Raw genomic sequence first — 57,671 nt, 5'->3', positions numbered from 1 at the left:
ACGCCGAACGCTGAAAGTGCGCTGGCAAGTCCATTAAAGACTGCTTTAAATGCATCAATGGCCAAATCGGTAACAATACTGACTAAATAACCTGCGAATTTAACCATTGCTTTTACTTGATCAACAATTGATTGAATCATAAATGTTGCAACGGAAATAATTGATGAAACAACATCGTAAGCAATATTTTTAATACCATTAAGTGCATCTTGCCCGAGTGCACTCCAATCGCCCGTTTTGGCTCCGATGACCGTATCTGCAACAAGCGTTGTTGCATAATTTGCGGCATCGACCGTTAATCGCACCAAGCCTGTTGCTTCTGCGACAAATTCGTGCCCCGCATCCGCATAATAATCGATAAGTAAATCAGCTTGCGCGTCTAATAATCCTTCAACATCTTGGCCTAATTTTTTATCAAATGCACCAAATACAGAACCCACAACGCCTGCTGCACCATAAGCTGCGTCGGTTGCTACCTTGGCTGTATCGCTAATTATGTTTTGAGCATCTGCGGCACTGTTGGTGATTTCTTGCGCAACTTCTTGTTGCAATTGGCGTGATTTTGTCATGAACTCTTGTGCTGCTTGAGGATCGGTGCCGCCAATAAACGTACTTGCGATGTTGAGGCCGACAACTTCTGCTTCATCTACTGCAGCTTTGCCAAAATCCTGGACGCCTTGCCATACATCGAGCCCTGTTTGTTTTACATCTGACCAGAGCCCGCTCAACCATGAGCCAAAATCTTGCACTGCTACTGATTCATCGCGCGATTCAGTTGAGGTCATTACTAATTTTAGTCCCGCATTCTTTTGCATATTCTCGAGTTTTTCCGGATTTTTATAATTCTGCATAATATGATCGAGATCGTCTAAATAAATAGCATCATCCGCAGCATAAGAAAGGAGTGAAGGTTCAGGAAGATTCTTTGAATTATTCAGCAGCGCGATCGTTTGATCAAGATGATCGCCATCAAAGAGGTAATAAGTTTGCGCTTGTAAATTTTTAAACATTGCTAAACATTGTAATTTTTCTTGGACAAGCGGTTGCGTTATATATTTTGGATCAAAAGGAAGTTTCTTGTCTAATGCCAGTTGTGTAAGTTCGCCAAGCGTTTTAGTATCAGAAAGGGAGATGAGCTGATAAAAATTAGTTTTTTGAAATAACAAACTGTTTTCATAAATCTTAATTAAATTATAGGTTCCTGTTCTTGGATCGATATAATGACTCCACTCTTTTGATTGAGCAATATAGCGGTTGCGCATGTTTCCGTTTAATATCAATCGAAGGCGGTTGAATTCGGAAGAGTTACGCAATTGAATAAAATCGGGATGATAATAAGCCACTTCAATATTTGGGATAAATCTAAAAATAGAAAGTTCTGTTTGATAAACTGATTCCAAAGTAGATGCATCGATTACAAATGAGCGCGTAACCGCATATTTGCAATAATCTTGCCAAAATGAACTATTACGGATCATCGTTAGCGAAACGGGAATAGCTTTCCAAAAAGGAGTACTAATAACGTTTTGCCATGATGAAACGACGATCGTATTTTTTATGTCGTCAAAGTTTGGCGTTATGTTTAATGAATCTATGGTGCTTATTAATTTGGTAAAATCGCCAGCATTTTGTTTGACCACCGCATCGATAAACCCTTGCCATCCTTTTTTCTCAAGAAGGGTGATCGTATCAAGATTTTGTCGATCTGCATATGCTGCAATAAGGGCCGCATATTCAAGTTTCGTAATATATTCGATGAAAAAGTAAAAATTTTTAATATAGCCAAGCAAGCTTGGATCAACTTTCAGGCCGTTTGCTCCGTAAAAAGTATCTACTAAACGTTCATTGATCGAAGTGGTAGGATACGGATTCGGTTTAGGTGGATTAGAATTTGGAAAGACGGGATTGAAGAGAGCTTGTGCAACTACTTTTGTATCATCAAAGCGCGTTTGCAAATTCGTCAGCGCTTGTTGCGGTGTTATTTTTGGCGCAGCAGGTTGTTGGGCGGGCGTATTTTGCGCACCCAAGATTGATGCCATATTGAGCGATAACAATGTGCATAACAACTTTTTTTTCATCACCATCCCATCTTTTTTTACTTGCGTAGAGCGCCAATCTGTCCTGCTAGTTGGGTAAGTTGTTTTTCTGTGTATTGAAGATCAGTTGGTTTAGTTATTTTAAATTCTGCTTGGCATCCACTGGAAATAAATCCGATTCCGCTAAACATAAAAAGATAATTATCAAGATTCGAGATCGATTTACTAAAAAGCGGTGGTTGGTTTCCAGCGGCAGTTTTTTTTGAGAGCGTGCATGAAACTGTCGTAGGTGAAGTTGTAATACTCAAAATAAAAGTTGTAGGATTGCGGCGCAGCGAATCAATTTCTTTATTATCAAGTTTATAAAGATACGATGAGGGATTTTTATAAATCTGCTCAAGTGGAGCAATAATTCTTTCTTTTTCGCTTGCTGTTTTTTTCTTAATTTGTTGTTGGGCAAAACAGAGTTGTATTGCTTGTGATTTCGGATCGGAAGCGGTTGCCTGGGTACCATAGAGCCCAGCAAGGCGATATTGCCAAATGCGTTCCGGATCTCCCGAAATCCAGTGGCCACGATTAAATATAATCCCCACAAAAAATGGATATGTTATATTAATAAGATTTATTTCAACTTCAATATCATAAGTGAGTGCGCCGGTTGCATATTCGGTGAATATAGAGTTTGCGGCAGGATCATCGGTAAAGAGCGATGCGGTTCCTGGGGTTTTCATCCAGTACGCGGTACGCGCAAACGGTGCTAATCCATTTTGCCAAAAACTATTAGTTGTAGGATCAAACTGCCAGTCTCCTTGAGACACTTGAAAAATATTGTACCACTGGAGGCTGCCACCTGGCGTGTTCATAACGCTATTTTCAAAATATTCATCCCAGAGAATCGGACTGGAAAGCGCTTGGCTAATTGGTGTATCAAGATTGATAGAACGATTTAGATAAAGAATTTCTTCTTTCAGTTGCTGACTATTTTTTGCATACTCTGAGTTAATTTCTTTTGATGACTTAGTAAATGCGCTCGTAATCGATTGCATTGTCTTTTTCTGATCATCCACTAATTTTTGCTGGAACGATTGCCAGTCGGTCGCAATCTGATTTTGTTGTTTTTGATAACCCTCATATTCTTGCTGCGCTTCTGTATCTTCCCATTCCATAGCAAGGGATCCACCAGCTAAAATAATTGCTTGAAGCGCAATGTTGACCACGATCTCAACAAATTGCACTTTTGGTTGGCTGATTTTTTTTGAACGTTTCTTCAAGCGATCTTGTAAATCGGGTGTATTCCAAAAATCAATAACCGCAGGCAACGCTATTTTTTTGCGCATAAATAAAAACATCAAAAGCTGATCGTAATTATAAAGGATTTGTTCTCGCTCGGTTTCAATATAACTCATGATAAGATCGGCAAGTTTCTGTGCAGGAGTTTCTGAACCATTGCTCACTTGTTTGGAAATTGATCCTAATAAATTTGAAGTAAATGCTTTTGCATTTTCATAGAGCGATCCTTGCGGCGCATTAAATTTCGCAAAATTTTGAAAATGTTTTATTTGCTGCTCTGCTATAAATTGTTTAAAGAAAAGTTCTTGGGGGACTTGTTCATCTTTTTGCTGCATTGCAGCAATTTTTTTTTCAAGCTCTTGATGTTCTTTTTCTAAACGAGCTTTTACTAACTCTGCCGCTTTGCCAACCGTAGAACTATCCGATTTTTTTATAGCCGCAAAAAGATTATGGATATCGTTTATTTTTTCCTGAGCAATATTAACGCCAAGTTTTCCGTACAACTTTTCTGTATGCGCTTCTTGTTGTTGGGCGCTTAGAGTTGCGGAACATAAAATAAAGAGCATAAAAATAGAATTCATTGGATGCTCCTTATGGCCCTGGAGGGGGTTGTTGAGATGGATCGATTGGTGGAGGAGGGCCCTGCTGAGCTTGCTGTTGTTGCGCGACTAATTTCTTAAGCGCATCAAGGTAGCTTGTGCATTCCTCACAAACTTGTGCATAACGTGCGGTATTTACCACTCCCTGTTTTATTCCTGCATTCATAATAATGCACCGAATACACGGATCTAATATGATCTCATTTTCAAAAATTGGATCAAAGAGCGCTGTAAAGTCACCAAGGCAAGCGCGCAGCATTAAGGTAACTCCGCGTTGTGTATTCATCCATTCTGGTTGTACGAGAACTTCCTGCGTGTACATATCTTGCAGTGTAGGAATATTTACGTATAAGCGGACGGCACTTTTTTCATTTGTGGTTACATTGCCGGAAGCGTCAAGAAAATAAGCGGGCGGTACAAGACGTGTTGTCTGGCGATTTTTGTCTTTGATAGGGGTTGGATCTATCGCGTCTTGCACTAATTTTCGCGGCCAACCAACTTTTTGTATTTCTGGCCCAAATGTTTTTGCTGTTTGATGAATCACTTTAATGCTTCGTATCGTTTCATCATTATAAAAAAACATAGGTGGATTTATATGTTTTAACTCACGTAATGTTTCTGTTCGCTGTTTTACTGCCGCAGCATCCCAAGTTCCAGGCTGCGGTACTTTGGGAGTCTTTTCATCCATGATTTTTTGAATCGTGATCGCATGGCCAACAAATTCGGTACCATAAGTAGCGCTCTCTTTATCAAGTGAACTGGTATAACTCTTAAAGAAAGCTAAATATTTCCCAAAGATATCAAGATACGAACTGCGCATATCACGAATTCCCTGTTGGATAACCGGATCGTTGATAACGTTCAGTTCTTGTTTTTCAATCAGTAGATTAAGATCAGCTCCGTAATCATGATTGAGAAGAACTGTGTTTCCTGCGTAGGTTGCCAAATGTTGGGGGAGGGCAGGCATTCGCGCCCTTATCGCTTGATTTGATTGTGTTTCAATAATATTCAGGAAATGATTAATGATATGTGTTTTTCTGTTGAGTGCTTGTATGGGCTCGTTTTTTAAATATTCTTGCAAATCACGCGTTACGGTCATATTAAATGTTGTGTAAATTTTCATAAGATAAGAATAAAGTTCGTGCAGAACTATTAAATGAATACGTCCAAAATAAGCCAGAAAATAATTATTTTTATCAATGCTTGAAAGAAATGCATCAAGCTGAGAAGCAAATGCTCCGTTTGTAGGGAAAAGCTCGCTGCCCCGTGGATGATTTATTGCAATCACTATACCAGCAGCCGTTTTTTGGCCACGATTATGAGCGAATTTAAACATTTTTGAGCCGGCCATCGTGCCAAGAGGCGTATGATATTTATTATTCGAGTTTATGGGAATTCTTTGCCCAGAACTGTTCACCCATGTATTGAAAAGCTGACACGAATTAATAGATGAAGAAATGGTACGACATGGCACATTCTGGCCATATAAAGCGAGCGTAAACAAGCAAAAAAAACTGCTTACAAACATACGCAAATGAGGCATCGCTACTTCCTTTTATATTTAATTGATAGAATCTTAAAGAAAGAAGAAAGGCAATAGCAATGCTTTGTGTGATTTTCCAAGAATGCGCTTTTCTCGGTTACAAAAAAGAATTATATTGAGTATCGTGCTATGCAAAAGAATGTGTTTCATAAATACGGAAAAATACAAGGTAATCCTATGCGCATGAAAATTATTGTTTTATTTGGCGTTTTTCTCGCTACAGGTTTAATGTCGTGGCGCGGCTATCATTATTTTTTTGATGCCTCTTCGCCAGACTGCCTTCTAACAGGAATCGAGAATAATAATTTTTACGCAGGAGATGTTTATTGTATTCTTGCCGGCAATGATGGTTTCAAAGTTTCAGATATTTCTGTTTGGCTCGATGGCACACCGCTATTAACAAAGTATAAAATAAACAGTCGCCGCTTTGAGCATCCATTTACGGTCCCGACCAAAACGTTACCAAATGGCAAACATATATTAAAGGTAGAAGTAACCAACGGCACCTATTCTAGAAAAAAAATAGTAGAAGAACGCTCATTCTTTGTGGATAATGATCCTTTGCAAGCAGCATTTGTACGCCCAGAATCGGATTTAAAAGTATTTCAAGGCCGCACGCTTCATCTACAATTCCAAGTTAATAAAGATATAGATCATGCTATCGCAACAGCATTCTCAAATAATTTTGAGTGTTTTCCTGAATCAAAAAATTCACGCATCTACGAATGCTTTATTCCTATTTCATGCGAAGATGTGCCAAGCGAATATGTAGCTTCGGTCGACATTGTCGATAAAACAGGGCGCACCTGCAGACTCGATGGCAAATTCCAGGTGATTATGTTTCCGTTTAAGAAACAATTATTGCATGTAAGTGCAGAAAAAATGAAACTCGAGCATGAATTGGGCGTGAGCAACGATTTGCTCGAGGGCGAGCTTGAAAAATTAGCAAAACAATCGCCTAAAGAAAAACTGTGGGCTGGCACTTTTTACCCGCCAATCGAAATTCAGGCGGTATCGACCGATTTTGGAACGATTCGTACAACACAAGAAAAAGGGCGCTATGTTCACAAGGCAGTGGACGTTCTAAATACACCAAAGAGTGTTGTCTGGGCACCGCAAGATGGCATCGTTGTTGTGAAAAACCGCTACGCGCATAGCGGTAACACGGTCGTTATCGATCACGGTTGCGGTATCTTATCACTCTTCTTTCATTTAGATGATTTTGCGGAGATTACGCCAGGAAAAAAAATAAAACGTGGCAGCCCGCTCGGTACACTTGGCAAAACAGGTTATGCAAGTGGATACCATTTACATTGGGAAATGAGAATTAATAACATACAAATAGATCCATTACAATGGATAAAGCCAAACTTCTTAGTAAGCTGAGGACTATTTGAATGTATCTCGTTATTGGTGTAGATCGGATAGCAGCGCGGGTCGCGCACTATTCATCAAGTGTTCGCTATTTGTTAACCATTGCGTTATTGAGTGTTTTGGTTGCCATCTGGTATATGGGCATCTACCTGAGGTTAGTTAGTGCTCATGAATCGGTTATTAAACACACAGCTATTCTTGAAAAAGCGATAACGCAGAGTTTCGAGGATAGAAAAACCAGTGAACGCTTTAAGCAGCAATCGAATAATTTAAAATCTGAATTGCGAGATCTATTTAGTAATAATTCTGAGCAAGTTCCAACTAAATTTCTCTCCATTGTGGGCATCGCTGAAAGATGTGGGCTGACCGTTCAAGCTTGTTCGTATCAATATGAAAAAGAAAAAGAATGGTGCACTAAGCAGGGGCTCTCATATACCCTTCAAGGCACATTTGAACAAATAATGCAGCTTTTAAAACTACTTGATGCACAAGAATTTTTGGCGTGCAAAGATATTTCGATCACGCGGCAAGAAAATATGCTTCGCGCGCACTGCATTTTAGAGACTATCAAGCTTAAGGAATCTCTGCATGTATAGAAATTTTCTCTACTTTTTATTCTTTATCTTTGGCGTAGTTAATTGCAACGAAGCTGCGCGTAATCCATTTGAGTTTGCGCCGCCAGTAATGCCGCACGAGCAAATTGAAAAAAAAGAAGTGGCGACCACAGAGGTTATAGAAATCAAAAATAATTCTGAAGCAAGCCCTGAAAAAATGAGCGGCGGTTCATGGGAAATCATAAAGCAATCTGAGCAAGCAGCGCTTGTGCGCAAAGGCGACGGCTCTTTATGCAAAATTGAAATGCACCGGTAGGTTTTTAAGCTAAAAAAAACCCTCCAACTTTGAAATAAGCTGAAGGGCTAGGGGGGTGAACAATACATAAGAAGTATTGTTCGTTTAGGGACATTATTGATAGTTTTTTCAATTCTTCGATGATCGTAGCAGCCTGGGTATAGGTTGTCAAGCAAATTTTATATTAGTAGAAAATAAAGCCATATATCTTTCAATATGTCTTCTAGATCAATTAAGAAAAGTGATTTTGTTTCGACTAGAAAGCTAGAATGCTAATCAAGATTTGAGTTTTTTTCATTCGCAATTTTTAAGGCCATTTTTTCTGCATAGGCGTATGCAAGATCATATCGTCGAATGTATTTTCCTTCAAACTGATTTCTTCTAGAAACAGCAACAGCGCTCATTTTTTCAGGAAGATTATCGAAGGTAACTTCAAGATAAAGACGCCAGATCAAATCATTGGGCTGTTGTTTGGCGAGTTTTTCATCAAAGTCATTACAAATTTCGATTATTTTTTTTGTTTCGGCATTGCCTTGGAAAGGCTCACTAAACCATAATATGGCATCACGAAATTGTGCATATCCATAGTCGTTGGTTTCGTCAAGAAAAGCTCGAAGTGTTTCAGCAGCAAACTCATCGATATCATTAATACTAGGCTTTTCTTCTGTTGGTACCTTAATGGGTCCCGCATACACAACAGGCTGAGGTTCAATGTGTTGTGGTATTTCTGACTTGGTTGGCAGATCTTTATACGTTAATGGGTTATTATTAATGTGCTTTTTTAAGTATCTCTCATTAAAAAGATAGGCGGTCCCTATGCTAGCTCCTAAATATAATGAAGGCTTTACTGAATTAAATTTTTTAGATTGTGCGATCGCATCGTTTTTTAAATATGAACAGGGACGCGAGAGTAATGCTTTTGTTACGGGTTTTTTTGTAACAAGGCCAATTCTAGCAAAGTGGCTCATGAATTTGTTTCCAAAGTTCATTGCGTCTGCGTAACCGAAGGAAAGCAGAATAAAAATAGGTAAGCTTTTTAAAAATTTTCGTTTCATATAATTTCTCAATTATTAAATATTAATTCAGTTATAAAATAGTATAGCAAAAGGCCTTTATTTGTAAACTGGGTCGAGCCCTAAAATATAGCCTATTTTTGATCATTCGTGAAGGAGTGAACCTGAAAAAAGCCTTATTTATTGTTTTGTTTGCGATCAATGAGGTATAGTTTTTTTGAAAAAAGGCTAGAAAGGATATTAGATGAAAAAGCATTTCTCTATCAAAAGTGCCCTGTGGTTTGGGTTTTCTACCGTAATTGAACATTTTGCTTTTTTTATAGCAGTTATGTTGATCTATTTGGGTGTAATGGTTGGAGCCGTTCTGGTTGGCTTACCGATTACGGCATTTCCGTTTGCGACGCAAATAATGCAAATTGTTAGAATCCTAAACGCGGCGGGAGTTTCTAACGCTGAACTTATAAAGAACGTTATTATGCAAACTGGCCCCGCTTTCTCGATTGCTGTATGTATATTATCATTATTGTTATATACATTGCATAGATTGATGGCGTTAGGTTTGGTAAAAATCTCGCTCGATTTTTATGACCATGATCGCAGCACCCTTAAAACGCTATTTTCTTGCTGGCGACTTTTAGTGCGTGATGTTATCGCGACATTTCTTTATTGGTTGATGTGCGCTATTGGATTTGCCTTATTAATTGTTCCCGGAATTTATTTAGTGATTACCTTTGGTTTCTACCAATATGCGATTGTAGATGAAGACGCTGGCGTTTTTGAATCATTCAGAAGAAGCGCACAAATAACAAAAGGGCACAAAATGGATTTGGTTGGGTTAGTATTCTTACTTTCGATTATCCGATGGGCCGCGCTCTCATTTTTTGGCGTAACCTTACTTATTGTTATTCCTGCGGCAGCTTTAATTTATGCGCACGCGTATCGCAAATTAATTTCGCAAGCAAAGTAGTTTAAAGTTTACGTTTAAACTTTTTTTCAATTTCGTAAGTGCTCAAAAGCCAGCGCGTTGGCCTGCCATGCGGGCATGCGATCTGATTTTCGCATTTCTCAAGCTGTGCAATAAGTTCTTGTTGTTGCTCAACTGATAATTGATCACCAGCTTTTACTGCAGCCTTGCAAGCCATTTGAGCGTGCATTTTTTCATGCGCTTTTTTGAAAAATTCTTCCTTGGGAAGTTCAAGATGCTCTGTAATGAGAGCGAGCGATTCTTTAATAAGATCTTGGCGCGATGCATTTTTTAAATGTGCGGGTATCGCCTGAATCGCGATATGAGTTTTGCTTAATTGGTCTAGAATAATTCCATGCTGCGCAAAAAAATCTTTATATTCTACCACTGTTTCAATTTCATTAGATGAAAGCTCAAGCACATCAGGAAAGAGCAATTGAATAGTTGGTAATTGCCCAAAACGAGATCTAAATTGTTCATAAAGAATCCGCTCATGCGCTGCATGTTGATCAATAAGCAGTAATCCATTTTCTTGTTCGATTACAAGGTAGGTTTGCGCGAAGGTGCCAATTAAGCGCAAAGGTGTTTCTTCATTTATTGGAATTTGTATATCTAAAGATTCAATTTCTTCTGCTTGAATAGCCGGCGTTGGCAAAACAATTTCATCTATCTCTTTGGATTTGGTAAATACCGGTACAGTGAACGGCGCGGGAGATAAATAATCAAAATTGATTGTGCGCGCAAATGTTGGCTGTGGTGAAAAGCTTGATTGTGCTGACGGTGCAGCAGAATTGAGTTGCGGAGGAAACTGCATCGGTTGTGAGATCGATTCTTTTTTTTCAGGAATGAATCTCAGCGAAAGTGATTTCTTCACTATTTCTTGAATCGCATTTTCTAAAATTCGCGGATGCAAGAAAGCGACCTCTTCTTTGCGAGGATGAACATTGATATCAACCTGCTGCTTATCAATCTCGATTTTTAATAAGGCCACAGGAAATTTATCAGGAGGCAGGATGTTGAGATATCCTTTTACGCATGCTTTTGAAAGGCCGCTATTTTTTACCCATCGCTGATTAACAAAGAAAAAAAGCAAACTTCGATCATAGCGATAAAGTTGATGATCAGATATTACACCTTGAATAGTGAATGAGCCATTTTGGTACGGTTCAAGCTCAACGAGAGAATTTGAAACATGTGGATCAAGAATTTGTTGTGCGCGTTGCAATAATGTTTCTGTTGGAGGGCAGTTGTAGCTCAGAGCATCCTGCGAATATAATTTAAAATGAATCTGAGGATAGTCAAAACAAAGCGCCTGAAAAAGTTGCACTATTTGGCGCAATTCGGTTTGATCGCTTTTTAAAAATTTTTTTCGTGCGGGAACATTATAAAAAAGATCATGAATTGCAATGTCTGTGCCGGTTTGTGCCGCTACGGTAGAAATCGTATTAACGCCATTTTCACGCTCGATTAATATTCCGCCCGATTGAGCTGCTTCCTTTGTCACGAGTGAAACTTTGCTAACAGCCGATATACTGCTGAGTGCTTCACCCCGAAATCCAAAACTTGCTATTGAAGAAAGTTCGTCGACCGATGTAATTTTGCTCGTTGCGTGATGAGAAAAACAAAGTTCAGCGTCTTCTTGATTCATCCCGCATCCATTATCCACGATGCGAATTAATGTTTTTCCTGTATCTTTGATAAAAATAGATATCGCAGTAGCGCCTGCATCAATCGAATTTTCTACAAGCTCTTTAATGACGCTAGCTGGCCGTTCGACAACTTCTCCAGCCGCAATTTTGTGCGCCTCGTGAGGCGGTAATTGTCTGATTTTTCCCATGATGTTTTTGTCCCTAAAAAACGTACGAGCATGGATGCTCGTTTATAGAGATTAACATATTTATATAAGTGCTGCTATGAGGCGAAAATCGATCAAACTATTTTCATCTTTTGTATCTCGTCCGTGATGGAGAGAATCGAGCTTAATTGTTTTATAATGATTGGATTTTTTCAATGATTCTAAAAATTGTTCAAGCGATCGCAAATTGTGTGTTTGGCCACTTACCGTGAGTGATGTTTTATCTTGATATGCAATTTGCGTAAGTGCGGTATCTTTTGGAATGACCGATGAAATGTAATTCAGTAGTTCGAGCGGCACTTTTGTTGCAGATTGATAGCGCCCTATTTTCTCGAGTGAACGTTGGAAATTATTTTTTTGTGTTTGGAGTGCTTCTAATGATTCACAAAAGGGATTATTGCGCTGTGCAACAATGAGCTCATCTCTTTTTGTTTTTGCGTACATGATGTGCATTAATTGGCATGCATTAATGCTTAAGACAATTATCAAAGCAGCAGCCAGAAGGATCCAAGAAATACGATACCAAAATTTAAGCGATTCTTGATGCTTTGGCGGCAGAAGATAAAAAAGATTAACTGTTTTTTTCATAATATTCTTTTCCCAATAAGTAGAGGCCAACTGCTCGAACAGTTGCATGATCACAATGAATAAAATTGCGCGATTGCGCAAGGTCTTTTGCGCGATCATGCGTTGTTATCAACGAACAGTTCAGATTATTTTCTATGATAAAAAGAAAAAAATGAAAATTATGCTGCGCGGCTAGATTTTTTTGCTGCAAACTATCGGAATAAATAAGTCGATCATTTACAGATAAAACAATAAATGGGTAGTGAAAAAAATGAGCAAAACGTGCAATATGTTCGCTTATTGCCCCACGGTTATAAATTAATCCATTCACGATTTGAGAACCGGTCAGCAAAATCAATTCTGTACGCACGTTATAATCGGCATCTTCTTCTTTGGTGCAACTCAGTTCGAGATGATCATCAAAAAGGCACACGCCAATAAAAGAGGGAGTTTTTTTTCGCCAAATCATAGCGGCATCCTGGCGCAAACAACGCGATCTTTTCCTTCAAGATCTTTCCAAATCTGAACATGTTCAAAAAGTGCGTTGCGCATAAGTTCTTTTGCCGCATTTCCTTGCCGGTAGCCAATCTCAATAACCAATTGTGGAATCATCAATTCTTTCATCTGGGTGTTTGGTTTTAAATAGAGGGGTGCTTTTTTTATAATCTCCTCAATATGCGCAAACCCAGCATGTTCGGAAACAAGCGCATTGCGATCTTCCCAGTTTGCAACCATCGGATCGAGATGATTCCATTCTCGTGCGGCAATATAGGGAGGATTGCTGACGATTAAATCAAACTGAGCGCGCGGTTCGATTGCTCCATAAAGATCTGATTTAATGATCGTAATATTTTGCAAATGGTGCGCAGTTAGATTTGTGCGCGCACAAGAAAGCGCTGAATCGGCAAGATCGGTGGCGACTAATTGAGATTTTGGTAATTCTTTTGCAAGCAAGAGTGCAATGCAGCCACTGCCAGTGCATAAATCCAAAATGGTTAAACGTTGATCTTTTAATTTTTTGAGAAGTTCTATTAAATGTAAAGTCCATTCTTCGGTTTCTGGGCGAGGAATAAGGGTTGGCGGCTCAACAATTATAGGAAGCGAACCAAATGGTACCGTCCCCAAAATATACTGCAATGGCTTTTGCTCAATCGTGTGCAGCCGAATCCATTCATTAAGTTTATTTTCCTGATCATCTGTTAACTGAAGCGTTTCTTTGGTCAAAAGGTGTGCAACATCAAGCCCCGTAAGAGCTTGCAAAAGCCACCAAGCAACTTGCTGTTGCTCTATTGTTGTTTTATAAATAGGAGCTAATTGTTGCTCGAGTTGAGCAATTAATGTGCGCGTTTGATGATTCAACGATAATCACCTTTCACTTTTTTTTCTGTGTATGGTTATACTTGTTTTTCTAGAATAACCCTTTATCGATAAGTTAGAAAACTATGAAAAGAATGCTCAATATTTTGCTTGTTCTTTTGGAAATTTTATCGAACGCATGTTATGGAATGGAAAAAAGAGATATAAGTCAATTTGAAGAACAAAATGAGGAATGGGAAATTAATTTTGTAGCAGAAAAAACATTAACTGAAGTTGCAGAGCCCAAAGTGAAAGCTAAGTTATCGTTATATGGCAAACTAAACCAAAAAATTAACGTTCTCACTGAGACGAAGCAAAGAGGAATGCGCACGATTTTTATTAAAATAAAATCTGAATTTATGAATCTTGATGATGAAGGCAGGGTTGTCTTTGCTGATATTCTAAACTTTGGATTATTGGGGCTTAAAATAAAAAATAGAGAATTTTCTCCAGGTCTTGGTTGCTACCGACTTACTTTTGAAAAATCTGTACGTTTAGAAGAACTTTCACGTTTGCAAAAAATATATTCTGAAATAGCAGGGATTGCGCCCGGCAAAGGCGTTGACTGGGAACTTCTTCGCCAAGAGCGGGAGAGGATGTACAATGCTAAGGTAAAGCAGTTACGTAAAAAGTGATGAGACATACTCGTTTTTATCAAAGAGCTTCAGATCGTCAATTTTTTCGCCAAATGAAATATAGGCAACGGGAATGCCAAGATCGTAATTAATCGCAAATACGATGCCTCCTTTTCCAGTTCCATCAAGTTTGGTTAGCACGATGCCATCAATTGGTGTGGCATCGTGAAAAATCTTTGCCTGTTCGAACGAATTTTGCCCAAGCATACTATCGATAGTCAGGAGCGTTATAATCTTATAATCGGGCAGTTGCCGTGCGATTATGCGTTTTATTTTTGAAAGTTCATTCATTAAATTAGTTTTTGTCTGCAATCGGCCAGCAGTATCAATAATAAGAGCATCGGCATGTTCTTTTTTGAATATCTCGCATCCTGAAAATACGACAGAAGCTGGATCTTGAGCTACGGCACCTTGCACAATGCGCGCCCCTGATTTTTCGGCCCATATTCTTAATTGCTCCGGCGCTGCAGCGCGAAATGTATCTGCGGCTACAAGAATTGTTTTTTTTCCTGCTTGAACAAAATGATTCGCAAGTTTTCCTGCAAATGTTGTTTTTCCGCTTCCGTTAACGCCAACCATTAAATAAACAACTTTAGATTCAGCAGCAGTGAACGGTTTAAGTAGATCGAGAAGAATCCCTGAAAGGTGACGCTTAAGTTCTGCACCTGAAAGTTCTTGCGGTGCCGTTTTTTTTAATTGATCTAAAATATGGCGCGTTGTTTTAACGCCCGTATCTGCCTGAATCAAAAGCTGCTCAAGCTCTTTTAGAGAAGCTTCATCTATTGATGTTTTGGAAAAAAGTGACGAGATGCGTGAAAAATGAGAAACGATTTTATTCAGCTGCGTTTTAAAAAAATTTAGCATACTTATTTTTCCAAAAAATTAGGGCCGCTCATTTTTTTTAATAATCGTTGCTATGCGCTCACCAACTTTGATTTCAAGAGGTTGCGTTGCAGTATTTTTTAATCTTTCATCAAGTGTAATTGTATTTTCCGGGAAAAGCATCACTATCGTAGAGCCACCAAATTCAAAGTAACCCGCCTGATCACCTTTTTTGTGCAATTCTTTTTCTGGATCGTATTTTTCTTTAATTTTTCCTACGCATAAAGCGCCAACAGGAATAAAAGCAATTTTGCCGATATCACTGTGATCGAGCTGGATAAGATGGCGCTCGTTTTCGGTCAGTGGTTGAATGCCAAATTGATAAGCAATCCTATTTACCGATTCATACGCACCACTAATTACCTGCGCCTTTTTGGCAGCACAGTCAACGGGAAAATGAAAACGGTGATAGTTCCACGGCGCAAGATAAACAATAATCATTGTTCCATTTTTATACGTATCGGCTGAAAGACCAGAATTTTTCCCGCCAAGTAATTGGGTAACATTAAACGATTTTCCTTTTACAAGAAACTCGGTTTGCTCGTTGAGCTGTTCGATCGCATATATTTTGCCATCGGCTGGGCTTGTGATCGAATCGATTGCTGAGTCTATTGGCCGGCACTCGGGCTTTAATTTTCTTTTAAAGAATTTATTAAATGTTTTGTACGATTTAATATCGGGCTTGAGAGCCTCATTCATATTAATTTGATCGCGATACTGCTTGATGAACGTCGGAATAATATATTTGCTTGCCGAGCGATTCGCTAACCAGCCCGTAAAAGCACTGAAATAGCCGTTGCGTGTAATAAATGAGCGAACAACCCTTCCTGCTGCGTTCTGATAAAGAAAACGCAAGACGGTTGCCGAGCGACTTTCATCCACGCAGTATAGTTGCGCCCCATGCATCAAAAATAGTATAAATAAAAGCTTTTTTGCTCTTAAATAGTTCATAACAACCAAATCAGTTTTTATAAAAATTGACAATTAACCATATAATTTTGCCATAATTTTTTTATTTTGTAAACAGCGCTGATTGCCAATTTGGCATTTTTTTAATCCCCCATTGAAGGGCTAGGGTAGCGGCACATGCGCCTATTCCGATAAGCACTGCAAACGTTTTTGTATTGCGTTGCGCCCAGGATAACGACGGCCTATTATCAAGTTTCGTTTCAATTTTGGGTATTTCGTTCGATTGTACTGCTATCGAAGGTTGCAGATGTTTTGAGTGTTCGTGTAAAATTGGCATTTCTGATTTTGTTCGTCTGACTGTTTTTACTTTGGGAAGATCGGCAATTTGTTTTTTGAGTGATTGAGCTGTTTCGGGCAGAAGTTGAACAACTTCTTTCATATTTTTTGGAGAGGGTGGAACCTTTGGACTTTTCTTAGCCCTATGTTCTATTTCCTTTTTTAGTTTTTCTTTAATTGCGAGTTCAATTCCAGCGAGAAAAAGCGTATTTTTTTCTGGTTGGTAATTAATTCCCATGAGTGCGGTTCCTACATATTCGAGTTGTTCTTGCTTGTCGAGCTGTAGTGATGACATTACGCATAATTCGTCTGGAGCATTTACTTCAATATTAAAAAAGTCAAAAAGATCACCAGGGCTCTGTTCACTTGGAATTTCTGATAATTTAACGTGATAATGTTCGCATCCTGAAAGCTTTTTTGAAATCCAGCATTTTTTTTGTTCCGCCTTAGGTTCTTCCATTGCGAGGGCTGGAAAAAAGAACGCGAAAAAAAATAGAGAATGCAGCTTCATGGTACCCCTTTTATCTAACACTTTATTGAACAATATCGTCTACGCGCTGCAAAAAAAGTTTTAAGCGTCGATAATCGTTTCCAGTGAGCAAAGAAAATGTTTCTATAAATTGCTCAAGAGAATCTTGCGTGATTAAATTTCTGTCCGATTGTTCTTTAAGAAGAGCTAACAACAACTCATCGATGTTAAAAAGATTATTTGATAAAGCAAAAATAAGATGTAAATAACGATGTTGAGAAAATAGTTTTTTATGCAATTCTTCATGAGCATTTTGCACAAATGCATGAATTTTTGGCGGTTCAGGGGCTAACTGATAAAAAATATGATTTTTTTCATGGTAGCCGGCAATTAAGCAAGAAAAGGTGGTCTTGAGGAATTCAAAAATTTGTGGCTGTTCGCGCATAAGCTCCGCTTCCGTTTTTTGATACGTAAACGGGTAGCGTACGGGATCTATCGAGCCTGTTCTGATTTGATATACAATTCCAAAGAGAATTCTATCGTTCGTTTCAATCGTAACGATCGAGCCAAATGAGGGGCTTTTATCCCAATCCCAACTTTGTGCCAGCCAGCCTGTCAGCGAGCTTTCTATTACCTCAGCAAATGGTTTGTTGCTCTCCAGCATTGTTCTCACCTTTTTTGTGCAAACGCTTTGTTTTCAAGAAAACTGAGTCGATGAACGATCGAGCTTCCGTGGATATGCACCGCTTGCCGATGCAATTTAGTAGCATATCCTTTATGTTGGCCAAAATGATAGTTTGGAAATGATCGCGCAAGATTGCGCATGAGCTCATCTCGCTTAACTTTAGCGATGATCGAGGCAGCAGCTATAGAATCTGATCTGCGTTCACCGAATGGAAAATGATAAACATCAAGATGTTCATACGGTGTTTTTAAAAGAGTAAGGGGCATCGCATCAACGAGTACCGCAGAAGGTTGCTGGGGGCAACTACCTGTAAGTTGCATAAAGGCCCGCTTCATCGCGCGCAGTGTAGCGTGATAGATATTATAGATATCAATATCTCTATGATTTACGATGGCAACGCTCGACCAACTGTTTTTTGTGAGCCATTTATAGGCTTTTTGTAATTCTTCTTGGCTTAAAAGCTTTGAATCTTTTATGAGAGGATTTTTCTTATTTGGCAACAGAATCGCCGCTGCGGTGACTACCGGGCCGGCCAGGCACCCCCTACCTACCTCGTCGATACCGCATACCAGTCGGCCTTCTTGCCATGCTATGGCCTCATAATGGTTTTTTTTGAACCGTTCTTTGATCTTAAATGTTACCATGGGGCATTTTTTCCATTTGACAAGAATATTTGTACTGGATACAATTAGAATTAATTAAATGCAGAACCATACTATCATATTGGACAGAAATTTACCAAGAGGAGTTTAACCATGTCTTCATCGACACAATTGCGTGTAAAAGAATTACTAAGAGAAAAGGGCTGGACGACAAAAACACTGGCTGAAAAGACCGGAATGTCTGAAAGTTACCTAACTCATATAAAAAATGGCACGCGTCGCTGGAACGAAGATTCGCTTAAAAAATTGGCTAATGCCTTCGAAATTAGCCCTGTAGATCTTTTTGCTCAACGCAAGCAGCGAACGGACAATATTGATAGCAACGTCAGCATGCCAGAGCAAGCGGATGTTAAGCTTAAGGTTCAAATTGTGCCGGTTGTTGGAGAAGTTCCTGCCAATCCATCTCCTTATAATAACCAACTTATGCAAATTACCAGTGGCCACAAAGACGAGTTTGTACCGGTTTTGAATACGACCGACGGCTCATGCTTTGCACTTTCAATTGATAGCAACCTGATGGCTCCTACCTTTGTTAAGGGCGATTTGTTGATTATCTCTCCTGAAGTGTGGACCAGATCTGGCGATATCGCAGCGGTTGAGTACGGCAACGATACGCAAATGCGCGCTATCATGCAAGTAACCTACACAGAAGATTTCATTGTTTTAGAATCGGTTAACCATAAATCTGCCCCGGTGGCATTGATTCGTGGTAAAGACCACTTCAGAATTATTGGTCGCGTTATTCAACGTAACCAAAAATTGATCTAAAAAGTTATTCAAAGCCCCGCCTGAAAATGGTGGGGTTTTTTTGCCCCAAAACTTATATTTTGGGGACCCCATAAGAATCCAGTTTCATTTCTTTGCTTTATTAACCTACTACATGTGCTTAAAGCATTGAGTCAATGCGCAGACCACGGCTTTAATGGCATGGGTTGATTTGCCAATTACTCAGTTTTAGCTATACTGTATTATGTTCAACTAAATAAAACAGCGGTTGTTTTATAGTGTTTTATAAACACTTCCAGTTAGTTTTCATAAAGGATCTACCACTATGTTACGGTACGAAACACTTATTCTTGCAGTTCCAGAGATTACTGCCAATGAAGCAACTTCATTGGAAGGCCATATCGATGGACTGGTAAAAAAAGCACAGGGTTCAGTTATTTCATTTGAGCGTTGGGGAAAATATCGCCTCGCATACCCTATTTGGGCAAATGATTACGGCGTTTACTTCTTAGTTCGCTTTGAAGCAAATAAAGGCCAAAACGAAGCGCTCGTAAAAGAGCTCGATTCTCTCTTCAAGGTTAAATATACACAAGTTGTTATGCGTCATATGACCACCAAGCTTGAGCGTTCGCAATCACTTGCGTACTACAAGCCAGAGTCACTTGAAGATGCGCCAGCACAAGATGTTGATACATTCTTGCGTGAAAACAAGATGAAGGGCCTTTTAAATAATGCTTCTTCATATGATGTTAAGCACGCAGAAGGAATTGAAGAATCTGATGAATCTGAAATGAGCGAATAAAGGTAGAACATGGCAAAAAGAAAAATGGCTAAATTAAAAATTAGCTCCCGACTATTGAGAAAAAAAGCGCGTCGTCTTTCGTTTGTTCCAAGAAAACATTGCCGTTTCTGCGGTAGTGATGAACAAGCATCGATGCTTGATTACAAGAACTCGCCGCTTTTGCGTAGCTTCCTGACTGAACGTGGCAAAATTTTGCCTTCACGTATTTCAGGCACCTGCGCACGCCATCAGCGCGAGCTTTCAACAATGATTAAAAAATCACGCGTAATGTCGTTAATTCCATACTGCGCTGCTGATTTTTAGTCGTTAAAATTCGATATAAAAATTAACCCGCTTTTGTGTGAGAAATCACATGAGAGCGGGTTTTTTATTGCTTCTAAAAATAACGCCTGTAAACTAAGCAGATCAATTTTTTAGGAGTACAATGAAAAAAATATGGAAATTATTTTTTGCACCATTTGTTTTTGTTTTGATTTCACAAAATTATCTTCTTGCTAATAAAACTGAGCCAATAATACCACTATTGGGAATCACTGAATCGGAATTTCAAAAACAAGTAGACGAAGATATCGCAGCACATAAAGCGAGAGAAAATGAAATTTCTGAAGCAATTAGAAAACAACAAGAAAAAAAAGAACAAGCTGAGAAAGATCTATTAAGAATCTCTGAAGCGCCTGGAAAGACTGCTGCAATATTAGGTGGAGCATTTATTGGGCTTAAAGTACTAGAGGCAATGAAGAATCCAACGGTATCAAAATCACTCATTTCACTTGTCGTTTCAGCAGGCGGCACAGCAGGCTATTTAATTTATAAAATTTCGCGAGACATATTATGAAAAAACTAAGATTAATTTTTGCATTATTTCCTTTCCTTTTTTTTAATCAATTTTTAGTCTTAGAGGCAAAATTTATTGATTATATTGATGTAACGAATCCTCTAATATCTTATGCTATATCCTTGGCGACATTTTCATTTGCTATGCATTGTATCGAGAAAGATATGGGTATTGCAAATTGTGTTGTAAAAGTTCCAGAGACGGAGCAGTTATTCGTTGTTTATTCTAGGGAAAGATTCGCATTTATGTTTGAAAAAGTAAACGTGCTCAAAAAAACGTACGCTTGCGGATCAATTTTATGCATTATATTTCTCTTTTATCAAAGCATGTCATAATGCACTAAAGATTTTTTCAGGAAGTGTGAAATTCTACCAGCCCGGGAAATGAATTCCCGAAAAAAAACGGAAAATCTTATCTTGAAGCAAAATTATAATTATTTATTTACATGCTTTCTTTTAACGAGTTCATATTCTTTTTGTATGGAAGAAAAGCAAAAGAATTTTGCAAAGATGTGCCCAGTGAAAGCATGGGAAGATGTGAAACCTTTTGCAGGAGAAATGGTAGCATTTGAAACAACGTCGAATTTTTTGGCAAGTAGCTATTCATATAACATAGATGATAACCCAGAGCACTATGGTCTTGTAGGTTACGATTATTTTTTGTGGCATGATAGTAATTTCTCGAAAACTCAACCGCATGAACTAGGATTTATGATCCATAGACTTTTAAAAAAGAACGGTTACAGTTCGCAGTGCATACTTGTTAATACGAAATTAGAGAGCGCAGCGCTTACCATGCGTTTTGCGACAAGCGATGAAATAGAAAAAGTGTATGAGGCGCTTGCATGCTTAAAGGCGATGTTTGAAGGCATGCCGTCAGATCCCAATTACTCCAAATTTAAATAGAAAAATATCATTTTTTAATTAATTTGCTTTTGTGTGAGAAATCACATGGAGGCGGGTTTTTTATTGTCGATTGTGCTGCTTAATATATAATTACCTGAACGCAGATAACATTTTCTAATAATGAGCGATAAAAGGATTTTATGTTCAAGTTCAAATATTTATATTTTTCGTTTTGTGTTTTTTTATCACATACAAATTTCGGCATGGAAAAAGAGGGCAAAGGAGAAATTTTAGCTTCTGGCATGATAAAAATTGAATCGGCTAGAGATATTAAACCATTTCTTGAACGTATTGTGGCTTACAAAGCTGTCTCCCCATATCTCATCAAAAAAAATGAGTACTCCTTGAGCGATTCCTCACCTAAATATGCATATGTGCGTAGCTTGATTGAACATGAAATTAATCCTATTGGTAGCATTGCTCGATTAATTCATAAGAATACCGCAAGTCCCTATCTCTATGGCAACCTTACCGATTCCAATGTTAAAGAGGGATTCTGCATCAGATATGCAACGCTTGATGAAATAACCGCTATTAAGGGGCTAATTGATTCCGATCAAGCAGAGCTTGAGCACATCGATAAAAAAAACGGGTTTACCATTTTGCAATCACAACTAAATGAGCACCCATGACAGTTGCTCAATTTAAAGTATTGAGGAAAAAATAAAAATAGGGAGACAGAGAAACCTGTCTCCCTATTTTCTACAGACAATTTTATATAACTAATAATTTACTGCTTTTCTGAGCTGGTCATTGTTTCCAAACTCAGGATCTTTCAGAAGTAATTCTTTAAAATATTCGCATTGTGTTTTTACAACGATTCCTTCTTTCAAAGCATCGCGGCACAAAAATGCAAACCCTTCAAGACCTGTAATCACGTTGTGCTGGCGCTTTGCTTCATTTTTTTGGAAAAAGTTTTCGGCGTTTTCATTATTTGGTTGTTCAAGATCGGTTTGGGCAAATTGATCGGCTTGTTTGTGAACTTGCAAATTACTACCAATATCCCAAAGTGTTCCGCCTTTAATAGCTATAATGGCTGCTGCAAAAGTTTCTTTAGAAATGCTTTGCAATCGGGGACTTATAGTTTTTGTGTTTCTATCGCGCACCGGTTCGAAATCTAAAGCGGCTTCTTGGATAATGAAGCAATTTTCATCCGACGGTAAATCGCTTTTATTTCCTCTAAATCTAACAAGCCATGTTTTTGGGACGAAAAATTTATCTTGAATGTGATTTTGTTCTATAGCTCGATTAAGAATCGCAGAATGTGCTGCTTGACTAATTGTTTGATACGTTCTTACGGGTTTTAAGTCCGTTGGAAAATCAGGAAGTTGATGCCAGCCGTAGTAATTCCCTTGGCTGTCTTTTTGCGAGTGCAAGTTTGTATAGGCAAGATTTACTGGCCCCGCGAATTTAACAAAATATTTTTTTCCGTCAAATTCTATAGGTAAGGCCGCATTCCACGTGCTTGCATTGCCATGATTTGCAAGTTTAGTAGTGAATTTTGAATGAGCTGAAATAATATCGATTGGCTTTAAACTGATCGACTCTCTCAATGGGATTACTTCTTCTAGCAACTCCTTGTTTTCTGCAATCCACGCCCTGCAATGTTTCGCAAGTTCCTCTGGCATGCTGGCTTCATTCAAGATGTTTGATGCACTATCTGCGTTTGTGTTATCCGATTGATTTGCTAGGAGCTCCGTCTTTCCATCCATAGAGAAACTAAGTCCATTATTAAGCGCGAGAATACTTATCAAATATAGTTTGGCAATCTTCATAAAACTTGCTCCTTATAATTTTTCATACCCTGCCGGGCAGAGAGAAAAGATTTGAATTATTTTCGATGAGTTTTTCTTTACACAGCTCATACAGTATTTTTTCTATACGGCTTGATTCGCGATCTAGTATCGACGCTAGCTGATCAAAAGAAAGTTTAGGCGATTCTAGAAGTGCTTGTAAAATCATTCCGCGAATTTGCCTATCTGAACCTTCAAATTTACTTTGCGTCGTGTGGTGTGCGCTTTTACGACTAGGATTGGGATACGTTTTTTTGAGCATCACTCCATAATCCATGAGCGCGTAATACCATAAACGAGGATTTTCTTTATCCAGGGTAAGGTCAACCAGCGGCCGAATCTCATTATCGTGAACATTATCTCTGCCTTGAAAGAAAAAATGAATATAAACGGCACGAATATTTGTTTCAATAAAAACGGTGGGTTCATTAAAGGCAAAAGCGCAAATTGAAGATGCTGTTGCCGGCCCGATTCCAGGAAATTCGTCTACAATTTCAGGATTATTTGGCAAAATTCCGCCGAATTTATGCATAACTTCTAGGGCAAGTTTTTGTAAATTGAGCGCGCGCCGATTATAACCAAGCCCTTTCCAAAAGCGTAAAACTTCTGAAAATGGTGTCGTCGCAAGCGTCTGAAAATCAGGAAAAGCGAGTATGAATTGTTCGTATTTTGGGGCGACGCGAAATGTTTGCGTTTGCTGCAGCATTACTTCAGAAACAACTATATGATAAGGATTTTTTGTTTGTCGCCACGAGAATGATCGCCCTTGCTCATTAAAATAGTCCCAAATCGTTTTTTGAAATGATGCAATTTGGTGAGCGTTAAGAAGAATGTTATTCGCGGGAATTTTTTTTGAGCGAATCGATAGTCCATTGGGCATAATTGTGTTCTGCTTCGATTGGAAAATAGTAAATGCCTGGGATTTTGTTTGGGTGCACAGTTTTTATCTCTTGCTCAATTTCGCTTACAAGAGATTTTTCTGTCTTTGCTGATAACGTATATTCTTGATCATGGTTTATTTTCCCTTCCCAAGAATAAATGCTCTCGTGCGGACATATGTGAGCGCGTGCGATAAGTTTTTTTTCGAGCAACACATATGCAGCTTGATGCGCCGTTTCTTGATCAGGAAATGAAACACTAAAACCAATGAGATCGTTCATAATAAACAACAAATTTATTTATTGAAACTTAACATTTTATTAACGACGTCAGTTATCGTACGCGAAAAGTTTTGTTTTGGAAAGTTTGCTAAATTTTTTTCGATCTCTTTTGCTTTGCTTGGGTGCGCCAAGAAGTCTGAAACAACACTTTTAAGATTTTTCAGTTTGCATAGTGATAAACCAAATTTATGTTCCCTAATAAAATGAATATTGAAATCTTCCCACATTAAACTCTTAGCGGTGCAATCAAGCAATGTTGGTTTATTCATATAAATAGATTCGGCTACGCTTACCGATCCGGCTTTGGTAATACACAGATCTGAGACTGCCATAAGATCTGCTATGCGCTCAGTAAACCCAATAAGTGAAAGAGTAACATGCGGCGGCAACGGAATTTCATTAATACGCATCCGCAGCTCTTCGTTTCTTCCTAAGCAAACAATGAGATGAAAGGGTGTTTTGATTTCTTTTAATTCTTGAACATACCGATAAAGTGCTTCAGACCCGACGGCGCCCATTAAAAGAAAGATGATCGGTTTGTTTTTCGGAAGATGGAATTCCTCTTTAAGCGCTTCTATATTCTTTGGTTCAAAAAAAGACGGGCGAAGCGGAAATCCGCTGACATCTATTTGGTTTTTATAAACGCATGCTTTGTCCGCTATCTTCCAAATGGCTGGATCGTTAAACGGAAGCCCCACAAAGAATTTATCATTTGTTTTTGGGTGAACATTATGAATAAACGTCGAAGTATCCAAATCTGTCGGAATTATTAAAAAAGGAATATTCATGGAACGTGCGACTTCGTTAAGAACCCCATTTACAATTGGAATTACCGATATAATAAGATCAGGGTTTTCTTTTTGTAGAAACGGAATAAGTAATTTTTTTACTTTCCATTTAACAAATGGAATCGACCAGAGACCGGAAAGACATAGTAAGTTAATAGCGCGAGACCATTTTCGGCGCAAGAAAAAATTATACGCCTCTTCGCAATCCATAGTATTAAAAGTCATTATTCGGAACGGATCCATCGGGGGCAATACATCGCGAAAGAGAGCGACGGAATATGCTTGGTGCTCATCTTTTAAGTATTCGATAATTGCATTTGAAGCCGATATATGGCCGCCGCCACCATGACTTGTAAAAATTAGTACTTTTGCCATTCATTTTCCTAAAAAGAGCACAAATTCAATCTAATTTGCGACTCATTTTCCCTCAATCCAGGAATCAATGGCTAGTTTGATCAGAAACTGCCAATTTAAACGAGGATCTTGTCGCGGTATCTAACGATGGGGTCAAAGTTCGTATAAAAAATGACCAATCTGCGCATTAAATTCAGATTGTTTAGCCCAGTAATTATTCATTATAACAAACTTTAAAAAAAATGTGACAAAAAGGCTATTTTAGCCCCATTATCTTGGGGAATATATGAATTATAAGCTGATGCTAAAAAGTACAAATTAGCTTACGCGTCCCACCTTAATGGTAACCATAGCATCGGTTCTTAAAACTTTTTTTACAGCAGTTTTAACTTCATCCAGGGTTATTGCATTAATTTTTTCAGTTCGCTTGGTAAAATAGTCCCATGGTAATTCATATTCATTAAGAAATAAGAAAGTATTTGCCATTGAGTCGTTAGTGGAATAAAAATCATCGGGGCTTATGAGTACTTTCTGCTTTGCCATTTCAATTTCTGCGTTGCTTATTGAATCGACAGAATTATCTATTGCATTTCGAATTAATTGCTCCGCTTGGGCTAAACGATCATTGGAAACAATAGTAGTAATAAAGAACATTCCTGGATATTTTCCTGAGCCAGAAAGAGTAGACCCTCTAATTGTATAAAAGGCTCCGGTTTTTTCTCGCAATTCAAATAATTTTGATCCAAGCCCGTTTCCAAATAATTGATCAAAAAGAAGAAGCTTTTCATAATCTTGATGCTGGCGATTTACAGATAAACCGGCAAAGCAAAGTACCGTTTGATCTCGCTGCATAAACTCTGATAATAATTGTGATTCAATAGGAGAAAGTGCAGGAACTGGAAGATCATCCACTTTAGGGCCGCGCCACGTTCCAAAATTTTTCTCAAGCAATTCGCGAAGATCTACTCCTTCAAGATCTCCTACGATTGCAATTGCAGCATCTTCGGGCGAAATATATTTTTGATGGAACGCAAAAAGATCATCGCGCATAATTTTTGCAATAGATTCAGGAGTTCCGATGCCATTTTTGCTCTTTGGATGGTGCGCAAAAATAACTTCTTTAACTTTTTGTGCAGCAGCAGCATTAGGATTTTGTATAAAATGTTTATAATCCTGAAGCGCCCAATCGCGTATTTTTTCAAGTGCTTGCGCATCGAAATTTGGCTCACTGAGAATTTCTGCGCATAGCTCAAGCGCCGTACTGAAATCTTCTTTTAAAGCATTTAACGCAACCGCGCCCGGAGCAAAATTCAAACCTATTGCGTTCGTTTCCAAAAGAGCGCCAATCTCATCGGCAGTTCGCTTTTTAGTGCCGCCTTCTGTAAGCATGAGGCTCAAAATAGAATAGAGCCCTGGAAGTGTTTCAGAATCATAAAGGTGATTGGCTTTTAATTGGATGGCGGCAGAGATCTTTGGTATCGATGCATTGTGATAATAAAATACCGAAAGGCCATTGCTTAGTTTAAATGTTTTAGGCTGTGGATAATCAACTGCGTCAAGTGAACTGAGGATAAGATTCGCTGCGTATTTAACCGGTTCCACTTCGGTTTCTCTTATTTTTCCTTCTAAGATTGCGGTGTCCTCTTGATCTGAATTTTTTTGCAATTCTGCCCAATATTCTTGATCGCTCGCATTAATGGGTAAAAGTGTTCCCATGTGCATGAGAGAAGGGCGCAAAATGTTTCGAGCTAATTCTTTCGCTTGCAGATTGAGCGCATCATGATCTTTCCAATGATCGATAAAAGGATAGTGTTCATCTTTCAAACCCAAATATGCTTGCCCGAGCAATGTTGCTTGTTCATAATTATCTTCAAGCGTATCGTATCTTTCTGTTCTATATTGTTTGCAAATTCTTGCAAGCTCATCGCTGCTTAAACCATTTTGGGCAATAAGGGCCAGTTCGTTCTGAACGTGTTCAACAATGGCTGGAATATCTTCAGCTCGTTTTGGCTCGAATGCGATCATGAAAAGATCGTGATCATATAATCCCCAAGAATAGCTACCCAAAGAAGTTGCTAGTTGCAGATCATCTACAAGAAGATGATAGAGGCGACTCATTTTACCGCCCGTTAGCGCGCTATGCAGAATAGAAATGGTAGAGTGCATTTTTTTAGTAAATCCAGGAATAACCCAAGCGAGCACTGCATACGCTGTTTTTACATCACGATAAAGAGTAACTGTTTGAGCGCTCAAATCTGATGTTGAAAATGTGCTTCGCTTTTTATAGTTAAGATTAGATTCTATTAAGCCAAACGATTCTTGTACGAGTTCAAAAACTTCATCAGGATTTACATTGCCGACAATAATAAGTGCAGCATTATTCGGTAAATAATGCTCATGATAAAAATTTAATAATTGTTCGCGATTCAAATTCCAAAGATCATGTTTGTAGCCAATGATCGGATAATGATATGGATGATCCGGAAAAATTGCGCCAACTAATTTTTGTTGGAGCATACGTTTATAATTATCGTGATACATTTTCATTTCTTGAATGACCGTTTTTAATTCTGCATTCAAAAGATCTTCTTTAAACGTGCAATTTCTCATGCAATCAGCAATAATCGGAAGCGCTTCTTTCCAATAAGCGGGCGGCAGATTAAAAAGGAAACGTGTTGAGTCGTACGTCGTAAGCGCATTGACGTTTCCAGAAAGGAGTTGCGTGGCGGCAGGAATATCTGATTCAGACATTCTCTCGGTTCCTTTAAAAATCATGTGCTCAATAAAATGAGCCAGCCCCTTTTCACTTAAATCTTCATCTTTTGAACCAATATTATACCAAAGTTGAATTGATACTTTTTGCCGCGTTTCTACAGGGCGTACTAAAACGGTAAGGCCGTTTGATAATTGTTTTTTATAAATAGTAGGAATTTGAATTGCATTACAAAAAAATGAATGCATCGCGAGAAAAAATAAAAAAATAAATTTTTGCTTCATAAAACTCTTCTTTTAATACTTTACTATTCTTTTACTCTAAAATAACAAGCCCTTTTTCAATCGTTCCATTGATTATCTTTTGCAGTAACAAATTTTAGTCTGTTATTTTTTGCAAGATAAAAGATAAAGGTCCCGGTTTTTTCATATAGGTTACGCGTTATCTCATGCTCGCATGTATACTCTCGAGTTTCACAATTATAGCTCATTAATTTGGCGTTTATTGAGGTATTGTCGCCCCAATAAGGGCGAATTATTATATGTTTGCCATCCGTTTCTTGCGTCCAAAAAAAAGGCCTATCGAATGTAGGTTCTGTTACGGAGGATTTTGACTTAAGCGCACCTTCTAGGATGATGGTAGAGCATTCAGTTACTAGAGGTGAGTAAGTAAACGGGTCAAATTGTTTTACTACGTTGAAATCAGAAATTATCTGATAAACAATCCACCGATCTGTTTTATTCTTCAAATAAATTTGATCTTGTTTAGAGATCTTCGTAGGTAAAAAATTTCCAAGCATTGCTGAATATAGGTGTGTTGTGGATAAAAATGCTGTGCAAAATACTATTGAAAAAAAAGTTCTCATGATTTTTTGCATGTTTTTAAATTCTTCCAACTTTAAGGCGCACTAATTTTTCGCTGCTCAATACTTTTCGAGTCGCAGTGCAAATATCTTCTTTGTTAACACTTAATAACTGGCCAGGCCGTTTATCAAAATAATCGGCGGGCAATTTATAACGTTCAAGAAGTGCAAATGTCGCTGCAATTTGTCGATTCGATTCAAAATTATCAACCATGGAATTAATAAGCCCGTTTTGAGCTTGTTCCAGTTCGCTATCTTCAATTTGATCGGTAGCATGGTCGATGGTTTCCAGGATTGCTTGCTGCGCTTCGTCAACGCGATCGAGCGAAACGATCGTTTTGACAAATACCATGCCAGGTTGTTCATCAGCATGATGCAATAATGAACCGCCGATAGTATAAAAGAGCCCCGATTGTTCGCGCAACTGGAAGAGTCGCGAACTCATCGAGCCAAGTACGCCGCCAGTAAATATTTGATCAAAAAGTAAAATCTTATCAAAATCTGGGTTACTGCGCGCGACCGATAATCCCGCAAATCCCAGCACAATTTGATCACGATTGATTTGATAAACAATTTCACGAGGCTTCACGCTGTGCAGCGTAGGGAAAGCTATTGAACTTGCAGGCGCACCTTGCCATTTGGCGATCGTTTTTTCAAGCACCGTTTTAATATTATATGATTCTAGATCACCAACAAGCACAAGCGTTGCTTCGTTTGGGGTTGCAAATTGTTTGTATGCGCGAATGAGATCATCTTTTTTAATCTTCTCTAGCGTTGGAATATCGCCCATATACCGTTTGCTATAGGGATGATTCTTATATATTTCTTCGCGTGCTAATTGCACCGTAAACTCTGAAGGGCTATCCCAATAATCTTTCACATCTGAAACGAGTTGTTCACGAACTTTTTCTATTGCATCCTCATCAAATGAAGATTCAGACATCATCTCTGTAATAAACCCGAGTCCTTGCTCAAGATCTGCGCTGAGCATGTTGAGCGCAATGTAACCTGGCGAGCAACTTAAGCTCATTCCATACGATTCCACCGCTTCACTAAATTCGCTACCCGGATGTGTTTTTGTTCCTTCATCGAGTAATCCGGTCATGAATGCATACAGGCCTTCCATTCCTGCTGGATCGTAATAGCTTTTTGCTTTAAGCATTAATAATCCGTCGATAGTTGGCGTATTTGGATTATGGTAATAAAGCACTGTTAGGCCATTTGCAAGTTGCAATCGTTCTGGCCGTGGGAAATTAAACGATTTTGTTGGCGCAATAGGCACATTATGCACATGCGATCCGGCTTCAACCGGTACATCGCGCACAACGTCTTTAAGCACGCGTGCATCTTCTGCATCAGATTCTTTTTGCACCATCAGCCACATATCTTTATCTTGCTCAACAATCGGCAAAATTGTGCCTTTATGCATGAGCGAAGGGCGAATAAAATTACTCGCAATATTTTTTATAACTTCATTTAATTGTTCTGTTGGATAGTCCAAATAATTAAAGAGGAATTGTTCGTTTCCCGTCGCTAAATACGATTGGCCAATCACGTACGCCTGTTTTTGATTCGATTCGAGCACGCTTAAATACTCCATATGAGTTTTTTTGATTGCGCGCTGCAATTCTCGCGTATTTAAACCATGGGTAACGATCGAACTAATTTCATCATGAATGATACGCGTAATTAGATCGATATCTGTCACTTTTTTTGGCTGGAAGTAAATAAAAAACACGCCATAATCAAAAAGATCATAAGTGAAGGTGTCTAGCTCAGTTACTAATTGCAGATCATCGATAAGTTTGTGCGCAAGGCGAGAACTTTTTCCAGATCCTAAAATCCACGCGAGCACATCAAGTGGATAATCTAATTGTGCTTTTGCGCCGGGAACAACGAAGGCGAGCATCACTATTGGTTGTTGCACATCTCGATAAAGCGTTATTGATTGCGTCATTAAATCAAGATGGTGATAAAACTCTTCTTTTTTATAATCTGGATTTGGTTTTAAATCGCCAAAAATAGACTCAGAACGTTCAAATACATCGTCCGCAGAAACATCACCGGTAACCACGAGCGTTGCGTTATTAGTTACATAATGTGTTTTATAAAAATTAACTAACGCATCACGCTTCATATTCCATAAATCTTGTTTGAAGCCGATAATAGGAAAATGATACGGATGATCGTAAAAAATGGCAGAAATCAGCGCTTCAACAATCGTTGAAGGATAATTATCTTTGTACATTTTCAGTTCTTGGATAACTGCTTTCATTTCAGAATTTAAAAACTCTTGGCGGAAGGTACAATTTACCATGCAATCTTCCATAATCGGGAGCGCTTCATGCCAATGCTGCGAAGGCATATCAAAAAGATAACCGGTGTAATCGTACGATGTGAATGCGTTGCAAGATCCTGAAAGTTTATTAACGATTAAATTGATATCAGATTCTGAAAGCTTTTTGGTTCCCTTGAAAATCATATGTTCAATTAAATGCGCTATCCCTTTTTGACCCGTTTTCTCGTCTTTCGAGCCAACGTTGTACCACATTTGCAGAGATACTTTTGGAATCAGCTGGTTTGGGCGAACCAAAATTGTTAACCCATTATTTAAGACTTTTTTAAAAACCTTTTTTGCTGCAACGATTGACATAGGTACCTTTTTGGCAATAGAAGAAATTTTTTATTTAAGCTTAGCCCGAATTTGCAAAAAAGTGCAGAGTTTACAAAGGCAAAAAAAGTACTTTTCGGATATTCTGCCAAAAATGATCAAGCAAGAGGTGCATAGTTTTACCCGGTAGGCATCAAACTTGCCAACATATCTGTATTTGTTATCTTGATCAACGATGAAGGAATGATTTTTTAAGAGAGAAAGTATGAATCCTATTCTGTTGGTTATCGGCACTCGGCCGGAGGGAATCAAGATGATTCCTCTTTATTTTCAATTAAAAAAAGCGCTGATGCCGGTCATTCTTTGCGCCACAAATCAACACACCGATTTGCTGCAAGAAGTTTTTGATATTTTTCAGGTGAAGCCAGATATTGAACTCTCGATCATGAAGCCGGGTCAGGATCTTTTTCATATCACGACCGAAACGCTGGAAAAAATAAAACCTGTGTTTGAAAAAATCCAACCTTCGTGGGTTGTTGTTATGGGCGATACGACGACCGCGATGGCCGCCTCGCTGGCAGCTTTCTATTGCCATATTCCTGTGGCGCATGTGGAGGCGGGATTGCGCACTTCCACGATTTATGCCCCCTATCCTGAAGAATTAAATAGACGAATTATTAGTACAGTTTGCGCGCTCCATTTTGCACCTACTTCTTTAGCGGTGGGAAATTTACTCGCTGAGCGAGTTGAGCGCCGTGCCGTTATTCATACGGGTAATACCGTTGTCGATGCACTGCTTATGCTTAAAGAAAAAATTATTAATGGCGAGATTGAAGTTGAAGAGCAATTAAAAATGCGCGTCCAACAGAAAAATATTAACTATCGTCAATTGGTACTTGTTACAGCGCATCGCAGAGAATCGTTTAATGGAGGCATCGCAAATATTTTGCGTGCGATGAAAAAAGCAGCGCTCGAAAATCCCGACATATTATTTTTCTATCCTTATCACCCCAATCCGAACGTATTGAAAGCGATCGAGCAGGAGGGGATAGAGAATATAAATAACGTTTATTTATGTAAACCCCTTTCGTACAAAAATTTAGTTTATCTTTTATTAAATGTAGATTGGGTGGCGACCGATTCGGGAGGCATTTGCGAAGAAGCGGTAAGTTTGGGCAAAAAAGTTCTCATTCTACGAGAAGAAACTGAAAGAATGGAAGCGGTTTGGGCCGGGCTTGCCACGCTCGTTGGTACTGAGCACGAAAATGTTTTTGCAGCCATAAAAAAAATGATTTCCCAAACACAAAGCTCATCGGTCATGCAAACTATTTATGGCGACGGGCATGCAGCGGAAAAAATGGTAGCAGCCTTCCAGAACTTTGCTCCCCAGAGTGGAAAGCATCAATCAATGCAGGTACTTGGGCATACTCAGATTTAAGAGGAAGATAATGAAAAAAATATGTGTTGTGGGCCTTGGCTATATTGGATTGCCAACGTCTATAGTTGCAGCGCAGGCTGGATTTCAGGTTGTCGGGTTTGATATTGATGCGCAGCGTGTTGATAGAATTAATAAAGCAGATCCAGTAATTGAAGAGCCAGAAATTTTTGAAAAATTGGCAGCTGCGCTAAAAACCGGTTTATTCCGTGCGACTACTACTATAGAACAAGCTGATTGTTTTGTTATTGCAGTGCCGACTCCATTTCATGAAGATAAAACTGCCGACGTAAATTATGTTTGGAGTGCGGGATCTAATATTGCTTCCGTGCTCAAAAAGGGCGATACCGTAATTTTAGAATCTACCGTTCCAGTTGGAACGACAGATCGTTTAGCTCGTTTGCTTGGCCAACAATCGGGTTTGCAAGCGGGCGTCGATTTTTTTGTGTCGCATTGCCCGGAACGAGTTTTGCCCGGAAATATTTTTAGAGAACTCGTTTCCAATGCGCGCATCATCGGCGGCATTAATCCTGAATCGATCGAAACTTCAAAACAATTTTATAAAAAATTTGTAGTCGGGCCGCTTTATTTAACTAATGCAGCGACCGCAGAAATGGTAAAATTAGTAGAGAATAGCTCACGCGATGTGCAAATCGCTTTTGCAAATCAAGTTGCTGGAATGGCCTATTCGATGAACCTTAATCCATTTGAGGTAATTGAACTTGCAAATAAACATCCGCGTGTTTCGATTCTTAATCCATCGTGCGGAGTTGGTGGCCACTGCATTGCGGTTGATCCGTGGTTCTTAATCGAAACATTTCCTGAGCATACAGGGCTCTTAAAAATGGCGCGCGAAGTTAACGATCAAAAGCCTGAGGCGGTTGTTCATCAAGTTAAGCGAGAAATCGCACGCTGGAAAGCAATGCATCAACGATCTTGCAAAATATTGATTCTGGGGCTTTCTTATAAACCGGATATTGATGATATGCGCGAATCGCCTGCGGTTCATATAGCGCAAGAACTTGCAAAAGAGCAATCAGAATTAATGATTTGTGAGCCACATATTTCTCCATCAGCAATTACGAAATTGATTGATGCACAAGTGGTAACGCTTGCTCAGGGATTAGGAGAAGCTGATATAGTAATTTGCTTAGTAAAGCATCGAATTTTTAAATCGATCGATAAAGAAACGCTCGCATCCAAAATCGTGCTCGATACGTGTGGGTTATTTTATGAACCGCACAAAGAGCAAGGTCAGGAACAAATGTATTGGCCTGCAAGCAACGCGTTCTATCGCATGTACGGAAAGGATGGCCTATGAGACAGGTATTTTTAGAAAAAGGGTTGATCACAATCAAAGAAGTATGCGAACCGGTTTTAGATGATCACCTGATTATGATTCAAGTGCATTATTCATGCATAAGCCCCGGCACTGAGAATGCAACAATAGCAAATGCATCTCCTCAAAACATGCTTCTTTCAAATATTCCTATGAAAGTTGCAAAAGTTCTGCAATCGATCGCAACTAATGGCGTGCAAGGAACGAAAGCCCTGATTCGTGAGCGGTTTGCTGGTAATTTACAAGCACTCGGCTATTCGTGTTCAGGAACGGTGATAGCGGTTGGAAAAAAAATTACGAAATTCCGTTCAGGAGATTACGTGGCATGCGCAGGAGCTGGCCTTGCAAACCATGCTGATGTTGTCTGCGTGCCAGAAAATTTAGTAGTAAAAGTTTCTGATAAATCATTTCTTAAGCAAGCAAGTTATACAACGCTTGGTGCAATTGCATTGCAAGGTGTTCGCCGTGCGCAGCCTCAACTTGGTGATGTTGTCGCAGTTATTGGGCTTGGCCTTTTAGGACAACTAACAGTTCAATTGCTCAAAAACTCTGGATGTACTGTTATTGGTGTAGATTTAATGCCGGATCGCTTAGATTTAGCAAAAAAACTTGGTGCAGATTATGTATTTAATAGCGCTGAGCAATCGCTACAAACCGAATTGAATGCTCTGACGGCTCACCAAGGAGTTGATAGCACGATTATTGCTGCGGCGAGCAGTAGTAATGCGCTTGTTCAGCAAGCGATGGAAATAACGCGCAAAAAAGGAAAAGTAATTGTTGTTGGTGATGTTGGGCTTGCGCTTGAACGTGCACCACTTTATCAAAAAGAGATCGATTTTCTGATTTCTTGTTCATATGGCCCTGGAAGATACGATGCATCATATGAAAAAGATGGCGTCGATTATCCATACGCCTATGTTCGTTGGACTGAAAATCGAAACATGCAAGCATTCGTATCGCTCATCGAGCAAGGTAGCTTACAGATCGATCCGCTTATTAGCGCATCGCTTGCCGTTGATGATGCGCAAAAAGGATACGCTCTTTTACGCGAGAAAAAAGCGCTTGGCGTTGTGATAGATTTTAATCATTCAGATCAAGATCTGATTTCGCAAATTGCTTATCAAGAAAAAGAAAATAGTGCCCAAGAAACGAGAGAAATTAAATTTATTCCCGCAATAAAAGATAATATTCGTGTGGGTGTAATTGGCGCTGGAGGCTTTGCAAAAATAAAATTAATGCCTCTTATTGCGCGCATTAAAAATGTAAATATTAACGCGGTCGTTGATCCCAATACTGCAAACGGAATAACCACATCGAAAATTTATGATGCAAAGTGCGGACCGTTCACCAAAGATTGTTCCCTTTTTGAGCAAGATGCGGTTGATGCTGTGGTGATTGCGTCGCCACACAAATATCATTGCGATCAAGCGCTTTCGGCGCTCGAGCGAGGCAAAGCGGTATTTTTAGAAAAACCGATGGTTACCGATTTTGATCAACTTGACCGTTTATACGATTTTCTGAAAAAAAATAGTGCAGCGCCGTTTACGGTGGACTATAATCGTTCATTTGCGCCGTTTGTGCAGAAAATTAAACGCACAATAAAACAGCGTACTTCACCATTACTAATTCACTATCGTATGAATGCAGGATTTATCCCAAAAGATCATTGGGTGCAAACCGAAGTTGGTGCAGGAAGAATTATTGGCGAAGCGTGCCACATCTTTGATCTCTTTTGTTATCTGACCGATTCGCAGCCAGTATCTGTTTCTGTTGAATCGATTAAGCCATCAAATGACGATCTCTTTCCGACCGATAACTTTTCATCACAAATCGGTTTTGCTGATGGATCTGTTTGTACGCTCATGTATACAGCGCTCGGGCATAGTGGCCTTGGTAAAGAGCGTATGGAACTCTTTTATGATTCAAAATCTATTGTGATGGATGATTATAAAACGCTTGTTGGGTACGGATTGCCACGTTCATTTAATGAAACGACCAATTCTCCCGATAAAGGGCATGAAGAATTAATTAATCAATTCTTTGGTGCGCTTAAAGAGCCAATATTTAATGCACCGATCTCTCTTGAGCGGCTTTATAACGTTGCGCATATTACGCTCGTAATTGATCAACTAGCGTGTGCAGGTGGCGGAACTAAAGAGCTCAGATGAACGGAGTACTTTCTGCGGATAAAATAATTGCACTAGTAGGAGCGGCGACTGTTATTTTTCTTTCAAGCATTCTTTGGCTTGCAGCGCCGCAAAAAGATCAGCATTTTGATCTAGATTCATACGGTTATGAACGTATTGCGATAAATTTTGCGCAGAATTATCAGTTAAAAGATCCGGGTCGCACGGATATACCAGTTCAAGTTATTGGTTATCCGCTTATTATGGGAGCGATTTATGCGATTTTCGGTGCGCATTATCAACTCATAATTTTATTACAGGTTCTTTTAACGCTGGGAATTTGTTTTTTAATTTGGTCCGCATCTGCGCAGCTTTTTGGTGCGTTTGCGGGCCGAATTGCGTTTTTTTTAGGGTGCATAAATATCGGATTTTTAGTTCTTGCACAATTTATTTTAACCGAAACGATAGCTACTTTTTTACTCATACTTTTTTTTGAGCGCTTGATCTCATTTCTAGTAAATGGATCATATCGATCGTTGGTGATCTCAAGCAGTGCGTTCGGCCTATGTTTGATCATTAAGCCTACGCCACTTTTTTTTATACCGATTTTTATGGTGTTGCTAAAATTTTTGCCTACCCAAGCGCGGGTAAACCGTTCATATTTTGGGATGATCAATTTTTATATTTGGATCCCGATGGCGCTTTTGCTTGCGTATAACTATTATACGTATGGCGTTGCGCAAATTGCGCCGACAATGCAAGAAAATATCTATTACTATTTTTTAGCAAAGCTTAAAAGTGCTGATCAAAGCATAACGATCGAACAGGCATATCAAGAAATTGATGCAACGTTCGGCCACTATAAACGAACAAGCCCGAAAAGATGGGCAGCTGCGCAACAAGAATTTTTTAATTTTCTGAGAAAAAAGCCGTTTCTTGTTATGCGGCTTTGGGGCGAGAGCATGCTCAAAACAGTTGGTGGATTATTTACTTCGCAGTTAAAATTGCTCCTCAATCCGCAATTGAAGGGTACGCCCACTTCATTATCTTCGGCCAACGGCTCTGGTATAGAAAAGTTAAATAATTATATTGCTCGAGGCGCCACGAATGGAATAGTTATCGTTATAGGATGGGCCGAGTTTATTTTTAATTTTATTCGCTATGCTTTAATTATTGCCGGGCTTACGGTACTTGTAAAAAGAAGGGCGTACTGGTTGGCGTTATTTTTCCTGGCGTTTTGCGGCTATTTTATTTTTGTTACAGGCCACGATGGATGCGCGCGATACCGGCTTCTTATCGAACCGATGCTGACTATTTTTGCATCATTTGGCATACTTGTTTTATATAAGCTTTTTAATAAAAGTGAATATAATCAGCAAGCACTTTCTAATTTATGGATAGCTCAATGACATCAAAAAATTCAATCGTCGTCGCGGTTCCTACCTATAACGAACGCGAAAATGTTCAAAAACTCTACCAAGAAATAAAAAATCTCAACCTGCCAATAGATTTTTATTTTATCGATGATAATTCGCCCGATGGCACTGGGGATGTGCTTGCCAAGATTGCTGCGCACGATAGCGCGGTTCGTGTTATGCATCGATCGCGTAAGTTGGGTTTGGGCACTGCGCATATTGAAGCGTTTCGCTATGCTCGCCAAAAAGATTATCAGTATCTCATTACTATGGACGCAGACTTTACGCACGATCCGAAATATATCCCACTTCTTCTTTTAAAAAAGAACGATGCAGATATCGTCATAGGCTCCCGTTATACCTCTGGCGGAAAGATGAGCGGCTGGGGCAAAATTCGCCTGCCGTTTACCCTTTTTTGGCGCTGGCTCATAGCAAAGGGGCTTGGTATGCCTTTTGATTGTACAGGTGCATTTCGCCTTTATCGCGTTGCCGCGCTCGACCCGAATATTTTTGAAAATCTTGATTCGCGTGGATTTTCTTTCTGCATGGAATCGATTTATTATTTTAAAAAAGCAGGGTTAAAAATTGATGAAGTTCCTATACACGCCCAAAGCCGATTGCACGGAAAATCAAAATTATCGATCAATATTATGGCCGAAGCGGCTAAAAAATTTCTTTCTCTTTTTTATGATCGTCTCTTTAAACGCTCCGCTTATGTACAGCAAAGGTGAAATGATGGCATCAATTTATGGGATCATTCTTGCTGGCGGCAAAGGGGAGCGGTTGTGGCCGTTGAGCCGAGAGCATCGCCCAAAGCAGTTATTACCGTTTGCGAGCAATGGAAGCTCACTTTTAGATGAAACAATCGATCGCTTAGCGCCGCTCATTTCTCGTGAGCGACTTATGATTGTAACCACAAAGCAGCAACTTAATGCGGTGAATCAAACTGCTCGCGAAAAAGTTGGCACGATTGTTGCTGAGCCGATTTCGCGAAATACAGGCCCCGCTATTTTGCTCACGTGTTTACAAATCGCTGCAAGAGATCCAGATGCTGTATTGGTTTTTGTACCAGCAGATCATTATATTGCCGATCCTCATATGCTACGCGAGCATTTAGCAGATGCGGCAGCATTTGCATTGAAAAATCCTGGCATAACGCTTCTTGGTTTACATCCAACGCACCCGGCAACTGGCTATGGGTATATCGAATATGTACCCGGATCGCGCAATAATCCTGCAATTTATCCAGTTCAACGTTTTCATGAAAAACCGAATAAAGATACCGCGCATAGTTATTTGCGCAATCAATATATGCTTTGGAATATTGGTATTTTTTGTGGAACGGCTCGATCATTTATTGATGCGTTTAAGAACTATGCACCGGCAGTTTACGATTGCGTGTACGCAGCATTTAATGGTGATGAAGCCGCTTATGCAAAATGCCCAAATATTTCGATCGACCATGCGGTATTGGAAAAAAGCAAAAATGTTTTTGTAGCTCCCGTTCAATTTGGTTGGTCTGATGTAGGTAATATGGAAACATTTCTACTTCTTAGCTCGGCGACCGAAATGCAACGAATAGTTTCGATTGATTCGCAAAATAATTTAGTTTCTGGAACCAAAAAGATTATTGGGCTTGTTGGCGTAGATGATTTGTGCGTTGTGGAAACTGATGATGCAATCGTTATTATTAAACGCTCTGAAGTGGAAAAAGTAAAAGAATTAGTGCAAAAAGTGCGGCAGGAGTTTGGCGATACCTATTTATGATATTTTTTACCCTTCGATACCAACGCGAAGCGCGTTCACTCAGGGCGAGCGCTGCATGAGAAACTTTATTAAATGCTTTTGTGCACTACGGTAATTTTGCTTCGAGATTCAATAACATTAAAGCAAGATTTTCAAGCGCTTCCTTCAATGAATTTGTTACTGGTTTTTCAGGCAGATTTACTACTTGCGCGTCTTTTATCGTTTTAATTAAAGTCCGATATTCTATGCTTGCAGTATCAATGTCATCTTTTCTTATAGCGATAAAATTTAGTGCTTTTTGCACTGTTTCATCTAGAATATCCGGCTCAGTTTTGTGGGTTTCTACCAAAAGTTGATACAGTTTCATGATTACATTGTTAAGGATAATGCGATCACCTTTGAGCATTGGTTTTTTGATATTCATTAACCCTGCAAGAGCAAAAGAATATCGTGAGCTTTTTTCACGCGATGTTGGAACTTTTGCAGTGTGAGTTATTTCATCATTTGCTGCCTGAATTGCAAGATAAAGCTCTAAGCTGCCAGCAAGATCGTCAAAATTTGGTATCTGGGCTTTTAGTTTGGTTAGATCTTTAAGTTGTTCTCTAGCTTCTCGTGCGAATTGCGAATATTGTGGATTATTAAGTAATTGCTCAGTATTGAATTTCATCAAAACTATCGTATAAGTTTCCAGAAGAAGCGCTGCCGTTTCTGGCAAATAATCTTTTAAATCACCCAGGACACCTTCATAAAGAACAATTATGGAATCAATAGGCAGATCTTTCAAATTAACTAATCGTTTTTTTGTATCTGAAATGAGAGTTGTTATTTTGTCTCGACGATATTTTTCTTGAGCTGCTAATTCTGTAACGTCTTGGACAGTTTGTTCAAAAAATTTATAACTACTACTGCGCGTATCAGAATGATAATATGTTGTACTCATCTCGCGTAATGCTTTCTGAACCAACTCCATCGCGTATTTGGGATTGGATTTTTGGCTATCAATTAGCTTTGCATAAGCGAAAAGCATTTTTTCATCAAGACGTTCAATAGAATAATATACTGGCCTTTTTATACTTGCATTCTCCAACATGATAATTGCCTTTCTAAACTCTGCCTCCTTTAGATTTGGAGATTGCTTTGTCGCGTCCACTAGAACTTTATTGGCGCTACCGAGATTAATGAAAAATTCAAGCTCCATTAATAGTTTATTAAAATTAGGTATTTTGGCTTGATTAGGCGCTAATTTAGTTGTTACTATTTCAGCATCCTTTGCTGTTTGAAAGTAATTATTATCTAAAGGTAGATCTTTATCATAGCGTAAAAGTATTTCAATATAGGTTTCCATCAATGTACTCCCATTATCAGGCAGATACTTTATGAGTTCTTCAATTGCCCGATTATACAGGGGGATGGCACTTTTAATGTTCGTTTCTTTTCTGGCATAATTAATTAGCTGTTGAGCTCTTGCCAGTGCTTCTTTAGAAAGATCCAAAGCAGGTTGGTTTGGGGGGATGCTCTTAAAAGGCTTTCCTGTGCAATCCGAATCGAATCCGAGCGCTTTAAATCCTTCTGCATTCCCATCAATGCCTTCATCTCGAAAAGCGGTGAATTTGGCGGCGAGATTGTTATTTTCGTATCTATCAAGGAAATAATCGATGGCATTATTTATTTGTTTATAGGCAGCATTTGTAATTTTTAATAGATCTTGAAGTGAGGGATCATCAAATTTTTTACCGAGTGATTGCGCTATTTTATCTGGGTGCCACTTGAGTAGTAACTTTCTTTTTGCTTTTTTAACGCCTTGTATAGTAGTTGCTCCGATGATGGTGGCCACATTAGTTTCGCATAAAACTTTTTTTGCTTCTTTTTTTAAAGTTTCTTCGTTAATTGGCTCCATACATAGTACTGAGCTGCTTACATAAAAGATGGCAAAAATGAATTTAATTTTTTTCATGTTTAGACTCCTGTATAGTTATTTGTATATAATTTTTCAATTTTGTAATTCAAGGAATCTCTCATAAATAAACAATTAAATTTAATTGAAGATATCTGCGTGATATCGATTTATGTATTTCTTTTGGTTGGCTAACTGTTTGATTCTTTTATAATCAAATTATGGTAATTTCTTGCTTGAGATATCGATATCTTTTTCAAGGAAGAAATAAACTCATTCTGCTTACTCCCAAAAAAAGGAGAATCTGTGAAGAAAGCTTTGATAACCGGAATAACCGGTCAGGATGGAGCCTACTTATCTGAACTGCTGCTTTCAAAAGGATACGAAGTTCACGGTATCAAGCGTCGTTCATCGTCATTCAATACAGGGCGCATTGATCATCTTCATAAAGATCGCCACGAATCGCACGATGCCCCATTTATTTTGCACTATGGCGATGTGACTGACACTTCTAATTTGATTCGACTGATAAAAGAAATTAAACCTGATGAAGTCTATAATTTAGCGGCGCAAAGCCACGTTGCGGTTTCGTTTGAAACGCCCGAGTATACCGCGCAATGCGATGCGCTTGGCACACTTCGACTTCTTGAAGCAATTCGGCTATCTGATCAAGCAGATTCTACTCGTTTTTATCAAGCATCAACAAGCGAACTCTATGGTAAAGTGCAAGAAACGCCGCAAAATGAACGAACGCCATTTTATCCTCGATCTCCGTACGCTGCAGCAAAACTTTATGCGCATTGGATTACTGTTAATTACCGAGAAGCGTATAATATTTTTGCGTGCAATGGCATTTTATTCAATCATGAATCGCCCAAGCGTGGCGAAACGTTTGTTACAAGAAAAATAACGCGCGCGGTCGCGCGTATTGCGCACGGTTTGCAAACAGCATTGTATTTGGGAAATCTCGATGCCAAAAGAGATTGGGGCTACGCAGCAGATTATGTGGAGGCGATGTGGCTTATGCTTCAGCAAGAAAAGCCTGATGATTTCGTAATAGCGACCGGTAAATCGCATTCTGTTCGCGAATTTATTGAAGCAGCTTTTTTGCACATTGGCGTCACTATCATGTGGCAAGGATCAGGAATCGATGAAAAAGGATACGATGCTGCATTTGGTACGTTGAGCGAGCCGCTCGTCGCGATTGATCCACGTTATTTTCGCCCAACAGAAGTACACGAACTGTGCGGTGATGCATCAAAAGCACGCACTATTTTGGGTTGGGAGCCAAAGGTAGATTTTTCTACACTTGTAAAAATTATGATGCACCATGATATGCAACAACTTGAAGAATCGATTGAGCAAAACATTTCTTTCTTTCCTGCGCATTTAGAAAAAAGCAGAGAAGTCAGGGGGAGAAAAGTTGATGCATTTGAATGAAAAAATATATATAGCGGGCCACGAAGGGCTTGTTGGTTCGGCGATAGTTCGTTTGCTTAAAGCTCGTGGCTTCCAGCATCTTATTACTCGTACAAAAGATGAACTCGATTTGCGGGCTCAAAAAGATGTAAATAATTTTTTTCTAGAAAAAAAACCGGATTTTGTTTTTCTCGCTGCTGCACTCGTTGGCGGCATTAAAGCAAATAATGATTATCCTGCTTCATTTCTTTACGACAATTTGATGATTCAAGCAAATGTAATGCATGCAGCCCATCTGAGTGGGGTGAAAAAACTTTTATTTTTGGGATCTTCATGCATTTATCCAAGAATGTGTGAACAACCAATAAAAGAAAAATATTTAATGACCGGCCCGCTTGAGATGACAAATGAAGCGTATGCAATTGCAAAGATTTCAGGAATAAAGCTTGCGCAAGCATATCGGCAACAGTATGGCTCAAATTTTATTTGCGCAATGCCCACTAATTTATACGGGCCCGGAGATACCTTTGATAAAGAACGATCTCATGTTATCCCGGCGCTCATTTTAAAAATCCATGAGGCTAAAGAGAAAAATATTCCCTCAATACCACTTTGGGGAACGGGGAATGCTTTGCGAGAATTTTTGCATGCTGATGATCTGGCAGCGGCTCTTTTTATACTTATGGAACACTACAATGAATCTGAAATAATCAATATTGGAAGTGGGCAAGAAGTATCAGTTTTAGCGTTGTCTCAGATGATTTCTGAAATTATTAATTACCGTGGGTCGATCTTATTTAATAATGCTGAATCGGACGGTACTCCGCGTAAAATCCTAGATAGTTCTCGCATTGGTACTTTGGGTTGGCAAGCGAAAATTAATTTAAGAAAAGGGTTAGAGCAAGCGTATGAATGGTATTTGGAAAATAAAAAAGGAACTGCCACATGGTTCGATACAATTTCTTACAGGGTTCGAAATCACTCACCACGAGCGGATTAAATAAATTTTTTTTAAAGATTATCGATGCAAATCTTTATACTAGCATTATAAACCCGCTCGCCCTGAGTGAACGCTTTGCGTTTGTATCGAAGGGTGCGGATTCATAATGAAACGCATAATATTGGCTATGTACCTTTTATGCAGCGCGAAACTCCTAGCATTTGAATGGGTAGATTTTTTTTCCTCGATGCGCTGGCACGAATTTTCTCACGCGCATTCGCGGCACCAAGTAATTTCCGATCTTTCTCATTGGTATTCACTATTCCAAAAAGCTGAACAATTTGAAGTAGATGGTATTATGCGTATCCCAAAAATAATTCATCAAATTTGGCTAGGCGGAAAACTGCCAGCCCAATATGAGCAATGGTGTGCATCATGGAAAAAAATGAATCCTGAATGGGAGTATAAGATATGGGGGGATGATGACGTAGAATCGTTTGGAATGATCAATAAAGATATGTTTGATGCGACGAACAATTATGGCGAGAAATCAGATATTTGGCGTTACGAAATTCTTGAAAGACTTGGCGGGCTTTATGCGGATATTGATGAAGAGTGTTTGCGCCCCTTTGATGAAATTCATGAACTTTTTGATTTTTACGTCGGATTGCAGCCGCTCGATACGGCAACTTTACAATTAGGTATTGGTATCATTGGTGCGGCAAAAAATCATCCTTTACTGAGAAAAACTATTGAATTGATGCATACAAGGCGTGGTATTATTCCAATTGTGCTCAAGACGGGTCCTTTATTTTTCACTGAGATCTGCAGAAATTTCGCAGGTACTTTTGGATTGCGTGATGTCGTATTACCAGCATCATATTTGTATCCGTGCGGCTATTATCAAAAAGGAGCGCCGCGGCAGCAGTGGATTTGCCAAGAGTCGTACGCAGTTCATCATTGGGCAGGAAGTTGGTTGAAATAATTTAATTTAAGGAGAGAAGATTGAAGAAAATACTTTTATGTATTGCAACGCTTATTATAAGCGCTTTCAATTTATATGGAATGGAACAAAAAGATGTTAGTAGGGCATTCGCAGATGCGCTTCTTGTGGGTATTAATGGAATCGATGACAAAGAAGGATTCGACAAAGCCGTTGCCCTTCTGAGGGATCCAAATAATAAAATTAACCTTCTCACGCCACCAACAATTGGAAACGACAATATTTGGGAAATGTTGCTCAAGTCCAACAGGCCTGGTCTGATAGCTCTCGCAGTTACTCGCTTTGGCGACCAATTAACTGATGAGGAGCTGGATGAAATTAAAGATTATCCGGCGAGTAATGTTCAATCCGCCGTTTTAAAATTATTGAATGAAAGAAAAAAGACAGGCGAGGAGGCTGTAAACGAAAAAGTCGCAGGGTTGTTGGGTGGAAATAGAGTTGCTCAACTAGAGGCCGCTCAATTAATCACGACGGGAATTGTTGATCCAAATTATAAATATAAAAATACAACAATTTTTGATTCAGCGCTCACGGATAATCCTATAATAATGACGGCACTTATTCTAAAGTCTCTTGAGCCTAATCGGGTGCGGCTTAACCAGCAGCAAATCGATAAAGTAAAGAACACAACCACATATTCATCTTCTAGTTCTCTACAAAAAGCAGTTGCTGAATGGGAAAAACAAAATGGAAAAAAGATTGAAACAGGCGATCAAACTGATGAGCTTTTACGATTGGTTCAAAGTGGAAAAGATAACGAAGCAAAAACAATTTTGAGAGATTCCAAAAGCAAAATTAATTTCGGCGAGCAGAATTTGTTACCGTTAATCGCTTCGACGGGGGATTTTGAATTGTTGCAGTTGTTCCTACAAAAAGGCAAAGGCCAAATACCTGCGGCAATCATAGAACGGGCTCTAAGCTACTCAAAAAATAATAAGCCAATAATTGACGCGCTCAATGCGGCACTTGGTAAGCCTGCTAAAGAAACGCCAGGCGAACTTACTTTCCAACAAGTTATAGATAAAATGAGTGAAGCTTTAGACAATAAAAATATTATAGGCGCGCTTAATCGTTTTAAAACATTTAATGCCGCTTCGGTCAAAGAACCTATTTATGCGCCAGTTTGGTCGGGCGCTGCGTTTGCTGCCTCTCAGCTTGATCCAAACGATCCGAATGTTTTGGGTACACAAAAAGAACAAGTTGAGTTGGTTGGACTATTAATAGACGCTGCGGGTAAGAATTTCAACGAGAAATTAATTGATCAGCAACATGGTGCTACTATTATTCATTGGGCTGTTGCCAAAGCAAATTTTCCTCTCTTGCAAACTATAATCTCCAAATTAAGTGACTTAATTAGCCCAATCAGAATGAACGTACTCGTTAATAAGCAGGATAATGCTGGAGCGACCCCGCTTTTAATCGCAGCAAGCTCTTATGAAACCGCACCAAGTAAAAAATTAGACTCGGTGTATGAAAATATATACGAATTTTTGGTTAGAAATGGGGCGCAAGATCTTGCCTTAAAAACGCCAGACGGTAAGCTTCTGGAAAAACCAAGCGAAGTAATGGAACGCGCTAGAGTCGAAAAAAGCAAGCCGCAGAAAAAAGATGCTACTGACCAGTTGGTTGATGCGATTGATAATAGAGAGATTGGTAAAGCAGAAGCAATATTTACCATGAAGCCTATTATTGATTTCAAGCGTCCTATTAAAGGCTCCGCCAATATTCTTCAGTATGCAATTGCGAGCGGTGATGAAATGATGGTTAAACTATTAATAAAATTTGGCGCTCCTATCGGTGATGCTGAGTTGTTGGTAGCGCGTAAAGCCAACAATGATGCCATCTACAAATATATCGAGCAGATGCTCGAAGAAAAAAAGCCGGTTGTGATAAACAATCTCGAACAAGCACTTAGAGTGCTGGGCCAACGCTTAACAAATCTAGCGCGAGTTATTTAAGCAGCAATAGAAAGATTTTTAATCATCGACTTATGCGGGCGCTCAGGAAACTGGGCGCTCACGCTTTTACTATTATGTATCGAAAATGTTGACCTAGTATATGAAAATAGAGGTATTATATTTCTAGGTCTAATGTCTGGTTTATTTTTTTTATAAAGTATGGTTTGCTGAAATTTGTAATTTGGCAATGATATAATAAGGGAGAAAGTAGATGAATAAATATAAAGTGATCGTGCTGATGTTGTTAGCTACTAAAAGCTTAACGGCTGGCGAAATGGAAATGGGAAATAATGTTTTACGAGCTACGTTCAAAGATATTTCTGAAAAAATTAGAGAGCAAGATTTTTCTCAAGTAAAGAAAATTTTGGATAACCTTCAAGAAACGAGCGGTATATCAAAGAAGGCAGATCTAGAAAAACGTGGGCTAACGAGCTTTCAATATTTGACCGAATCTTTGATAGGGATGGTTCGCAGATACCAGAATAATCAGGCTCGGGGTATAGCTGAGAAAATAATATACAAATTAATTGTTCTTGGCGCTGATATTCAATATGAAGATGCAACTGTTGAGGGTAAAAAAACGGGTATTACTTTATTAGATAAAGCGCTCTTTTTTGAAGAGCCAAGAATTTTTAATGCTCTTCTAACGGGAGCTCGAGAATCGCTTTCACCGGCCGCCTTTAATGCTTTGATGAATAAAAAAAATATATACGATGGCAAAACAGTAATGCATTTTGCTGTTGCATGCCATGATTCTAATGGTGCATTGTTAGTTCCTTCCATATGTGCTGATGTCTATATGTTCCTTGTAAAAGAAGGAGCTCGCCAAGATATTCCTGACGCGAATGGTGAAACGGCTGTCGCTCTAAGAGAACGAATAATAAGAGAACGGTCCCAAAAAACTGAAACAGGCAAGATGCATTACGCTTTAATGTCGTTAAGAGTGAATCTTGATGCATTGGCAGCGAGAATAAAATAAAAATTATTAAGGAATAACGATGAAAAGAACACTATTAGCAATTATATTTTTATTTTTTGTTACAAATTCTTTTGCAGTAGACAAGCAAGATATAATTACCACCCTAGGGCAGATTAAAAACGCTACTATGCGCGGAGAATTTGATACAAAAAAATTGGATATAATTCGAGGCGCTGTCGAATCATTGAGGAATTACGGAATCAATTCGGATGCTGATCTTGAAAAATATGTAACACCGGCAGATTTTAATATTTTGCATGATGCTTTAAAAATGATCGTGCTGAAAGATTATGCAAATCAACGAGAATTCGATAACGCGAAATCTATAATGAGCTCGCTTGTGGCTTTGGGTGGTAAAATTGAACAAGTAAATGCTAATAAGCAAACTCTGCTTCACCAGCTCGTACAGAAAGATGAACCAGTTGCTTTGGATATGGTAATCGCAGTTTCTAAAATTGCTCAACGAGATCTTCCTAAGGAAGAGTTTGATCAGTTTATCAATGCTGTTGATAATCAGGGGAAAACTGCACTTGATTATGTGACCGAATGCAGAACTAATGCAAACAAAATAATGGATAAAGATTTGTGCAATGCAATGAGCAAAGAATTAAAAAAAATGGGCGCTCAATTGGGTTCTCGTGTAATCAGCGATGATATGGCAGGAGGACTGCGTAGTTTGGTTGGTAAACTTACCGGATTAAGAACAGCTCTTCTTGGTCGATAATTTTTTTTAACATAGATTAAAAAATAAAAGCGCTAGGTAATCTTGCCGGGCGCTTTATTTTTTGGGTAATTTTATTCTAATGCCGCTCCAAAACTCGGGCATTTTCTGTGTAAATAAAAAAGGAATACGATGAAAATACAGTTGATTATCTTTTTAATATTTTCGCATCTTTCGCTTAATGCGATGGGGCCCCATTATGAGGTGTTAGATACTCTGCGGGCGATAGTTAGTGATATTGCCCCAGCGCAAGGAGCTGAGAAAAATTATGATGCTGCATTTAAGGAATTGCAAAAACTGGGTGATGAAAAAATAATTAGTGGCATTAGTAGTTCGCGGTTGTATCCTTCTCTTGACGGCATTCAAGTGAATTTAAAAACACTTAATCTGATGCAAGACATTGGCCAAATACCTAATATCGCCAAAGTGATTTTGGAGCTTTCAAAAGAAAAATTGCCAAACGAAAAGATAAACTTTTTGCTCGAATTTTTTATTAAAGCTAATGCCCCTATTGGGCGCGATAGTTTCGGGCGGGGACCAGTTCATTATGCAATTTTGAATAGTAATGAACAGCTATTGGATGTTTTACTCAATATTTCCCCAGAAGTGCTTAGTTATTTAACACCAAAATTAACCAAAAAACAATTAATTGATAGCGCAGACAATCGTTTAGAAGCGCCATTGATGTACGCAGCAAGAGGGATTAAAAAACCTGATGGTTCTTTGGACGTTGCAGGCACCTTAAGAATAATTGAAAAACTCATCGCTGCGGGTGCCAGGGTGAACGAAAAAAATGATGACGGTAAAACTGCTTATGAATTGGCAAGCAAAGTAATCATTAATCAAGCAGATGTCCCAGAATGGAACGAAGTACTTCAGCTTCTGAGTGTGCCGCTTGAAAAGGGAACTTCATTTCAAGAATTCGTTAAGTTTGAAAAAGCTATTCAAGATGGAAACTGGATCGTTGCTCGCGCGCTGTATGAACAATTTCCTGATCTGCTAGAAAAAGCGGTTTTTTTGGCTCCGCAGAATCAAAAAGAATTGGTAAAAAGTTTTATCGCTTCGACTCCAGCAAGAGTCATTGAAATTGCTGATCCAGAATCTGCTAATTATCAAGCGGCCGTGCGTCTTTTCAAAAATATTTTGACAGAGCAAAAAAATCAGTTGGGCCTCGCTTTTATCGATCAGCAAAATGCCGAGGGAAAAACATTATTAATGATGGCGATAGAAAATGGGAAAGCAGATATTATTGATATTCTTTTGGATGCCGGCGCCCGTACTGATTTGCTCGATAAAAATGGTAGAACGCCACTTATTTTAGCAACTTTGATTGCAGATAAAAGCAATGATAAGAAACTTCGTGCACTTGCTTTAGAGATTCTTGAAAAGATAGCAGCACGTTCAAAACAATTGCTTACAAAAGTTGATGCATATGATAAAGCTCCATTTGATTATGCGCTTGAAAATGATGATGCCCAAATCGTAGAAATACTGGTAAAAAATGGTTTGAATGCAACTGCCACAATGCTTAGTGAAGCAGCTCATAAGAAAAAGAAAAATATAGCATTATATTTAAGTATGTTATTAGGCAAAAACGCGCCAGCTCAAAAAGATTTGGGATTAAAAGATTCGCTTGATCAACTCGCTTTATCGCTCCAGGCATTAGCGCAGAAATTATAACAAACTACTTGGGATTAATTGCGAGAAAACAATGAACATGAAAATTATTTTAATTATCATCTGCACCTAGTTTTTTGCTTAACCATTCGTTTTCTTGTAAAATTCCTTGAATTTCATATCTGATAGTTTCGATATTGGGGTCGGCTTTTACAAGCATAGGGAATTTATCAAGTTCGCTGCAGAATGTTTTAAAAGTCGGCGCTACTTGGAGGCTTCGATATGTTTTTGCTCCGTCACGAATAAGCGATAAAAACCCGATAGCGCTTAGCGTAATTTTTTCCTGAATATCGCTCTGATTTTTTTGAAAAAAGAAAGCACCGGATTCGTTTTTTGCTTGCTCAAAATCAAAAATTACTAAATTATTAGTTTTAATATTTATGGCTAGATTCATTTTAAGATCCCATGTTGGTCCTTTAATCATTAAAGTAAGAAGATCTTTTACTGATTGTTCAGAAAGATCGGCTACATAGTCAGGATTATTTTTAAGAAGTGCGAGGGTGTTTAATTTTTTTTGAACAACAAAACAATTTTCATCATGCGGCCCTTCCTCTATTGGATCTCTTCCTGGTATTGGTGCGAGATACGATTCGAGCAATTCAATTGTTTTGATGTTTTCAGCCTCTAAAATATTCTTATAAAGTTGATAGTAGGCGATTGAACTAGGTGTTTGGTATGTTCTTGGAGCTTCATTTGGAACTGTCCAATCTTGTGTTGTTTTTTTTAATGTAAACCACCGCCGATACGGGCAAGCAAATTTAACAAACCACATCTCTTTTTCAAAAAAAACTGGCAATACCGCATTGTCTTTTGCTTGATTAACAAATTTTTTTCTACTAAGGAATTGGTTGAAAAAATCTCTTTCTTCTTGAGGGGGCATTTTATTTAGATCAAAACTTTTATTGAGAGGAATCGCTTCGTGCAGGAAAGGTGTGTTTTCTTTTGCCCATTCATCAACAAAAACTTGCAATTTTTCAGGCATCTTATCGCACACACTATATAAATTCGATCCATCGATGAGAGTGCCTTTAATTGTTCTGTAGTTTTTGTGATTTTGAGCAATAAAGTGCGCGAGAGTTTTGGGGGCCTTCTCTTCCATCGCATTCGCATTAAGCGAAAAACAAAATGCGATCAAGGCAGATAGAAATAGGTGGGGCATTATGATTCCATTGTTAAACGATAATTTTGCCTATTAATAGTACTGAGATGTATTAAAAAAACTATTGTTTATTAAGGCTTTAAAAAAAATAAGCGCTATGGAATTTTCCAAGCGCTTATTTTTAGGAGTCGAGTAGTTAGAATTTATTGTATTGTTGGTAAGGCATCTTCTAATTGTTTGATATGCCCAGCATTGAATTCTTTATTTTTGAACTCTGGTGTTTCATGAACTAAATTTCGAATTTTAGTAATTTGATCTTGAGTAATGAACACTTTATCTTGTTTTTCGTGTTCTGCTTTAGTTTGCGCAGCTTTTGCATCTTTAAATAATTTTGCAAAGCCTTCAATCGCGCATACCTTATAATAGTTTACGATATCTTTATCATCAGTGCCGAATTTATGAGCACCTCTATTACTTGCTTGTTCCCAATCTACGTAGCCAAGCATCGTACCATCTTCATTGATGCGAAGATTGCTATAAGCATCCCAGCATGGTGCTTCAACAATTATCGGATACGCATTAGCGATTGCTTCAGGGCTGAGGTTTGAGATTTTTGCAAGATTGTTTTTAAGCAAATCAAAACCTTTTTGCTCATCTTGCACTACAATGCTATTTGCATCGCAAGCATATTTGGAAATATCGCTTCGTCCAGGAACTTGAACAAGTCTCGTATAAGGAGCATCAAATTTTGCGATACCATTTTTTTTCATTGTTTCTTGCGCGCGCCTAAAATGTTCAACTTGGCTCACCGTTTGAAATGTGTCAACTCGGTTTAAAGCTTCGCTAATTTTATCAAGCTCCCACCCATAATAATCATTTGTATTTGGCTTTTTATTGGAATGAAGAAGATTTATTGCTCTGATGCCGGGGCTTGTTAAATGGAAATATTTGGTTTCGCCATTGAGTTGAGCAGGTATAACAATATTATGATTTCCGACCGAGGTGAGTTGTTCGTCATCTAATAATTTTTTGATTTTTGACCCCGCATTTTTTAATTCTGCAAGGTTCAGACACATTTCTTCATTTGTTGGTACTAATTTTTGAAGCAGTTCTTTGTGTTGATTTACCCATTCTTTTACTGCAATTTCATCCTCTTGGGACATTCTTTGCTGCAAACTATAAATATTTTCTGGGGTAACTTTCTTGTTATCTACCTGTTTGCTTTGAGGGATCTCCATAGCTAAACCAATGTTGAAAGCAAAAAATAAAGAAATGAGACTTAGATTAAAAAATTTCATATTTTCTCCTATTGTTGTTCTTATTAATAGATTATCAAATATTGCTTATTTGTCAATTTTATAAATTGGATTTTTTGTGAGCGAACTGCTATTTTTGCCCAATACGGCTATTGCAAAAAAAGGAAAAATATGAAGCAGAATGCTGCGCGGATTGTTGTCGCAAATTGGAAAATGTATCTTTCATATAATGAAGCTAAAGATCGAATAGAAAAAAATGCGGACACTTTGCAGGAATTATCTGATTTCGTTAATTGCAAAACGGTTATTTGTCCTTCTGCAGAAAGTTTAGCTGTTATACATTCAGCGCTCCAAAAAACAAATCTACTTCTTGGGGCACAAACATGCTCTTCATTTACTTCCGGTGCGTATACTGGCCAAATTTCGGCACGTTCACTCGCAGAAATTGGATGCAGCTATTGTATTATAGCGCACAGCGAAGAAAGGGCGCGAACGCACGAAAACGATCAACTCCTGCAGAATAAAATTGAGCAAGCGATTGCCAATAATCTGATACCGATTTTTTGCATTGGCGAAACCAAAGAGCAGTTTAATGCAGGATCGGTGCACGATATTCTTGAGCATCAATTACGCCCTGTTTTGGCCGCGCTGCAAAAGATAGAAGCCGGAAAAACCATCTATATTGCTTATGAACCAGTTTGGGCGATAGGTACCGGAAAAATCCCGCAAGCAGATTATATTCAAACTGTTTTTGAGCGTTTAGATGCTTTTTTTGTTTCTTTGTCAGCCCAGTATGCAATTGGCTTTTTGTATGGCGGGAGCGTTGATGAAGGAAATGCTGGCAAGTTCTGGAAAATCGCATTGTTGCGGGGACTCCTTATTGGTAAAGCGAGTACCGATTTTCAAACGCTCAAAAAAATAGTATTATCGTCTGTAGAATAACTTTCATTACCGGTTTGAGGTTTTTTATGATTTTTGGTTTGCTCGTTTCCCTTTACATTGTTTGTTGCCTATTTTTAATGCTTTTGGTTCTCATACAAAAGGGCAAGGGCAGCATGGGTCTTGGTAACTTGGGCGGCGGTACACAACTTCTTTTTGGTGGTTCTGGCGGCCAAGATATGTTTCAAAAAATGACCTGGGTGCTTGGTGCGATTTTCATGGGCGGCTCACTTTTCCTCTCGCTTTACAAAGCAAGTGAAATTCGCTCAGCCCGCTATTTGACCGGTGCACAATCGGTAACTTGGCAGCAACCATCGTTATAATTATCCCTTTTTGCTGATGAGTTTGGATCGTGCATGGCCTTTATAAAGGTAGTTGACGATATTGGCCGGTACGTGCTCAATGTTTGCAATCGATTTGGTTCGTTTATTATTTTTTTTGCTGTGTGCGCAAAAACATTATTTACTACGCGCCTGAGGATTGGAAAAACGTTTGCCCAAATGCAAACGATCGGCGTGGATTCGCTTAGCATTGTCGTCCTTACGGGAACGTTTGGCGGTGCGGTAATCGCATTCCAAACCTATATTGGATTTAAACGATTTGGCGGCCAGGAGTTTATGGGGCCGATCGTTGCACTTTCTCTTTCAAGAGAACTTGCGCCGGTGCTTACCGGATTAATGGTAACCGGCAGAGCCGGTTCTGCTATCGCTGCAGAAATTGGCACCATGCGGATTACGGAACAAATTGACGCACTTCGTACTCTATGCATTAACACGTGGCAATATTTAGTGGTGCCCCGCATTGTTGCAAGCACTCTGATGCTCCCGTTTCTTACGCTGTTTGCTTTTGTGTTTGGTACATTGGGCGGCTATGCAATTGCGGTGTATGTGCTGGGACTCAATGGGGATCAATACTTGAACGGTATTGCGCGGCATTTGCAACTGCAAGATATTGTAAAAGGGCTATTTAAATCGAGTATCTTTGGACTCATTCTTGCATGGGTTGGTGCATACAAAGGGTATAATACAAAAGGCGGAGCGCGAGGCGTTGGCCGCGCAACGACACAAAGTGTGGTTGTCGCATCGATAATGATTTTGATTGCAAACTATTTCTTGACCGCATTTTTATTTTGATCCCTCGATACACCCAGGCTTCGCTTCAGCTTCGCCGGGCACTCGGGACGAGCGGCCCGGAAAGTAGTTTAATATAGAATTTCACAAAACACTCACCATGAGCGGGATTCATGATAGAAATAATGGTTCGATACAATTTCTTGCAAAGCTCGAAATCACTCACCATGAGCGGAATAAAGCAGATTTTTTTCTTGCCGCTCGTCCTGAGTGAACGCATAGCGTTTGTATCGAAGGATGAGAAAGGCAGTCGTGATTGAAATTAAAAACTTGCGCAAAGAATTTGACGGTCGCCTCATTACGCGCGGCGTTAATTTAAAAATTCCAGATCATCAAATGACTGTTATTATTGGTCGCTCAGGCGAAGGCAAATCGGTTCTGCTTAAGCAAATTATTGGGTTGATCGCACCCACTTCCGGCGCAATTGTTGTTGATGGGCGGGATATTACACAAATTGATGGTGAACAATTAGAGTCGGTTTTTAAAGAGTTTGGGTACGTTTTTCAGTTTGCAGCATTGCTTGATTCGTTGAACGTTTTTGAAAACATCGGCATTTCATTGCTTGAAGCGGGAATTCCGGTTGAACAGGTGTTGCCGATTGTTCGAGAAAAATTAGGGTTGGTTAATTTGCCCCAAGATGTACTTTATAAATATCCTTCAGAGCTTTCTGGCGGTATGAAAAAGCGTGTTGGTTTGGCCCGCACCCTTATAATGCAACCAAAAGTAATTCTTTATGACGAACCAACTACTGGGCTTGATCCTGTTACTTCACGCGTTATTCATGAACTGATGTACGATATGCAATGCCGCCTTTCTATTACTTCGATCGTTATTTCGCACGATGTGGAAATATTTAAATTTGCGGATAACGTTGCACTCTTGCATGAAGGCGAGATTCGTTATTTTGGAGACGCAAAAACAATTTGGGATTGTGATAATCCCTATGTTTATCAATTCATTCGCGGGCTCTCTTTGGGGCCGATCGCCACTGAAATTCCCGGCGCTAACCAAAATGAAGATTGAAACGTTTTTCCAAAATAAAACGTACTGAAAAAACTAAAACCGTGATTTTAATCTTAGCTAAAAAAAGCAATGAAGTGAGCAATTACCGCAAAAGCAATAAGCAGCCAGCCAATAAATGGTGGCACAAAAGAATGACCTTTTTTATAATGCTGAAGTAAAACCGCGAGCCCAAATCCTGCAGCCAAATGGGTTATGTTTGCAAAAATAATGTGATGACCAAAAAAAGACATTATTTTTAAATGAATCTCAGACATAAAACACCTCGTTTTTAGGCAAATGGAAGAATATGAGCAGCGAGTGAAATTGCTAAAAGTACCCAACCAACAACTGGTGGTAAAAATGCGTTTCCTTGCACATAATATTGCAAGAGCAATGCAAGGCCAAATCCACCTGCAAAGTGAATTGTATGCCCGAGCATCACGTGATGCGAAAAGTAATTAACCGCTTTTTTATATAATTTATGCATTTTCTTGCACCCTTTTTTTATCTACTACGATTTTAAAATAGTAAAAAGAGGGGCGATAATGCAATAATAGTTTTTCGCTTTAGAGAGCTTTTTTGTACTGAGCTTCTTTTAAATAAAGTGGGAGTGCTTGTTCGATGATGAATTCTTTTCTTTGCCATGAAAAAAACGCTTGGCGAGCAATAGATTGCAATGAGGGATACATTGGTTCTGTTTCGATCGTGCTTCCTTTAAACTGTGAATCGATTTTTTCTTTAAAAAGTAACGCGCCGTTACCCATAAAGCGCCAGCTTTGCGCACCTTTTTTTGCGATTCGTGATAAAACATCGTCTATTGGAGCGCATCCAATTTCTAAATTTGTATCTGGCAGTTCAATCGCATAATAAACATCGTTATTAAACGCATTTAATAAAAACGCATTTGCTGGAAAACTTGAAGAGCTTTGTGCTTGCGCGAAGGTGCGCAAACCATCGACGCCTACAAGTTTAATGCCGGAACTGAAAGCGATGCCATTCATGGTTGCAAGGGCAACACGCAGTGAAGTAAAGGGGGCCGGGCCCAGATTTATTGCAATAAACGGGAGGTTTGCTAGTAAAAGATCGTGCTCTTTAAGAAGTGCATCAATAGTATCAATTAATAAGTTGCTTGAAGTTTTTTCAAGCTGTTTAATTGCAAGCTGTTGCTGATCGAGATAAATTCCAACCTCGAGTGAGGTGTACGTAGCTTGCACGGCTAAGAAAAATAAACTCATTCTATTTTCGGTTTTTACACTTTTGTTGCTGATGGAAGATGCTAAACGCATCATATTCGAGTGTTTTTTCTTTTTTGGCAATTACCTTGCCACAATTTAAACACTTCCATCCTTCAAAATTTAAAAAATGATCAAAAAAAGATTGCAGAACCATAAGCCCTGCGCATTTTTTGCACCGCATAACCACTCCTTTTTTTATCCCATCTATTTTCTTGAGGAAAACCAACGGGAACCCTCAGCAATACCAACTTTTTTAAATGGTATGCTGCCGGATGCTTGCTTCGATTACTTTCGTTCTTTTTTTATCAGCATATCACATTAGTATAACAAATTGAGTATTTTAGGAACTCTTTTTTTATATATTTTTCTGGTATTGCAAATAATCGAGATAGGACTGCAAAATAAACGCTGCGGCGATTGCGTGCCGATGTAGTTTTTCTTCTTTATTGCGAACTGGTTTTAGTTCTGCTGCCTGTTTGCTCGTTAATCGTTCGTCCCATAAGATAAAACTTATCTCAGGAAACGTTTTTTCCAATTTTTCTTTCATTACACGCACTTTAGTCGTTTGCTCACTTTCTCGCGCTCTGAGCGTTATCGGTAGCCCAATAATAATTGTTTTAATAGATTCTTTTGCAATTATTTGGATGAGTGTCTTATTTAATGCAGTGGTAGCAACAGCCTGATCTGGCTTTGCCGTGTATAAAAGAGAATCGGAAATAGCGATGCCAGTCCATTGGTCGCCAAGATCAAGAGCTAGTAATTTCATTTTTTAGGATCGCTTTATA

Annotated in this window: 55 protein-coding genes (1 of these 55 running past the window's edge); 29 read left to right on the top strand and 26 right to left on the bottom strand. The window is 38.9% G+C overall.

The genetic code is table 11. The features are described 5' to 3' along the window. The 3 genes in view from HYX58_05545 to HYX58_05535 are tightly spaced (at most 17 nt apart) and all read right to left on the bottom strand, a layout consistent with a single transcriptional unit that may run on beyond the window. Positions 1–2,078, bottom strand: partial view of a hypothetical protein gene (locus HYX58_05545; protein ID MBI2775444.1) — the 5' portion only. 2,206 nt of this gene lie to the left of the window's left edge; only the first 2,078 of its 4,284 coding nucleotides appear in the window; the start codon lies at positions 2,076–2,078; the stop codon falls past the left edge of the window. A 17-nt stretch (positions 2,079–2,095) separates the two neighbouring features. After that, entirely contained in the window at positions 2,096–3,907 is a 1,812-nt protein-coding gene (locus HYX58_05540) for a hypothetical protein (protein ID MBI2775443.1), read from the bottom strand. A gap of 10 nt (positions 3,908–3,917) precedes the next feature. After that, on the bottom strand, positions 3,918–5,468 hold the full coding sequence (locus tag HYX58_05535) for a hypothetical protein (GenBank protein MBI2775442.1): 1,551 nt from the start codon (positions 5,466–5,468) through the stop codon (positions 3,918–3,920). A gap of 177 nt (positions 5,469–5,645) precedes the next feature. Between HYX58_05535 and HYX58_05530 the strand changes: the two genes are divergently transcribed. From HYX58_05530 to HYX58_05520, 3 genes are read left to right on the top strand one after another with little or no spacing between them, the layout of a single operon-like run. Next, positions 5,646–6,854: a M23 family metallopeptidase gene (locus HYX58_05530; GenBank protein MBI2775441.1), complete on the top strand. Its 1,209-nt coding sequence runs from the start codon at positions 5,646–5,648 to the stop codon at positions 6,852–6,854. A gap of 11 nt (positions 6,855–6,865) precedes the next feature. Then, positions 6,866–7,438, top strand: coding sequence for a hypothetical protein (locus HYX58_05525; protein ID MBI2775440.1), 573 nt, complete (start codon positions 6,866–6,868; stop codon positions 7,436–7,438). Next, complete coding sequence (locus HYX58_05520) at positions 7,431–7,712, top strand: hypothetical protein (GenBank protein ID MBI2775439.1); 282 nt, start codon at positions 7,431–7,433, stop codon at positions 7,710–7,712. Before HYX58_05525 ends, HYX58_05520 begins: the two co-directional genes overlap by 8 nt. Positions 7,713–7,963: 251 nt before the next feature. Here the strand turns inward: HYX58_05520 and HYX58_05515 are convergent, their stop codons facing one another. Continuing rightward, on the bottom strand, positions 7,964–8,746 hold the full coding sequence (locus HYX58_05515; GenBank protein ID MBI2775438.1) for a hypothetical protein: 783 nt from the start codon (positions 8,744–8,746) through the stop codon (positions 7,964–7,966). A 202-nt stretch (positions 8,747–8,948) separates the two neighbouring features. Here HYX58_05515 and HYX58_05510 point away from each other — a divergent pair, with 202 nt between their 5' ends. Beyond that, a complete protein-coding gene (locus HYX58_05510; GenBank protein ID MBI2775437.1) occupies positions 8,949–9,671 on the top strand; it encodes a hypothetical protein in 723 nt (240 codons plus the stop codon). Between the two features lies 1 nt (position 9,672). Here HYX58_05510 and mutL read toward each other — a convergent pair whose 3' ends face one another. The 4 genes from mutL to prmC are packed head-to-tail and all read right to left on the bottom strand — an operon-like array spanning position 9,673 to position 13,449. Beyond that, positions 9,673–11,505, bottom strand: coding sequence for a DNA mismatch repair endonuclease MutL (mutL, locus tag HYX58_05505; GenBank protein ID MBI2775436.1), 1,833 nt, complete (start codon positions 11,503–11,505; stop codon positions 9,673–9,675). A gap of 60 nt (positions 11,506–11,565) precedes the next feature. Beyond that, complete coding sequence (locus HYX58_05500; GenBank protein MBI2775435.1) at positions 11,566–12,111, bottom strand: PilN domain-containing protein; 546 nt, start codon at positions 12,109–12,111, stop codon at positions 11,566–11,568. Beyond that, complete coding sequence (locus tag HYX58_05495; GenBank protein ID MBI2775434.1) at positions 12,095–12,559, bottom strand: hypothetical protein; 465 nt, start codon at positions 12,557–12,559, stop codon at positions 12,095–12,097. Before HYX58_05495 ends, HYX58_05500 begins: the two co-directional genes overlap by 17 nt. After that, positions 12,556–13,449, bottom strand: a complete 894-nt coding sequence (gene prmC, locus HYX58_05490) for a peptide chain release factor N(5)-glutamine methyltransferase (GenBank protein ID MBI2775433.1) — start codon at positions 13,447–13,449, stop codon at positions 12,556–12,558. The genes HYX58_05495 and prmC overlap by 4 nt, the downstream gene beginning before the upstream one ends. Positions 13,450–13,595: 146 nt before the next feature. Here prmC and HYX58_05485 point away from each other — a divergent pair, with 146 nt between their 5' ends. After that, positions 13,596–14,081, top strand: a complete 486-nt coding sequence (locus tag HYX58_05485) for a hypothetical protein (GenBank protein ID MBI2775432.1) — start codon at positions 13,596–13,598, stop codon at positions 14,079–14,081. Here HYX58_05485 and ftsY read toward each other — a convergent pair. From ftsY to HYX58_05460, 5 genes are all read right to left on the bottom strand, one after another. Then, the gene (ftsY, locus tag HYX58_05480; protein MBI2775431.1) at positions 14,067–14,945 is read right to left on the bottom strand and encodes a signal recognition particle-docking protein FtsY; all 879 of its coding nucleotides are present in this window, start codon (positions 14,943–14,945) and stop codon (positions 14,067–14,069) included. The two genes, HYX58_05485 and ftsY, sit on opposite strands and share 15 nt — an antisense overlap. A gap of 18 nt (positions 14,946–14,963) precedes the next feature. Next, a complete protein-coding gene (psd, locus tag HYX58_05475) occupies positions 14,964–15,914 on the bottom strand; it encodes a phosphatidylserine decarboxylase (protein ID MBI2775430.1) in 951 nt (316 codons plus the stop codon). A gap of 61 nt (positions 15,915–15,975) precedes the next feature. Further along, a complete protein-coding gene (locus HYX58_05470; protein MBI2775429.1) occupies positions 15,976–16,719 on the bottom strand; it encodes a hypothetical protein in 744 nt (247 codons plus the stop codon). A gap of 22 nt (positions 16,720–16,741) precedes the next feature. Next, positions 16,742–17,341 (bottom strand): hypothetical protein, encoded by a 600-nt coding sequence (locus tag HYX58_05465; protein MBI2775428.1) that lies wholly within the window; start codon positions 17,339–17,341, stop codon positions 16,742–16,744. A gap of 5 nt (positions 17,342–17,346) precedes the next feature. Then, positions 17,347–18,006: a ribonuclease HII gene (locus HYX58_05460; protein ID MBI2775427.1), complete on the bottom strand. Its 660-nt coding sequence runs from the start codon at positions 18,004–18,006 to the stop codon at positions 17,347–17,349. A 111-nt stretch (positions 18,007–18,117) separates the two neighbouring features. On the opposite strand from HYX58_05460, the gene HYX58_05455 reads away from it, so the two are divergent. The 6 genes from HYX58_05455 to HYX58_05430 all read left to right on the top strand — a co-directional run bounded on the left by HYX58_05455 (position 18,118) and on the right by HYX58_05430 (position 21,924). After that, positions 18,118–18,792, top strand: coding sequence for a helix-turn-helix transcriptional regulator (locus tag HYX58_05455; protein ID MBI2775426.1), 675 nt, complete (start codon positions 18,118–18,120; stop codon positions 18,790–18,792). Between the two features lie 283 nt (positions 18,793–19,075). Further along, complete coding sequence (locus tag HYX58_05450) at positions 19,076–19,552, top strand: 30S ribosomal protein S6 (protein MBI2775425.1); 477 nt, start codon at positions 19,076–19,078, stop codon at positions 19,550–19,552. Between the two features lie 24 nt (positions 19,553–19,576). After that, positions 19,577–19,855, top strand: a complete 279-nt coding sequence (locus tag HYX58_05445; protein ID MBI2775424.1) for a 30S ribosomal protein S18 — start codon at positions 19,577–19,579, stop codon at positions 19,853–19,855. Between the two features lie 121 nt (positions 19,856–19,976). Further along, the gene (locus tag HYX58_05440; protein MBI2775423.1) at positions 19,977–20,387 is read left to right on the top strand and encodes a hypothetical protein; all 411 of its coding nucleotides are present in this window, start codon (positions 19,977–19,979) and stop codon (positions 20,385–20,387) included. A 416-nt stretch (positions 20,388–20,803) separates the two neighbouring features. Next, positions 20,804–21,292 carry a hypothetical protein gene (locus tag HYX58_05435; GenBank protein ID MBI2775422.1) on the top strand — a complete coding sequence of 163 codons (489 nt, stop codon included), beginning with the start codon at positions 20,804–20,806 and terminating at the stop codon, positions 21,290–21,292. A gap of 140 nt (positions 21,293–21,432) precedes the next feature. Further along, the gene (locus HYX58_05430) at positions 21,433–21,924 is read left to right on the top strand and encodes a hypothetical protein (GenBank protein MBI2775421.1); all 492 of its coding nucleotides are present in this window, start codon (positions 21,433–21,435) and stop codon (positions 21,922–21,924) included. A 90-nt stretch (positions 21,925–22,014) separates the two neighbouring features. Here HYX58_05430 and HYX58_05425 read toward each other — a convergent pair whose 3' ends face one another. The 6 genes from HYX58_05425 to HYX58_05400 form a co-directional block, all read right to left on the bottom strand. After that, complete coding sequence (locus HYX58_05425; GenBank protein MBI2775420.1) at positions 22,015–23,067, bottom strand: hypothetical protein; 1,053 nt, start codon at positions 23,065–23,067, stop codon at positions 22,015–22,017. A 22-nt stretch (positions 23,068–23,089) separates the two neighbouring features. Further along, positions 23,090–23,965, bottom strand: coding sequence for an A/G-specific adenine glycosylase (locus tag HYX58_05420; GenBank protein ID MBI2775419.1), 876 nt, complete (start codon positions 23,963–23,965; stop codon positions 23,090–23,092). Continuing rightward, positions 23,919–24,245, bottom strand: a complete 327-nt coding sequence (locus HYX58_05415) for a divalent-cation tolerance protein CutA (protein MBI2775418.1) — start codon at positions 24,243–24,245, stop codon at positions 23,919–23,921. Before HYX58_05415 ends, HYX58_05420 begins: the two co-directional genes overlap by 47 nt. Before the next feature lie 14 nt (positions 24,246–24,259). Next, positions 24,260–25,408, bottom strand: a complete 1,149-nt coding sequence (locus HYX58_05410) for a hypothetical protein (protein MBI2775417.1) — start codon at positions 25,406–25,408, stop codon at positions 24,260–24,262. A 297-nt stretch (positions 25,409–25,705) separates the two neighbouring features. Continuing rightward, complete coding sequence (locus HYX58_05405; protein MBI2775416.1) at positions 25,706–28,384, bottom strand: insulinase family protein; 2,679 nt, start codon at positions 28,382–28,384, stop codon at positions 25,706–25,708. A gap of 597 nt (positions 28,385–28,981) precedes the next feature. Then, positions 28,982–31,615 carry an insulinase family protein gene (locus HYX58_05400; protein ID MBI2775415.1) on the bottom strand — a complete coding sequence of 878 codons (2,634 nt, stop codon included), beginning with the start codon at positions 31,613–31,615 and terminating at the stop codon, positions 28,982–28,984. Positions 31,616–31,838: 223 nt separating this feature from the next. On the opposite strand from HYX58_05400, the gene wecB reads away from it, so the two are divergent. Genes wecB through HYX58_05370 form a run of 6 tightly spaced genes read left to right on the top strand, consistent with a single transcriptional unit; the run spans position 31,839 to position 39,655 of the window. After that, positions 31,839–33,011, top strand: a complete 1,173-nt coding sequence (gene wecB, locus HYX58_05395) for a UDP-N-acetylglucosamine 2-epimerase (non-hydrolyzing) (GenBank protein MBI2775414.1) — start codon at positions 31,839–31,841, stop codon at positions 33,009–33,011. A gap of 7 nt (positions 33,012–33,018) precedes the next feature. Then, a complete protein-coding gene (locus HYX58_05390) occupies positions 33,019–34,329 on the top strand; it encodes a nucleotide sugar dehydrogenase (GenBank protein MBI2775413.1) in 1,311 nt (436 codons plus the stop codon). Continuing rightward, entirely contained in the window at positions 34,326–36,515 is a 2,190-nt protein-coding gene (locus tag HYX58_05385) for a bi-domain-containing oxidoreductase (protein MBI2775412.1), read from the top strand. Before HYX58_05390 ends, HYX58_05385 begins: the two co-directional genes overlap by 4 nt. Next, a complete protein-coding gene (locus tag HYX58_05380) occupies positions 36,512–37,882 on the top strand; it encodes a hypothetical protein (protein ID MBI2775411.1) in 1,371 nt (456 codons plus the stop codon). The genes HYX58_05385 and HYX58_05380 overlap by 4 nt, the downstream gene beginning before the upstream one ends. Then, positions 37,879–38,619 (top strand): polyprenol monophosphomannose synthase, encoded by a 741-nt coding sequence (locus tag HYX58_05375; GenBank protein ID MBI2775410.1) that lies wholly within the window; start codon positions 37,879–37,881, stop codon positions 38,617–38,619. Before HYX58_05380 ends, HYX58_05375 begins: the two co-directional genes overlap by 4 nt. Position 38,620: 1 nt before the next feature. Further along, the gene (locus HYX58_05370) at positions 38,621–39,655 is read left to right on the top strand and encodes a mannose-1-phosphate guanylyltransferase (protein ID MBI2775409.1); all 1,035 of its coding nucleotides are present in this window, start codon (positions 38,621–38,623) and stop codon (positions 39,653–39,655) included. Positions 39,656–39,740: 85 nt separating this feature from the next. Here the strand turns inward: HYX58_05370 and HYX58_05365 are convergent, their stop codons facing one another. Continuing rightward, entirely contained in the window at positions 39,741–41,588 is a 1,848-nt protein-coding gene (locus tag HYX58_05365; protein ID MBI2775408.1) for a hypothetical protein, read from the bottom strand. 246 nt (positions 41,589–41,834) lie between these two features. Here HYX58_05365 and gmd point away from each other — a divergent pair, with 246 nt between their 5' ends. The 7 genes from gmd (at position 41,835) to HYX58_05330 (ending at position 50,228) form a co-directional block, all read left to right on the top strand. Continuing rightward, positions 41,835–42,968, top strand: coding sequence for a GDP-mannose 4,6-dehydratase (gene gmd, locus HYX58_05360; GenBank protein MBI2775407.1), 1,134 nt, complete (start codon positions 41,835–41,837; stop codon positions 42,966–42,968). Beyond that, positions 42,955–43,947 carry a GDP-L-fucose synthase gene (locus tag HYX58_05355; GenBank protein MBI2775406.1) on the top strand — a complete coding sequence of 331 codons (993 nt, stop codon included), beginning with the start codon at positions 42,955–42,957 and terminating at the stop codon, positions 43,945–43,947. The genes gmd and HYX58_05355 overlap by 14 nt, the downstream gene beginning before the upstream one ends. Before the next feature lie 106 nt (positions 43,948–44,053). Then, on the top strand, positions 44,054–44,872 hold the full coding sequence (locus tag HYX58_05350) for a hypothetical protein (GenBank protein MBI2775405.1): 819 nt from the start codon (positions 44,054–44,056) through the stop codon (positions 44,870–44,872). Between the two features lie 20 nt (positions 44,873–44,892). Continuing rightward, entirely contained in the window at positions 44,893–46,848 is a 1,956-nt protein-coding gene (locus HYX58_05345; protein MBI2775404.1) for an ankyrin repeat domain-containing protein, read from the top strand. Between the two features lie 211 nt (positions 46,849–47,059). Then, positions 47,060–47,827: a hypothetical protein gene (locus HYX58_05340; protein ID MBI2775403.1), complete on the top strand. Its 768-nt coding sequence runs from the start codon at positions 47,060–47,062 to the stop codon at positions 47,825–47,827. Positions 47,828–47,846: 19 nt separating this feature from the next. Next, the gene (locus tag HYX58_05335) at positions 47,847–48,551 is read left to right on the top strand and encodes a hypothetical protein (protein ID MBI2775402.1); all 705 of its coding nucleotides are present in this window, start codon (positions 47,847–47,849) and stop codon (positions 48,549–48,551) included. A 129-nt stretch (positions 48,552–48,680) separates the two neighbouring features. Beyond that, positions 48,681–50,228: an ankyrin repeat domain-containing protein gene (locus tag HYX58_05330; GenBank protein ID MBI2775401.1), complete on the top strand. Its 1,548-nt coding sequence runs from the start codon at positions 48,681–48,683 to the stop codon at positions 50,226–50,228. A 49-nt stretch (positions 50,229–50,277) separates the two neighbouring features. Here the strand turns inward: HYX58_05330 and HYX58_05325 are convergent, their stop codons facing one another. Both HYX58_05325 and HYX58_05320 read right to left on the bottom strand, forming a co-directional pair. Further along, complete coding sequence (locus HYX58_05325) at positions 50,278–51,384, bottom strand: hypothetical protein (GenBank protein MBI2775400.1); 1,107 nt, start codon at positions 51,382–51,384, stop codon at positions 50,278–50,280. A gap of 143 nt (positions 51,385–51,527) precedes the next feature. Next, complete coding sequence (locus HYX58_05320) at positions 51,528–52,622, bottom strand: hypothetical protein (protein MBI2775399.1); 1,095 nt, start codon at positions 52,620–52,622, stop codon at positions 51,528–51,530. 129 nt (positions 52,623–52,751) lie between these two features. Between HYX58_05320 and HYX58_05315 the strand changes: the two genes are divergently transcribed. From HYX58_05315 to HYX58_05295, 5 genes are all read left to right on the top strand, one after another. Beyond that, entirely contained in the window at positions 52,752–53,522 is a 771-nt protein-coding gene (locus HYX58_05315; protein ID MBI2775398.1) for a triosephosphate isomerase, read from the top strand. Positions 53,523–53,548: 26 nt separating this feature from the next. Then, entirely contained in the window at positions 53,549–53,842 is a 294-nt protein-coding gene (gene secG, locus HYX58_05310; GenBank protein ID MBI2775397.1) for a preprotein translocase subunit SecG, read from the top strand. 33 nt (positions 53,843–53,875) lie between these two features. Further along, on the top strand, positions 53,876–54,652 hold the full coding sequence (locus HYX58_05305) for an ABC transporter permease (protein MBI2775396.1): 777 nt from the start codon (positions 53,876–53,878) through the stop codon (positions 54,650–54,652). A 110-nt stretch (positions 54,653–54,762) separates the two neighbouring features. Then, positions 54,763–54,909: a hypothetical protein gene (locus tag HYX58_05300; protein ID MBI2775395.1), complete on the top strand. Its 147-nt coding sequence runs from the start codon at positions 54,763–54,765 to the stop codon at positions 54,907–54,909. Beyond that, on the top strand, positions 54,902–55,672 hold the full coding sequence (locus HYX58_05295) for an ATP-binding cassette domain-containing protein (protein ID MBI2775394.1): 771 nt from the start codon (positions 54,902–54,904) through the stop codon (positions 55,670–55,672). The genes HYX58_05300 and HYX58_05295 overlap by 8 nt, the downstream gene beginning before the upstream one ends. Positions 55,673–55,725: 53 nt before the next feature. On the opposite strand, the gene HYX58_05290 is transcribed toward HYX58_05295, so the two are convergent. The 4 genes from HYX58_05290 to ruvX form a co-directional block, all read right to left on the bottom strand. Beyond that, positions 55,726–55,926, bottom strand: coding sequence for a hypothetical protein (locus tag HYX58_05290; protein ID MBI2775393.1), 201 nt, complete (start codon positions 55,924–55,926; stop codon positions 55,726–55,728). A 14-nt stretch (positions 55,927–55,940) separates the two neighbouring features. Beyond that, positions 55,941–56,138 (bottom strand): hypothetical protein, encoded by a 198-nt coding sequence (locus HYX58_05285; GenBank protein MBI2775392.1) that lies wholly within the window; start codon positions 56,136–56,138, stop codon positions 55,941–55,943. A 79-nt stretch (positions 56,139–56,217) separates the two neighbouring features. Then, entirely contained in the window at positions 56,218–56,940 is a 723-nt protein-coding gene (tsaB, locus tag HYX58_05280; GenBank protein ID MBI2775391.1) for a tRNA (adenosine(37)-N6)-threonylcarbamoyltransferase complex dimerization subunit type 1 TsaB, read from the bottom strand. A 301-nt stretch (positions 56,941–57,241) separates the two neighbouring features. Further along, positions 57,242–57,652 (bottom strand): Holliday junction resolvase RuvX, encoded by a 411-nt coding sequence (gene ruvX, locus HYX58_05275; GenBank protein ID MBI2775390.1) that lies wholly within the window; start codon positions 57,650–57,652, stop codon positions 57,242–57,244. Between the last annotated feature and the right edge of the window lie 19 nt (positions 57,653–57,671).

The organism is Candidatus Dependentiae bacterium (genome assembly GCA_016191325.1).
Taxonomy (GTDB): domain Bacteria; phylum Babelota; class Babeliae; order Babelales; family JACPOV01; genus JACPOV01.
The sequence above is the reverse complement of the archived record's forward strand: the minus strand, read 5'-3'. Positions and strand labels throughout refer to the sequence as shown.

Excerpts from the sequence above, each read along its gene's own strand:
- HYX58_05465 (MBI2775428.1), bottom strand. The coding sequence starts at position 17,341 with ATGCTGGAGAGCAACAAACCATTTGCTGAGGTAATAGAAAGCTCGCTG.
- HYX58_05540 (MBI2775443.1), bottom strand. The coding sequence starts at position 3,907 with ATGAATTCTATTTTTATGCTCTTTATTTTATGTTCCGCAACTCTAAGC.
- HYX58_05370 (MBI2775409.1), top strand. The coding sequence starts at position 38,621 with ATGATGGCATCAATTTATGGGATCATTCTTGCTGGCGGCAAAGGGGAG.
- HYX58_05315 (MBI2775398.1), top strand. The coding sequence starts at position 52,752 with ATGAAGCAGAATGCTGCGCGGATTGTTGTCGCAAATTGGAAAATGTAT.
- secG (MBI2775397.1), top strand. The coding sequence starts at position 53,549 with ATGATTTTTGGTTTGCTCGTTTCCCTTTACATTGTTTGTTGCCTATTT.
- HYX58_05440 (MBI2775423.1), top strand. The coding sequence starts at position 19,977 with ATGAAAAAAATATGGAAATTATTTTTTGCACCATTTGTTTTTGTTTTG.
- HYX58_05340 (MBI2775403.1), top strand. The coding sequence starts at position 47,060 with ATGAATAAATATAAAGTGATCGTGCTGATGTTGTTAGCTACTAAAAGC.
- mutL (MBI2775436.1), bottom strand. The coding sequence starts at position 11,505 with ATGGGAAAAATCAGACAATTACCGCCTCACGAGGCGCACAAAATTGCG.
- ftsY (MBI2775431.1), bottom strand. The coding sequence starts at position 14,945 with ATGCTAAATTTTTTTAAAACGCAGCTGAATAAAATCGTTTCTCATTTT.
- HYX58_05300 (MBI2775395.1), top strand. The coding sequence starts at position 54,763 with ATGATAGAAATAATGGTTCGATACAATTTCTTGCAAAGCTCGAAATCA.
- HYX58_05405 (MBI2775416.1), bottom strand. The coding sequence starts at position 28,384 with ATGAAGCAAAAATTTATTTTTTTATTTTTTCTCGCGATGCATTCATTT.
- HYX58_05305 (MBI2775396.1), top strand. The coding sequence starts at position 53,876 with ATGGCCTTTATAAAGGTAGTTGACGATATTGGCCGGTACGTGCTCAAT.
- psd (MBI2775430.1), bottom strand. The coding sequence starts at position 15,914 with ATGAACTATTTAAGAGCAAAAAAGCTTTTATTTATACTATTTTTGATG.
- HYX58_05515 (MBI2775438.1), bottom strand. The coding sequence starts at position 8,746 with ATGAAACGAAAATTTTTAAAAAGCTTACCTATTTTTATTCTGCTTTCC.
- HYX58_05320 (MBI2775399.1), bottom strand. The coding sequence starts at position 52,622 with ATGAAATTTTTTAATCTAAGTCTCATTTCTTTATTTTTTGCTTTCAAC.
- HYX58_05325 (MBI2775400.1), bottom strand. The coding sequence starts at position 51,384 with ATGCCCCACCTATTTCTATCTGCCTTGATCGCATTTTGTTTTTCGCTT.
- HYX58_05365 (MBI2775408.1), bottom strand. The coding sequence starts at position 41,588 with ATGAAAAAAATTAAATTCATTTTTGCCATCTTTTATGTAAGCAGCTCA.
- HYX58_05410 (MBI2775417.1), bottom strand. The coding sequence starts at position 25,408 with ATGGCAAAAGTACTAATTTTTACAAGTCATGGTGGCGGCGGCCATATA.
- HYX58_05415 (MBI2775418.1), bottom strand. The coding sequence starts at position 24,245 with ATGAACGATCTCATTGGTTTTAGTGTTTCATTTCCTGATCAAGAAACG.
- HYX58_05420 (MBI2775419.1), bottom strand. The coding sequence starts at position 23,965 with ATGCCCAATGGACTATCGATTCGCTCAAAAAAAATTCCCGCGAATAAC.
- HYX58_05495 (MBI2775434.1), bottom strand. The coding sequence starts at position 12,559 with ATGATTTGGCGAAAAAAAACTCCCTCTTTTATTGGCGTGTGCCTTTTT.
- HYX58_05375 (MBI2775410.1), top strand. The coding sequence starts at position 37,879 with ATGACATCAAAAAATTCAATCGTCGTCGCGGTTCCTACCTATAACGAA.
- HYX58_05290 (MBI2775393.1), bottom strand. The coding sequence starts at position 55,926 with ATGTCTGAGATTCATTTAAAAATAATGTCTTTTTTTGGTCATCACATT.
- HYX58_05470 (MBI2775429.1), bottom strand. The coding sequence starts at position 16,719 with ATGAAGCTGCATTCTCTATTTTTTTTCGCGTTCTTTTTTCCAGCCCTC.
- HYX58_05330 (MBI2775401.1), top strand. The coding sequence starts at position 48,681 with ATGAAAATACAGTTGATTATCTTTTTAATATTTTCGCATCTTTCGCTT.
- tsaB (MBI2775391.1), bottom strand. The coding sequence starts at position 56,940 with ATGATGCGTTTAGCATCTTCCATCAGCAACAAAAGTGTAAAAACCGAA.
- HYX58_05530 (MBI2775441.1), top strand. The coding sequence starts at position 5,646 with ATGCGCATGAAAATTATTGTTTTATTTGGCGTTTTTCTCGCTACAGGT.
- HYX58_05500 (MBI2775435.1), bottom strand. The coding sequence starts at position 12,111 with ATGAAAAAAACAGTTAATCTTTTTTATCTTCTGCCGCCAAAGCATCAA.
- HYX58_05525 (MBI2775440.1), top strand. The coding sequence starts at position 6,866 with ATGTATCTCGTTATTGGTGTAGATCGGATAGCAGCGCGGGTCGCGCAC.
- HYX58_05285 (MBI2775392.1), bottom strand. The coding sequence starts at position 56,138 with ATGCATAAATTATATAAAAAAGCGGTTAATTACTTTTCGCATCACGTG.
- HYX58_05455 (MBI2775426.1), top strand. The coding sequence starts at position 18,118 with ATGTCTTCATCGACACAATTGCGTGTAAAAGAATTACTAAGAGAAAAG.
- HYX58_05460 (MBI2775427.1), bottom strand. The coding sequence starts at position 18,006 with ATGGTAACATTTAAGATCAAAGAACGGTTCAAAAAAAACCATTATGAG.
- HYX58_05520 (MBI2775439.1), top strand. The coding sequence starts at position 7,431 with ATGTATAGAAATTTTCTCTACTTTTTATTCTTTATCTTTGGCGTAGTT.
- HYX58_05430 (MBI2775421.1), top strand. The coding sequence starts at position 21,433 with ATGTTCAAGTTCAAATATTTATATTTTTCGTTTTGTGTTTTTTTATCA.
- ruvX (MBI2775390.1), bottom strand. The coding sequence starts at position 57,652 with ATGAAATTACTAGCTCTTGATCTTGGCGACCAATGGACTGGCATCGCT.
- HYX58_05350 (MBI2775405.1), top strand. The coding sequence starts at position 44,054 with ATGAAACGCATAATATTGGCTATGTACCTTTTATGCAGCGCGAAACTC.
- HYX58_05385 (MBI2775412.1), top strand. The coding sequence starts at position 34,326 with ATGAGACAGGTATTTTTAGAAAAAGGGTTGATCACAATCAAAGAAGTA.
- wecB (MBI2775414.1), top strand. The coding sequence starts at position 31,839 with ATGAATCCTATTCTGTTGGTTATCGGCACTCGGCCGGAGGGAATCAAG.
- HYX58_05380 (MBI2775411.1), top strand. The coding sequence starts at position 36,512 with ATGAACGGAGTACTTTCTGCGGATAAAATAATTGCACTAGTAGGAGCG.
- HYX58_05485 (MBI2775432.1), top strand. The coding sequence starts at position 13,596 with ATGGAAAAAAGAGATATAAGTCAATTTGAAGAACAAAATGAGGAATGG.
- HYX58_05510 (MBI2775437.1), top strand. The coding sequence starts at position 8,949 with ATGAAAAAGCATTTCTCTATCAAAAGTGCCCTGTGGTTTGGGTTTTCT.
- HYX58_05355 (MBI2775406.1), top strand. The coding sequence starts at position 42,955 with ATGCATTTGAATGAAAAAATATATATAGCGGGCCACGAAGGGCTTGTT.
- HYX58_05445 (MBI2775424.1), top strand. The coding sequence starts at position 19,577 with ATGGCTAAATTAAAAATTAGCTCCCGACTATTGAGAAAAAAAGCGCGT.
- HYX58_05400 (MBI2775415.1), bottom strand. The coding sequence starts at position 31,615 with ATGTCAATCGTTGCAGCAAAAAAGGTTTTTAAAAAAGTCTTAAATAAT.
- HYX58_05425 (MBI2775420.1), bottom strand. The coding sequence starts at position 23,067 with ATGAAGATTGCCAAACTATATTTGATAAGTATTCTCGCGCTTAATAAT.
- HYX58_05535 (MBI2775442.1), bottom strand. The coding sequence starts at position 5,468 with ATGCCTCATTTGCGTATGTTTGTAAGCAGTTTTTTTTGCTTGTTTACG.
- HYX58_05335 (MBI2775402.1), top strand. The coding sequence starts at position 47,847 with ATGAAAAGAACACTATTAGCAATTATATTTTTATTTTTTGTTACAAAT.
- HYX58_05450 (MBI2775425.1), top strand. The coding sequence starts at position 19,076 with ATGTTACGGTACGAAACACTTATTCTTGCAGTTCCAGAGATTACTGCC.